The 55,346-nt window shown below is 71.5% G+C and carries 50 protein-coding genes and 1 pseudogene (2 of these 51 cut by a window edge); 25 read left to right on the forward strand and 26 right to left on the reverse strand.

Features of this window, described 5'->3' with window-relative positions:
• The 5 genes from OCJ37_RS07075 to OCJ37_RS07095 form a co-directional block, all read right to left on the reverse strand.
• On the reverse strand, positions 1-81 hold the 5' end (the start) of the coding sequence (locus OCJ37_RS07075; protein ID WP_263112966.1) for a xanthine dehydrogenase family protein molybdopterin-binding subunit. It extends 2,115 nt beyond the left edge of the window; 81 of the gene's 2,196 nt are visible here — the first part of the coding sequence; it begins with the start codon at positions 79-81; its stop codon lies off the left edge, out of view.
• A 22-nt stretch (positions 82-103) separates the two neighbouring features.
• Positions 104-1,105 (reverse strand): FAD binding domain-containing protein, encoded by a 1,002-nt coding sequence (locus OCJ37_RS07080; protein ID WP_263112967.1) that lies wholly within the window; start codon positions 1,103-1,105, stop codon positions 104-106.
• Positions 1,092-1,922: a 2Fe-2S iron-sulfur cluster-binding protein gene (locus OCJ37_RS07085; protein WP_263112968.1), complete on the reverse strand. Its 831-nt coding sequence runs from the start codon at positions 1,920-1,922 to the stop codon at positions 1,092-1,094. The genes OCJ37_RS07080 and OCJ37_RS07085 overlap by 14 nt, the downstream gene beginning before the upstream one ends.
• Positions 1,923-2,289: 367 nt before the next feature.
• Positions 2,290-4,683: a TonB-dependent receptor gene (locus OCJ37_RS07090; protein WP_263112969.1), complete on the reverse strand. Its 2,394-nt coding sequence runs from the start codon at positions 4,681-4,683 to the stop codon at positions 2,290-2,292.
• 424 nt (positions 4,684-5,107) lie between these two features.
• Positions 5,108-7,174: a TonB-dependent receptor gene (locus OCJ37_RS07095; protein ID WP_263112970.1), complete on the reverse strand. Its 2,067-nt coding sequence runs from the start codon at positions 7,172-7,174 to the stop codon at positions 5,108-5,110.
• A 162-nt stretch (positions 7,175-7,336) separates the two neighbouring features.
• Between OCJ37_RS07095 and OCJ37_RS07100 the strand changes: the two genes are divergently transcribed.
• On the forward strand, positions 7,337-7,750 hold the full coding sequence (locus tag OCJ37_RS07100; protein WP_263112971.1) for a MerC domain-containing protein: 414 nt from the start codon (positions 7,337-7,339) through the stop codon (positions 7,748-7,750).
• 108 nt (positions 7,751-7,858) lie between these two features.
• Positions 7,859-8,038, forward strand: coding sequence for a 30S ribosomal protein THX (locus OCJ37_RS07105; protein ID WP_206231612.1), 180 nt, complete (start codon positions 7,859-7,861; stop codon positions 8,036-8,038).
• Positions 8,039-8,139: 101 nt separating this feature from the next.
• On the opposite strand, the gene OCJ37_RS07110 is transcribed toward OCJ37_RS07105, so the two are convergent.
• The 4 genes from OCJ37_RS07110 to OCJ37_RS07125 form a co-directional block, all read right to left on the reverse strand.
• Positions 8,140-9,537 carry a chloride channel protein gene (locus tag OCJ37_RS07110; RefSeq protein ID WP_263112972.1) on the reverse strand — a complete coding sequence of 466 codons (1,398 nt, stop codon included), beginning with the start codon at positions 9,535-9,537 and terminating at the stop codon, positions 8,140-8,142.
• Positions 9,538-9,655: 118 nt separating this feature from the next.
• Positions 9,656-10,924, reverse strand: a complete 1,269-nt coding sequence (locus OCJ37_RS07115; RefSeq protein ID WP_263112973.1) for an alkaline phosphatase family protein — start codon at positions 10,922-10,924, stop codon at positions 9,656-9,658.
• Between the two features lie 438 nt (positions 10,925-11,362).
• Entirely contained in the window at positions 11,363-11,884 is a 522-nt protein-coding gene (locus tag OCJ37_RS07120; RefSeq protein WP_263112974.1) for a methylated-DNA--[protein]-cysteine S-methyltransferase, read from the reverse strand.
• A complete protein-coding gene (locus OCJ37_RS07125) occupies positions 11,877-13,340 on the reverse strand; it encodes an AlkA N-terminal domain-containing protein (RefSeq protein WP_263113612.1) in 1,464 nt (487 codons plus the stop codon). The genes OCJ37_RS07120 and OCJ37_RS07125 overlap by 8 nt, the downstream gene beginning before the upstream one ends.
• A 253-nt stretch (positions 13,341-13,593) precedes the next feature.
• On the opposite strand from OCJ37_RS07125, the gene OCJ37_RS07130 reads away from it, so the two are divergent.
• The 5 genes from OCJ37_RS07130 (at position 13,594) to ubiM (ending at position 17,442) form a co-directional block, all read left to right on the forward strand.
• Entirely contained in the window at positions 13,594-14,646 is a 1,053-nt protein-coding gene (locus OCJ37_RS07130; protein ID WP_263113613.1) for a COG3904 family protein, read from the forward strand.
• A 98-nt stretch (positions 14,647-14,744) separates the two neighbouring features.
• A complete protein-coding gene (locus OCJ37_RS07135) occupies positions 14,745-15,005 on the forward strand; it encodes a hypothetical protein (RefSeq protein WP_263112975.1) in 261 nt (86 codons plus the stop codon).
• Positions 15,006-15,086: 81 nt separating this feature from the next.
• Positions 15,087-15,653, forward strand: coding sequence for a DUF4019 domain-containing protein (locus tag OCJ37_RS07140; protein WP_263112976.1), 567 nt, complete (start codon positions 15,087-15,089; stop codon positions 15,651-15,653).
• Positions 15,654-15,704: 51 nt separating this feature from the next.
• Positions 15,705-16,094 carry an MAPEG family protein gene (locus OCJ37_RS07145; RefSeq protein WP_263112977.1) on the forward strand — a complete coding sequence of 130 codons (390 nt, stop codon included), beginning with the start codon at positions 15,705-15,707 and terminating at the stop codon, positions 16,092-16,094.
• A gap of 160 nt (positions 16,095-16,254) precedes the next feature.
• Entirely contained in the window at positions 16,255-17,442 is a 1,188-nt protein-coding gene (gene ubiM / locus OCJ37_RS07150; RefSeq protein ID WP_263112978.1) for a 5-demethoxyubiquinol-8 5-hydroxylase UbiM, read from the forward strand.
• Positions 17,443-18,061: 619 nt separating this feature from the next.
• On the opposite strand, the gene OCJ37_RS07155 is transcribed toward ubiM, so the two are convergent.
• The 4 genes from OCJ37_RS07155 to OCJ37_RS07170 form a co-directional block, all read right to left on the reverse strand.
• Entirely contained in the window at positions 18,062-18,400 is a 339-nt protein-coding gene (locus tag OCJ37_RS07155) for a hypothetical protein (RefSeq protein ID WP_263112979.1), read from the reverse strand.
• Between the two features lie 61 nt (positions 18,401-18,461).
• Complete coding sequence (locus OCJ37_RS07160) at positions 18,462-18,683, reverse strand: RNA-binding S4 domain-containing protein (protein WP_263112980.1); 222 nt, start codon at positions 18,681-18,683, stop codon at positions 18,462-18,464.
• A gap of 119 nt (positions 18,684-18,802) precedes the next feature.
• Positions 18,803-19,459, reverse strand: coding sequence for a serine/threonine protein kinase (locus OCJ37_RS07165; RefSeq protein WP_263112981.1), 657 nt, complete (start codon positions 19,457-19,459; stop codon positions 18,803-18,805).
• Positions 19,460-19,485: 26 nt separating this feature from the next.
• Positions 19,486-19,992, reverse strand: a complete 507-nt coding sequence (locus OCJ37_RS07170) for an RNA polymerase sigma factor (RefSeq protein WP_263112982.1) — start codon at positions 19,990-19,992, stop codon at positions 19,486-19,488.
• A 158-nt stretch (positions 19,993-20,150) separates the two neighbouring features.
• Between OCJ37_RS07170 and OCJ37_RS07175 the strand changes: the two genes are divergently transcribed.
• The 3 genes from OCJ37_RS07175 to OCJ37_RS07185 all read left to right on the forward strand — a co-directional run bounded on the left by OCJ37_RS07175 (position 20,151) and on the right by OCJ37_RS07185 (position 24,168).
• Entirely contained in the window at positions 20,151-22,154 is a 2,004-nt protein-coding gene (locus OCJ37_RS07175; protein ID WP_263112983.1) for a DEAD/DEAH box helicase, read from the forward strand.
• A gap of 133 nt (positions 22,155-22,287) precedes the next feature.
• Entirely contained in the window at positions 22,288-23,007 is a 720-nt protein-coding gene (locus OCJ37_RS07180) for a pseudouridine synthase (protein WP_263112984.1), read from the forward strand.
• Positions 23,008-23,097: 90 nt separating this feature from the next.
• Complete coding sequence (locus OCJ37_RS07185; protein ID WP_263112985.1) at positions 23,098-24,168, forward strand: GGDEF domain-containing protein; 1,071 nt, start codon at positions 23,098-23,100, stop codon at positions 24,166-24,168.
• A gap of 25 nt (positions 24,169-24,193) precedes the next feature.
• On the opposite strand, the gene OCJ37_RS07190 is transcribed toward OCJ37_RS07185, so the two are convergent.
• From OCJ37_RS07190 to OCJ37_RS07200, 3 genes are all read right to left on the reverse strand, one after another.
• Entirely contained in the window at positions 24,194-25,141 is a 948-nt protein-coding gene (locus OCJ37_RS07190) for a DMT family transporter (protein ID WP_263112986.1), read from the reverse strand.
• A 214-nt stretch (positions 25,142-25,355) separates the two neighbouring features.
• Positions 25,356-26,186, reverse strand: a complete 831-nt coding sequence (locus tag OCJ37_RS07195; RefSeq protein ID WP_263112987.1) for a DUF72 domain-containing protein — start codon at positions 26,184-26,186, stop codon at positions 25,356-25,358.
• A 315-nt stretch (positions 26,187-26,501) separates the two neighbouring features.
• On the reverse strand, positions 26,502-26,903 hold the full coding sequence (locus OCJ37_RS07200; protein WP_263112988.1) for a YciI family protein: 402 nt from the start codon (positions 26,901-26,903) through the stop codon (positions 26,502-26,504).
• Between the two features lie 187 nt (positions 26,904-27,090).
• Here OCJ37_RS07200 and OCJ37_RS07205 point away from each other — a divergent pair, with 187 nt between their 5' ends.
• The 6 genes from OCJ37_RS07205 to OCJ37_RS07230 all read left to right on the forward strand — a co-directional run bounded on the left by OCJ37_RS07205 (position 27,091) and on the right by OCJ37_RS07230 (position 31,986).
• Positions 27,091-27,510, forward strand: a complete 420-nt coding sequence (locus OCJ37_RS07205) for a YciI family protein (protein WP_263112989.1) — start codon at positions 27,091-27,093, stop codon at positions 27,508-27,510.
• Positions 27,511-27,549: 39 nt separating this feature from the next.
• Positions 27,550-27,972 carry a VOC family protein gene (locus OCJ37_RS07210; RefSeq protein WP_263112990.1) on the forward strand — a complete coding sequence of 141 codons (423 nt, stop codon included), beginning with the start codon at positions 27,550-27,552 and terminating at the stop codon, positions 27,970-27,972.
• A 43-nt stretch (positions 27,973-28,015) separates the two neighbouring features.
• Entirely contained in the window at positions 28,016-28,423 is a 408-nt protein-coding gene (locus OCJ37_RS07215; protein ID WP_263112991.1) for a VOC family protein, read from the forward strand.
• A 59-nt stretch (positions 28,424-28,482) separates the two neighbouring features.
• Positions 28,483-29,736, forward strand: coding sequence for an RNA polymerase sigma factor (locus tag OCJ37_RS07220; RefSeq protein ID WP_263112992.1), 1,254 nt, complete (start codon positions 28,483-28,485; stop codon positions 29,734-29,736).
• Positions 29,737-29,971: 235 nt separating this feature from the next.
• Positions 29,972-31,579 carry a serine hydrolase gene (locus tag OCJ37_RS07225; RefSeq protein ID WP_263112993.1) on the forward strand — a complete coding sequence of 536 codons (1,608 nt, stop codon included), beginning with the start codon at positions 29,972-29,974 and terminating at the stop codon, positions 31,577-31,579.
• Complete coding sequence (locus tag OCJ37_RS07230; protein WP_317633220.1) at positions 31,576-31,986, forward strand: VOC family protein; 411 nt, start codon at positions 31,576-31,578, stop codon at positions 31,984-31,986. The genes OCJ37_RS07225 and OCJ37_RS07230 overlap by 4 nt, the downstream gene beginning before the upstream one ends.
• 288 nt (positions 31,987-32,274) lie before the next feature.
• On the opposite strand, the gene OCJ37_RS07235 is transcribed toward OCJ37_RS07230, so the two are convergent.
• Both OCJ37_RS07235 and OCJ37_RS07240 read right to left on the reverse strand, forming a co-directional pair.
• On the reverse strand, positions 32,275-33,303 hold the full coding sequence (locus OCJ37_RS07235; protein WP_263112995.1) for a LacI family DNA-binding transcriptional regulator: 1,029 nt from the start codon (positions 33,301-33,303) through the stop codon (positions 32,275-32,277).
• Positions 33,300-34,853, reverse strand: coding sequence for a glycoside hydrolase family 30 protein (locus OCJ37_RS07240; RefSeq protein ID WP_263112996.1), 1,554 nt, complete (start codon positions 34,851-34,853; stop codon positions 33,300-33,302). The genes OCJ37_RS07235 and OCJ37_RS07240 overlap by 4 nt, the downstream gene beginning before the upstream one ends.
• Before the next feature lie 89 nt (positions 34,854-34,942).
• Here OCJ37_RS07240 and OCJ37_RS07245 point away from each other — a divergent pair, with 89 nt between their 5' ends.
• From OCJ37_RS07245 to OCJ37_RS07255, 3 genes are all read left to right on the forward strand, one after another.
• Positions 34,943-37,699, forward strand: coding sequence for a TonB-dependent receptor (locus OCJ37_RS07245; protein WP_263112997.1), 2,757 nt, complete (start codon positions 34,943-34,945; stop codon positions 37,697-37,699).
• Positions 37,700-37,778: 79 nt separating this feature from the next.
• The gene (locus OCJ37_RS07250; RefSeq protein ID WP_263112998.1) at positions 37,779-40,298 is read left to right on the forward strand and encodes a glycoside hydrolase family 3 protein; all 2,520 of its coding nucleotides are present in this window, start codon (positions 37,779-37,781) and stop codon (positions 40,296-40,298) included.
• A 351-nt stretch (positions 40,299-40,649) separates the two neighbouring features.
• Positions 40,650-42,476: an ABC transporter ATP-binding protein gene (locus tag OCJ37_RS07255; RefSeq protein ID WP_263112999.1), complete on the forward strand. Its 1,827-nt coding sequence runs from the start codon at positions 40,650-40,652 to the stop codon at positions 42,474-42,476.
• A 317-nt stretch (positions 42,477-42,793) separates the two neighbouring features.
• Here OCJ37_RS07255 and OCJ37_RS07260 read toward each other — a convergent pair whose 3' ends face one another.
• Positions 42,794-44,614 (reverse strand): DUF885 domain-containing protein, encoded by a 1,821-nt coding sequence (locus OCJ37_RS07260; RefSeq protein WP_263113000.1) that lies wholly within the window; start codon positions 44,612-44,614, stop codon positions 42,794-42,796.
• A gap of 102 nt (positions 44,615-44,716) precedes the next feature.
• Between OCJ37_RS07260 and OCJ37_RS07265 the strand changes: the two genes are divergently transcribed.
• Both OCJ37_RS07265 and OCJ37_RS07270 read left to right on the forward strand, forming a co-directional pair.
• Entirely contained in the window at positions 44,717-45,073 is a 357-nt protein-coding gene (locus OCJ37_RS07265) for a GFA family protein (RefSeq protein WP_263113001.1), read from the forward strand.
• A 23-nt stretch (positions 45,074-45,096) separates the two neighbouring features.
• Entirely contained in the window at positions 45,097-45,876 is a 780-nt protein-coding gene (locus tag OCJ37_RS07270) for a DUF4349 domain-containing protein (protein ID WP_263113002.1), read from the forward strand.
• Between the two features lie 105 nt (positions 45,877-45,981).
• Here the strand turns inward: OCJ37_RS07270 and OCJ37_RS07275 are convergent, their stop codons facing one another.
• From OCJ37_RS07275 to OCJ37_RS07290, 4 genes are all read right to left on the reverse strand, one after another.
• The gene (locus tag OCJ37_RS07275; protein ID WP_184410501.1) at positions 45,982-46,275 is read right to left on the reverse strand and encodes a hypothetical protein; all 294 of its coding nucleotides are present in this window, start codon (positions 46,273-46,275) and stop codon (positions 45,982-45,984) included.
• Between the two features lie 45 nt (positions 46,276-46,320).
• A complete protein-coding gene (locus OCJ37_RS07280) occupies positions 46,321-47,778 on the reverse strand; it encodes a DUF2867 domain-containing protein (RefSeq protein WP_263113003.1) in 1,458 nt (485 codons plus the stop codon).
• Positions 47,779-47,810: 32 nt separating this feature from the next.
• Positions 47,811-48,125 (reverse strand): metalloregulator ArsR/SmtB family transcription factor, encoded by a 315-nt coding sequence (locus tag OCJ37_RS07285; RefSeq protein ID WP_145707662.1) that lies wholly within the window; start codon positions 48,123-48,125, stop codon positions 47,811-47,813.
• Between the two features lie 304 nt (positions 48,126-48,429).
• The gene (locus tag OCJ37_RS07290; RefSeq protein WP_263113004.1) at positions 48,430-49,371 is read right to left on the reverse strand and encodes a LysR substrate-binding domain-containing protein; all 942 of its coding nucleotides are present in this window, start codon (positions 49,369-49,371) and stop codon (positions 48,430-48,432) included.
• 224 nt (positions 49,372-49,595) lie between these two features.
• Between OCJ37_RS07290 and OCJ37_RS07295 the strand changes: the two genes are divergently transcribed.
• Together OCJ37_RS07295 and OCJ37_RS07300 are read left to right on the forward strand one after the other, a co-directional pair.
• Positions 49,596-50,504, forward strand: coding sequence for a DMT family transporter (locus OCJ37_RS07295; protein ID WP_263113005.1), 909 nt, complete (start codon positions 49,596-49,598; stop codon positions 50,502-50,504).
• 140 nt (positions 50,505-50,644) lie between these two features.
• Positions 50,645-51,157 carry a DinB family protein gene (locus OCJ37_RS07300; RefSeq protein WP_263113006.1) on the forward strand — a complete coding sequence of 171 codons (513 nt, stop codon included), beginning with the start codon at positions 50,645-50,647 and terminating at the stop codon, positions 51,155-51,157.
• A 46-nt stretch (positions 51,158-51,203) separates the two neighbouring features.
• Here OCJ37_RS07300 and OCJ37_RS07305 read toward each other — a convergent pair.
• A pseudogene (locus OCJ37_RS07305) lies at positions 51,204-52,061 on the reverse strand (peptidylprolyl isomerase); the annotation flags it as partial.
• A gap of 286 nt (positions 52,062-52,347) precedes the next feature.
• Here OCJ37_RS07305 and OCJ37_RS07310 point away from each other — a divergent pair.
• Together OCJ37_RS07310 and OCJ37_RS07315 are read left to right on the forward strand one after the other, a co-directional pair.
• Positions 52,348-52,713 (forward strand): PadR family transcriptional regulator, encoded by a 366-nt coding sequence (locus tag OCJ37_RS07310; protein ID WP_263113614.1) that lies wholly within the window; start codon positions 52,348-52,350, stop codon positions 52,711-52,713.
• Between the two features lie 2 nt (positions 52,714-52,715).
• Positions 52,716-53,630 carry a sensor domain-containing protein gene (locus tag OCJ37_RS07315; protein WP_263113615.1) on the forward strand — a complete coding sequence of 305 codons (915 nt, stop codon included), beginning with the start codon at positions 52,716-52,718 and terminating at the stop codon, positions 53,628-53,630.
• Positions 53,631-53,831: 201 nt separating this feature from the next.
• On the opposite strand, the gene phaZ is transcribed toward OCJ37_RS07315, so the two are convergent.
• Together phaZ and OCJ37_RS07325 are read right to left on the reverse strand one after the other, a co-directional pair.
• Complete coding sequence (phaZ, locus tag OCJ37_RS07320; RefSeq protein ID WP_263113008.1) at positions 53,832-55,142, reverse strand: polyhydroxyalkanoate depolymerase; 1,311 nt, start codon at positions 55,140-55,142, stop codon at positions 53,832-53,834.
• Between the two features lie 63 nt (positions 55,143-55,205).
• On the reverse strand, positions 55,206-55,346 hold the 3' end of the coding sequence (locus tag OCJ37_RS07325; protein WP_263113009.1) for a class I SAM-dependent DNA methyltransferase. Its footprint extends 465 nt past the window's final position; only the last 141 of its 606 coding nucleotides appear in the window; its start codon lies off the right edge, out of view — the gene reads right to left on this strand; its stop codon occupies positions 55,206-55,208.

Below are 55,346 nucleotides of genomic sequence, written 5' to 3' on the forward strand. Positions count from 1 at the left end.
GAATTCCGCTGCGTAGCGCGCCTTGCCGGTGACCTTGGCGTAGCCGTCGACGCGGCGCATTTCCTTGCCGATGTAGTTCATTGCGGGTTCTCCGGTTCGGCGCTCACGCGGCATCGCTGCCGCTGGCACGGTGCAGGGCGCGGATCATCGCGTGCGTGCCCATCGGCACCTTGTAGGCGTTGTGCGCCAGCGGGCGCGCGGCGGCCATCTCGGCCTGCGCGGCGGCGGCGAAGGCCGCCTCGCCGGCGCGCTGCCCGACCAGCGTGCGTTCGGCGGCGCGCGCCCGCCACGGCTTGTGCGCCACGCCGCCCATGGCGATGCGCGCCTCGCGGATGCGTCCGTCCGGCTCCAGCGCCAGCGCCACGGCCACCGACACCAGGGCGAAGGCATAGCTGGCGCGGTCGCGCACCTTCAGGTAGTGGCTGTGCTTGGCGAAGCGCTGCGCGGGCAGGGTGATCGATTCGATCAGCTCGCCGTGCGCCAGCTGGTTGTCCACATCGGCGCGCGCGTCGGGCAGCAGGTGGAAGTCGGCGAAGGGGATCTCGCGGCGCGCGCCGGCCGGGGTCCGCACCTGCACCGTGGCGTCCAGCGCGGCCAGCGCCACGCACATGTCCGACGGATGCACCGCCACGCAGTGCTCGCTGTGGCCGAAGATGGCGTGGGTGCGGTTGAGCCCCTCGCGCGCGCCGCAGCCGCTGCCGGGGCTGCGCTTGTTGCAGGGCAGGGCGGTGTCGTAGAAATAGCCGCAGCGCGTGCGCTGCAGCAGGTTGCCGCCGTTGGTGGCCATGTTGCGCAGCTGCATCGTCGCCCCGGCCAGGATCGCCTGGCTCAGCAGCGGATAGCCCTGCCGCACCAGCGGATGGTTGGCGGTGTGGGTATTGTTGGCCAGCGCGCCCAGGCGCAGGCCGCCGTCGGCGGTTTCGGCGATCTCGGCCAGGCCCTTGAGCCGGGTCAGGTCGACGATCTCGTCGGCGCCGGCCACGCCTTCCTTCATCAGGTCGAGCAGGTTGGTGCCGCCGCCGAGGAAGCGCGCGTTCGGATTGGCGGCGACGCGGCGCACCGCGTCCTCGGCGGAGTTGGCGCGCTGGTACTTAAACGGCGTCATCGGCCACCTCCTTCGCCATCTTCTGCGCGGTCTGCTCGGACTGGTCGGCGTAGCGCCAGGTCATCGCGCGCGGCGCGCCGCCGCTGTGCACGTCCTGGATCGCCGCGACGATCTTCGGGTAGGCGCCGCAGCGGCACAGGTTGCCGCTCATGCGTTCGCGCACTTCCGCGTCGGTGAGTTCGGTGACCGGCTGGCTGACGTCGGCGCTGACGTGGCTGGCGTCGCCGCGCTTGATCTCGTTGAGCAGCGCCACCGCCGAGCAGATCTGCCCGGGCGTGCAATAGCCGCACTGGAAGCCGTCGTGCTGCACGAATGCGGCCTGCATCGGGTGCAGCCGCTCGCCGTCGGCCAGGCCCTCGATGGTGGTGATCTGCGTGTCCTCGGCCTGCGCGGCCAGGGTCAGGCAGGCCAGCCGCCGCTCGCCATCGACGATCACCGTGCAGGCGCCGCACTGGCCGTGGTCGCAGCCCTTCTTGGTGCCGGTCAACGCCAGGTGCTCGCGCAACGCGTCCAGCAGCGTGGTGCGCGGGTCCAGCTTCAGCGCATGGCGCTGGCCGTTGATCTGCAGCACGACCGGCAGCGCGTTCTGCGGTGCCGGTACGCGCGCCGGTGCGGCGAAGGCGGCCTCGCTGAAGGCGATCTGGCCGCCGGCGCTGCTCAGTCCGGCGGCCGACAGCAGGGCGATGAATTCGCGCCGCGACAGGCCGTTGATGCCCAGCCGGCGCGCCAGCGCCGCTTCGTCGTCGCTGAGTTCGGCATCGCGCGGGAGCTCGGCCGCGCCGGGCGCGGCCTTGGAAGGATGGGGATCGTGCTGCATCGGTCTCTCCTGCCTGGGGACCGCCAAATCGCCGCACGCGTGGCGCAACGGAGGTGGACGGTGCGACCTGGGTAGTGGTGCCGCCATCGCGGCACCGGCGCACGGACGCGCAACGGCGTCCACGTCCGAGCATCGCAGCGGGTTTGCGAAGAGATTGCGAAGAGCATGCTAAGAGACGGTGGCAATGTGACGTGCGATGCGAAGCCGCCGCGTCCATTTCATTTGAAAGCATGCTGCCGCAGGAGCGGCTTCAGCCGCGACAGGCATTATCGGCAACCCTGTCGCGGCCGATCCCTAAAGAGGGGGCAAGAGCCGCTCCCGCAGACATCGTAATGTTGCAAAACCCTGCGGGCGAACGCGCAACGCGCTACCAGCGATATGCCACCGACACCTGGTACTGGCGGCCGGCGATCGGGCGGCCCATGAACACGCCGCCGGTGGCCGCGCCGGGCACGCGCACGTTGCCTTCGGTCAGGCCCAGCTCGTTGGTCACGTTGCTGCCGCTGGCGGTGAACTCCCAGTGCTCGCCGGTGTGCAGGCTGGCGCCGACGTCGACCATGTCGTAGGACGGCAGGCGCTGGCTGTTGGCCAGGTCGGCGTAACGCTCGCCGATGTAGGAGTAGGTGGCGAACACGCGCAGGTCGCCGACCGGCAGCGTCCAGTAGTAGCTCGGGGTCAGCCGGAACTGGCGCTTGGGCTGGCGCATCACCTGGTTGTCGGTGAACTCGCGGTAGTTGCGGTACTTGGCGTCCAGCCACACCCCGGTGCCGGCCAGCTCGAAGCCGCCGAACGGGCGGATCGCGCCTTCCACCTCCAGCCCGTAGGCGCGCGAATCGCCCACCGTGGTGAAGTTGCTGCCGTTGGACAGGAAGGCCTGGAACGGGGAGTTCTTGAAGGTGTTGTAGAACGCGGTCAGGTACAGGTCGTAGGCGCTGGCGCCGGACTTCAATCCCAGCTCGTACTGGTCGACCTCCTGCACCTTGGTCTGCCCGTCGCGCAGGTTGTCGAAGCCGGGGAACTTGACCCCGGAATTGACCCGCGCGAACAGGCTGTTGTGCTCGTCGAGCTTGAAGTTCAGGCCCGCCGTCCACGACACCGCGTCGTCGTCCTGGTCGATGCGCCGCGCGCTCGGCAACGAGATCGAGGTGGCGTTGTCGTAGAGCGTGGCCGGATTGCCGTCCAGGTCCACGGTGGCGGTGTCGTGCACCGTGCCGGTGACGCTCTGCCGCTCGTAGCGCACGCCCAGGTCCAGGCGCAGGCGCTCGTCCAGTTCCCATTCGTCGGCCACGAACACCGCGGTGTTCTCGCCGTCGTAGTGCGCGCGCAGGGCGAAGAAGGCGGTGCTGGTGAAGCCCTCGCGGGTCGGCTGGCGGCCGTCGGCCAGGTCCACGTCGATGCGCCGCGCATGGTTCTGCGCGGTCAGCAGCATGGTGTTGCCCAGGTACCAGGTGTCGTTGGAGGAGTACTTGGCGTAGTAGCTGCCGATGGTGAGGGTGTTGCCGGCGAACAGTTCGCGGCTCAGGCGCAGGTCGTTGGTGAAGGAGTTCAGGCGCTTGTCCACCGACCACCAGCCGGCTTCCAGCACCTGCTGGTCGGGGTCGACCGCGCCGCCGCCGTTGGTGTAGCGCGCGCTGCCGGGGCTGCCGTAGCCGGCGATGAAATCGCCCAGGCGCTGCGGCGCATCGCCGGTGAACAGCGCATAGGTCGGCGCGGTGCCGCCCATCACGTTGAAGCGGTCGGCGATGGTCCAGTCGCCGACCTGCCAGTTCAGTTCGCCGCCGAACACGTCGATGTTGACCCCGCGGCCGTCGGCCAGGTCGCGTCGCACGGTCTGGCCGTTCGGCCCGACCGGCAGGCTCACGTGGCGGAAGTCGTTGCTGAGCAGGGTGCCGCTCTGCGCATCCAGGCCGGGGAAGCTGGACAGGTCGCCGCCGTTGTTGCGCGACAGCAGCGGGATCGCGGTGTAGAAGGCGTTGTTGTCGTCGGTGTGGCGCGCGTAGAACGACAGCTCGCCGCTGTCCCAGCGCTTGCTCAGCGTGGCGCTGAACTGGCCGCCCTTGTCGGCGGAGAACTGCGGGTCGCGCACGCCGTCGGTCTCGCGGAAGAAGCCGCCGATGCTGTAGTACCAGCCGTTGCCCATCGGCCCGCTGTTGAACAGGTCGATGCGGCGCAGGGCGTCGCTGCCGCCGGTCAGGCGCACGCTGCCTTCCGGCTCGTCCTGGCCCTTCTTCTGGATGAAGTTGGCGGTGATGCCGGCCTGGCCGTTGGAGAAGATCGGGCTGGAACCGCCGCGCAGCACTTCCAGGCGCTCGACGGTGTCGTCGGTGCGGAACAGCGTGGAGTTCTCCAGGAACGACAGCGTCGGCGGCGGGAACAGCGGCGCGCCGTCGAGCTGGAAGGTGACGAACGGCGCGTCGCCTTCGGAGGGCATGCCGCGCACGAAGATGTTGGCGCCGGTGCCGCCGCCGCTGGGCTCGGCCCACACGCCGGGCACGATCTTCAGCAGGTCGGCGCTGCTCTGCGGCACCGCCTGCTGGATCTGTTCGGGGGTGGCGGTGGTGATCGAGAAGCTGGCGTCGCGCTTGCGCAGGCCCTTGAAGCGCGCGGTGCCGCTGACCACCACGGTGTCCAGGGTGGTGGCGTCGGGTTGCGCGGCGGGCGCGGCCGGCGTATCGGTGGTCTGCTGCGCCCAGGCCGGCGGCGCGAGCAGGACGGCGGCGACGGACAGCGGCAGCAGGCGGCGGTGCAATGCGGGTTTCATGAAGAATCTCTCCTTTCTTCATCCGGAACGGTGTGCCGGCGCTCGCGATCCGCTCGTGCGCTGCACGCGACGCGGGAGCGGCCGGCACGGCGCGAGCGGGGGCTGCGCGCCGCGCCCTTTGTAACGCCGTTGCCCGGCCAGGCCGTTGTGCAGCGCGGTAAACGCGCCGAATGCGTGATGGGCTGCGCGATGGGGGCGATGCCGGGTGGGGCGCCGCGCGGCGCGCCCCAGGTGTGCGGGACGGCCGCGCGTGGCCCCGGTCCGCCGGTCCCGGTCCGCCTGGCGCCGCCGCTGGCGCACGGCGCCGCCGCCGCACGTTCGGCGTCGCGCCGGCCGGCGGTCGTGTTCCCGCGTTCCGGTGCCGCCCCAAAAAAACAGGCCGCCCGAAGGCGGCCTGCACTGGCGCGGGGGAGAGGAGACCGCGTCAGAAGAACAGGCGCACGCCGAACGAGGCGTTGCGGCCGGGCAGCATCACGTCGTCCTTCAGGAACGAGGTGTGCACGCGCGCGTCCTGGTCGGTGAGGTTGTTGCCGTCCAGGAACAATTCCCACGCGGTGGCGCCGGCGTCGACGTGGTAGGCCAGGTGCGCATCGACCAGGGTGTAGCCGTCGGTCGGGGTCTCGTCGACCGCCACCTTGTCCTGCTTCTGGTAGCGGGTGGCGCCGAGCGAGGCGCGCCAGTTGTTGGCGTCCCAGCGCAGCTGCGCGCCATAGCGCGCCGGCGCGATGCGCGGCAGGTTGCCGCCGTCCTTCAGCCGCGCGCGCACGGTATCGCCGAACACGCGCAGGTCCCACGCGCCGCTGTCGTCGTCGGCCAGGTGGAAGGTGGCCTCGCCCTCGAAGCCATGGAACACCGCGTCGGCCTGGGTCCACTGGCGGATCGGCAGGAAGTCGTTGTCCTCCTCGTGGAACCACTGCTCGCCGGTGTCGACGATGTAGATGAAGTCGTCGTAGCGGTTGTAGTAGGCCGAGACCTTGGCATCCACCCAGTCGTTCTTGAAGTTCAGCCCCAGCTCGGCCTGGTTGGCCTTCTCGGTCTTGAGGTCGGCGTTGCCGATCTCGTAGGCGAGGGTGGCGATGTGCGGGCCGTCGGCGAACAGTTCCTCCTCGGCCGGCGCGCGCTCGGCGTGGTCGAGGTTGGCGGTCAGGCGCCACTGCTCGTTGAAGCGGAAGCTGCCGCTGAGCGAGACGCTCTTCGGGGTGAAGTCGCGGTCCACGCCGATGTCGGTTTCGTACTTGGTCTTGTCCACGCGCGCGCCGATCTCGGCGCCGACCCGCTCCCAATTGTTGCGCGCCACGGCGAACACGCCGATGGCGCGGGTGTCGGTCTTCGGCACGAACGCCTCTTCGCCGATCGCCTGGAAGGTGCTGTCGCTGCCCTGCACGCCGAACGCGGTCTGCCAGCCGCCGCCGAAGGTGAAGGACGCCTCGACGCGGCCTTCGTTGGCGCGCTTGTCGAACACCGTGCCCACTTCCTCGCCCTCGAACTCGGTGTGGGTGTAGCTGGTGTGGCCGAAGCTGTAGCGCAGCGCGCTGCCGTCGCCCCACGGATCGGTCAGCCCGCCCTTGAGCTCGTAGCGGTCCTGGTGCAGCTTCAGCGACACGCCGCGCTCGCCGGCGGCCAGGTCGCCGGGCTCGCCCGGGTTGCCGTAGGTGTCGCGGAAGCGCGAGGCCGACACGCCGACGAAGCCCCAGTCGCCGGCCAGCGAGGCGCCGATCGAGCCGACCTTGGAATCGAGGAAGGAATTGGCCTGGCGTCCCTGCGGCGTGTCGTAGTCGTTCTGGTTGCGGTACACGCCGTCGGCGTGGATCGACAGGCCGCTGCCGTTGCCGGCGTCGATGCGGAACATGTCGGTGTTGCCGTCCTTGTCGCCGCCGTCCAGGCGCACTTCGGCGCGGCCGTGCACGCCGTCCACCGGGGTCTCGGCGATGCGCCCGTCGACCACGTTGACCACGCCGCCGATCGCGCCGGAGCCGTACAGCAGCGTGGACGGGCCCTTCAGCACTTCGATCTGGTCGGCCAGGAACGATTCCACCGCCGGCGAATGGTCCTGGCTGACCGTGGACACGTCCTGGGTCGCCAGGCCGTCGCTGAGCACCGCCACGCGCGGGCCGTCCAGGCCGCGGATGATCGGCCGGCCGACGCCGGGGCCGAAGTTGGAACTCTGCACGCCGGGCAGGCTGGCCACGGTCTCGCCGATGCTGGCGCCGCGGTTCTCGTCCAGGCGCTCGCCGGCCAGCACCTCCACCGGCTGGCTCAGGTCGCCGACCACGTCGCGCAGCGGGCTGGCGGTGACCACCACCGCGTCCAGGTCCTTCACGTGGCGGTCGTGCGTGTGGCCGTCGGCGTGGCGGCTGTCGCTGGGCGGCGGCGTGGCGTCGGCGCCGGTGGCGGGCGCGTCGGCAGCCAGGGCCAGGGCCGGGGCGAGCAGGCTGCCCAGCGCCAGGGACAGTGCGGTGCGACGGAGCGAGCGGGAGCGGGAGGAGGACATGGGCGTACCGGATAGGAGGAAAGGCATTGCCAGGCGGGCGCGGGCGCTCGCCACGCCGCACAGGGCGGCGACAGGCACGGTGAGGGCAGGCGTGGCGACACTGGTCGCCGGCCAGGTAATGTTATATTATTCTATAACGCAATCACCACTGTGCTGGAAGTCATGCCGCCCATCTCCAATCTGCGCGCCCTGCTCGATCGCCTCGGCGCCACCGGTTCGTTGCTGTGCGCGGTGCATTGCGCGCTGTTGCCGCTGGCGCTGGCCGTGTTGCCGTCGCTGGGGCTGTCGGTGTGGCTGGGCGACGGAGTGGAACGCACGCTGGTGCTGTTCGTGACCTGCCTGGGCCTGTTCAGCCTGGTCCTGGGATACCGCCGGCACCGCGCCTGGCAGGCGCTGGGGCTGCTGCTGGTCGGGCTGTCGTCGCTGTGGGCCGGCATGCTGGTGCCGGCGCTGCACCATGCGGTGGCCCCGCACGCGGCGATCATGACCTTCGGCGGCACCCTGGTCGGGCTTTCGCACCTGCTCAACCTGCGGCTCAACCACGGCCACGTGCACGACGCCAGCTGCGCCCACTGAGCGCACGTGGTAGGCTTGCCGGCCTTGCGCGAGGGCGCCGACCGCGTTTGCCTCGCCAACCCGTGCACCGCGCGGGGATTTCGCACACACATTCAGGAGTCGATGAGCATGGGTAAGGGTGACCGCAAGACCGCCAAGGGCAAGCGCTACAACGCCAGTTATGGCAATTCGCGCCTGCATAACGTCAAGGTGGCGGTGGGCGCCGCCGCGCCGGTCGCCAAGAAGGCCGTGACCAAGGCCCCGGCGAAGAAGGCCGTGGCCAAGAAGACGGTCGCCAAGGCCGGCTGAACCCGGGCTCCGGCGGTACGAAGAACGCGGCGCTTGCGCCGCGTTTTTTTTTGCCTGGGGAAAAGCACCGCTGCCGCGCAGCAGGCCCCCCGCATGCGCGCTCAGCGCGGCGGATCGGCCTCGCCGGTGTCGCCGGGCGGTTCGGTGGCCGGCGGCGTTGGTGCCGGTTCGGCCGCGGCGGCGGCCGGCACCGCCAGCAGCTGCTCGGCCAGGCCGCGATAGATCGGCGTGCGGCACACCAGCGCCGAGGCGCCGCGCGCGATCAGCACCGTGGCCAGGATCGGCAGCAGCATGTCGCTGCTGTCGGTGAGTTCCAGCGAGATCACCGCCGAGGTCAGCGGCGCCTGGGTCACGCCGGTCAGGTAGGCGCACATGCCGAGCAGCACGAAGGTGCGCGGATCCACGTCCGGCATCAGCACCGCCAGGTTGTGGCCGACCCCGGCGCCGACCGCCAGCGCCGGCGAGAACAGCCCGCCGGGGATGCCGGCCACGTACGACGCCAGGTTCGCCAGCAGCTTCATCAGCCCGAATTCGTGGCCGACGCTGGCGTGGCCCTGCACCAGGCTGCGCGCCTGCTCGTAGCCGGTGCCGAACGCGCCGGCGCCGAACGCCAGGCCCAGCGCGACCAGCGCCAGGCCGCACAGCGCGGCCAGCAGCACCGGATGGCGGCGGCGCAGCGCGCCCAGCCAGCGCGGCCTGCCGGCGACGGTGGCCAGCACCATGCGGCTGAACGCGCCGCCGAGCAGGCCGGCGACCACCCCGCACAGCACGATCGCCAGCCATGCCCGGCCCAGCGGCAGCGCCGCGGACACCTTGCCGAAATAGGTGTAATTGCCGAGCAGGCCCAGCGACACCACGCCGCCGACGATCACCGCGGTCAGCAGGGTGCCGGAGAAGCGGTGCTCGAAGCGGCCGCTCAGCTCCTCGATCGCGAACACCACCCCGGCCAGCGGCGTGTTGAACGCCGCGGCGATGCCGGCGGCGCCGCCGGCGAGCAGGAAATGCGAGGCCTGGCGCGGATCGCGGAATCCGAACCAGCGCCCGAGCACGTACATCAGGCTGGCGCCGACGTGCACGGTCGGGCCTTCGCGCCCGACCGAGGCGCCGCCGAGCAGGGCCAGCGTGGTCAGCAGCAGCTTGCCGGCGGACACGCGCAGCGACAGGTTGTCCCGCTGGAACGCGTCGTCGGGCCGCTCCAGCGCGGCGATCACCTGCGGGATGCCGCTGCCGCGGGTGGGGCGCAGCACGCCGTTGGTCAGCCAGGCCAGCAGCGCGAACACGCCCGGGGTGAGCAGCAGCGCCCACCACGGCGAGTGCGCGACGATGCGCTGGAACAGGTGGAAGGCGGCGTCGCTGGCCTTGGCGAACACGATCGCGACCAGCGCCACCGCGATCGCGCCGCCCCACAGCACCGCGCGCTGTTTCCAGCTCTCGTGCGAGAGCAGCGGACGCAGGCGCTGGCGCATGCGCGGCGGTGGCGCGGGATCGGGCGACGGCATGCGCGGATTGTCGCATGCACGCGGTGGTGGCCACGGCAACGGCCGCGCACGCGGCAGGCGAGGCATGCGGTGCGGGCTGCCCTGATTTCAGGCACGCCGCGTCACCCCCGCGCCGCGCTCAGCGCAACGCCGGCAGCAGCGCCTGCGGGTCGCCGTCGTTGGGCGCGGCGGGAATGCCGAGCAGCCTGGTCAGCAGCGGATACACGTCGACGTTGTCGAACGGCGCCAGCGTGGCGCCCTGGCGGAACGCCGGACCGCGCGCGACGAACACCGCGCGCATCGACGGCAGCGCCGGATCGTAGCCGTGCGAGCCGCGCAGGCCGGTGCCGGGCTTCTCCGCGGCGCGCTCGGCCGGCAGCGCATCCCAGCCCTCGTGCATCTGGCACACGATCGGCGGGATGCGCGGATGGCTGCCGTAGTGCCAGCGCGCCGGCAGTTCGGCCTTGCGCCAGCAGTCGTACTGCGGGTGCGCGCCGAGCAGTTTGGCCTCGACCCTGGCCTCCTGCCCAGGCCGCGGCGCGATGCCGACCGACTGGCCGTAGCTGACCACCTCGGCCTCCTGCATCGACACCATGTCCTCGATGATGACCACCTGCTGCGCCGGTACGGTGGCCATGCCGTGGTCGGACACCACCACCAGGTTGGTGCGATCCAGCAGCCCGCGTTGCGCCAGGCCGTCGAGCAGGTGCCCGATCGCGGCGTCGACCTGCTCGATCGCCTGCGCGTATTGCGCGGATTGCGGGCCGAAGTCGTGGCCGGCGCCGTCGACCTGCTCGAAATACAGGGTCAGCAGCTGCGGGCGCGGCGCGCTGCGGTCGTCGAGCCAGCCCAGCGCCTGGTCGACCCGCGCGCTCGGCGCGACGTGTTCGTCGAAGGCCTGGCGGCGGCTCGGACGCACGCCCTGGATCGCCGCCTCGCTGCCCGGCCAGGCCCAGCTCGCCGCGGGCCGGCCGGCCTTCTCGGCGCCGACCCAGATCGGCTCGCCGCCCCACCAGCGGCCATCGCCGACCGCGTCGCGATCGCTGACCCGGAACGTGCCCAGCAGCGGGTCGCTCATGCTGTTGTGGACGATGCCGTGGTGGTCCGGACGCAGCCCGGTGACGAGGGTGTAGTGGTTGGGGAAGGTCAGCGACGGATACGACGGCGACATCCACTGCGCGCGCACGCCCTCGCGGGCCAGGCGGCTCAGGTTCGGCGTGATGCCGCGATCGAGCATGTCCGCGCGCAGGCCGTCGATCGAGATCAGCAGCAGCAAGGGCCGCTGCGCCGCGCTGGGCGCGGCGTGCGGCGCGATGGTCGTTGTGTCGGGAGACGAGGGGGCGGAGGCGCAAGCGCCGAGCAGCAGCGCCGCGCAGGCGCCTGCCAGTCGTAGGGCGATGGAAGTCATCGGCGCATGATAAGGCGCGCGCGGTGACGCGGCGAAGACATCGCCGTGCCGGGCACGCACGATTGCGGATGCATTGCGGCAAAGGTTGCGAAGCGCGGCTGGCGGCGCATGCCGTCGCCGGCATTGCGCCCGCTGCAATGCGGGAACGCGCGCTGCGACCTGCACGGCGTACGCTGCCAGCGGCGCATGCCGTGCGTGGAAGCGACTCGGAAAGCGCACGCCCGCGCAGCAGCCAACCGCGGCAGCCCCTCTCACACCGGGAGAGGGGTTGGGGGGGTACGTCGGCGCGGATAGCCTGGCGCGCTCCGGAACTTCTGGGCTTCGCCCGTACCCTCATCCGCCCCTTCGGGGGCATCTTCCCGCGCGGGGAAAAGGGAGCGGCGGCCAGGCACTGCCGGTGCCGTCGTACGCCTCTTCGGGGCTCGACCGCACTGCAGCTCAGCCGAACAGCGATGCCGTCGCGCCGTCCGCCGCGGTCGCTCCACGCCGTTCCAGCGCCAGCAACGCGGCCTTGGTCGGCAGGCCGCCGCCGAAGCCGGTCAACGCGCCGTTGGCGCCGATCACGCGATGGCAGGGCAGCACGATCGGCAGCGGATTGCGGCCGTTGGCGGCGCCGACGGCGCGCACCGCGCGCGGCTGCGCGATATGCCGCGCCAGCTGCGCGTAGCTCCAGGTCGCGCCGAACGGAATCTCCGCCAGCGCCTCCCATACCATGCACTGGAACGCGGTCCCGCGCGGCGCCAGCGGCAGGTCGAAGCGGTCGCGCTCGCCGGCGAAATACGCCAGCAACTGCTCGCGCGCCTCGCGCACCGGCGCCGCGTCGCGGATCCAGTCGGCGCGGCCGCGCGCGTCGTAGCGGTTCTCCGGGAACAGGATGTGGCGCACGCCGTCGGCGCCGACGGCCACGGTCAGTTCGCCGATCGGGGTGGCGAAGGCGTCGTAGTACAGGCGTTCAGTCATGGGAAGTCTCCTCGGGTGGATCGCCGGCCAGGTGCCACAGGTGCAGCACGGCGTAGGCGCGCCATGGCCGCCAGGCCTGCGCGCGGGCATCGGTGGCGCGTTCGCTCAGGCGCGCGCCGTCGGCGCCGAGCATGCGTTGCAGGACCAGGTCGCCGGCGGGGAACGCATCGGGCTGGCCGAGCGCGCGCAGGGCGATGTACTGCGCGGTCCAGGCGCCGATGCCGGGCAGGGCGGTGGCGCGTTCGACGAAATCGGACAGGCGCTGGCCGGCACGGAAATGCAGGCGTCCGGCCACCACCGACGCGGCCAGCGCGCGGAGCGTGGCGGCGCGCGAGCGCGGCAGGCCGAGCGCTTCCAGCGGGGCGTCCAGCAGGTCCTGCGGCGCCGGGAACGCGCGGTCCAGGCCCGGCGGCTGGCCGGGGCGATGGCCGCCATGGCGATCGACCAGCCGCGCGGCCAGGGTCGCCGCGCCGGCCACGCTGACCTGCTGGCCGAGCACCGCGCGCACCGCCACTTCGAACCCGTCCCAGCCACCGGGCACGCGCAGCCCGGGGCGCCGCGCGATCGCGCGCGCCAGCAGCGGCTCGGTGGCCAGCGTGGCGTGCACCGCGCGCAGGTCGGCGTCCAGATCGAAGATCCGGCGCACCCGGCGCACGATGTCCGGGATCGCGCGCGGATCGGCCGCGGCGATGCGCAGGCGCAGTTCGTGGCGCTGCGGATCGGCCTCGACGCGGATCCGGGTCGAGGCCTCGAGCGGGCCGAGCACGCGCTCGTAGCTGGCTTCGCCGATGCGCTCGATGCCCGGGATCGCGCGCTTGCGCAGGAAGCCGAGCATGGCCGGGAAGTCCAGCGGCGGGCGGTAGCCCAGGCGCAGCACCAGGTCGCCGCCGGGAACCTCGGCGCGCTGCTTGCGGATCGCCGACGGCGGCATGCCGCAGCCCTCCAGGAACGCGGCGTTGAAGCGGCGCAGGCTGTTGAAGCCGGCCGCCAGCGCGACCTGGGTGATCGGCAGCGCGGTCTCGGTCAGCAACTGCTTGGCCAGCAGCAGGCGCCGCGTCGCGTGCACCGCGGCCGGGGTGGCGCCGAGCTGGGCCACGAACACGCGCTGCAGCTGGCGCGCGCTGAGCCCGACGTCGCCGGCCAGACGGTCGACCCCGGCGTCCTGCAGCGCGCCCTCGGCGATCAGCGCCAATGCGCGCCGCACCGATTCCTCGCCCAGGTGCTGCTGCGCTTCCGGCGACAGCTCCGGCCGGCAGCGCAGGCACGGACGGTAGCCGGCGGCCGCTGCGGCGGCGGCGCTGGGGTAGTAGCTGACGTTGCTGCGCTTGGGCGCCGGCGCCGGGCACACCGGCCGGCAATAGATGCCGGTGCTGCGCACCGCGGTGAAGAACACGCCGTCGAAGCGCGCGTCGCGGGCCAGGCGGGCGCGGTCGTAGAGGGCGTGGTCGGCGAGCATGGGCTGGGACATGGCGCCAGTCTAGTCCGCGCCGGCGCGGCGGACTCGCCGTTTTCGGACATGGATGCGCGAGGCCCGCGGCGGCGGCGCGGCCCGGGCAGGCACGGCGGTTTAGGCGCAGTTGGGAAGCCGCTGCGCATCGGCACTAGACTAGGAACGCGCGCTCCCGGGTGCGCCGTCTCTCCGCCGCGGACTCCTCAGCTTGCCTTTCCCGTCCAAAACCTGGTGGTTGTCGCTGTGCTGCGCTGGCCTGTTGTCGTGCCAGCAGGGCACGCCGTCCGCCGGCAGGACCGTGGCCGACAGCCCGCCCGGCGACGGCGAGCACATGGTGTCGGTCGGCGCCCCGCCACCGGCGCCCGCACCGGCGCCGCCGGCCGCCGCACGCAAGCCCGACGCCGCCAGATCCGACGCCAAGCCCGATAGCGACGCCTGGGACGCGGCGGCGCTGGAGAACGGCGAGGCCTTCGTCAGCTGCGACACCGACTACGCGGCCGAGGCCGGCGACGGCGCGCCGCTGGCCGGGCTGGACCGGCCCACCATCGAGGCGGCGCTGGCGCCGTGCCGCGAGCGCGGCCTGCTGCGGGTGCGCTACGAAGGCAAGATCAACGCCGGCTTCGCCGCGATGGTGCGGCGCCTGGCCGAGGTCGCCGCGCAGGCGGGCATCGGTAAGCGCGTGCTGGACCTGGATTCCAGCGGCGGCCAGGTCGAGGCGGCGATCCGCGCCGGCGATACGATCGGCGAGTCCGGCTGGACCATCTGGGTCCGCGAAGGCTCGATCTGCCACAGCGCCTGCGTGTTCGTGCTCGCCGCCGGCGACAACCGGCTGATCTCCGGCAAGGTCGGCATCCATCGCATGATGCGGATCAGCTCCACCGCGACCTCGCGCGCCGAACTCAACCGCGAACTGCAGGAGGTCTACGGCAACGTCAAGGACTACCTGGAGCGCAACGGCGTGGCGGTGGCGGTGGCCGACCTGATGATGACCGTGCCCAATCGCAGCCTGCGCCTGCTCAGCAACGACGAGCTCAAGCAGTACGGGCTGGACGGGACCAACGCGGTGCAGGACGACCTGGAGCGGATCAAGCAGCTGCGCAAGTGCGGCGACGATTTCCTGCGGCGCAAGGACGCGTTCCTGATCGCGTTCGACCACGAATGCAAGGCCAAGGGCGTGGACCTGGAGACGCTGACCGCCTGCGGCCAGGCGTTGAAGCAGCGTTTCGGTTTCCCCGACCAGGCCTGCCCGGCGGAGAGCCCGCTGTCGGAGATCGACGTGGCCACGCTGCCGCTGGCCTCGCCCGGGGCCTGAACCCCGCATCCCGCACTCGCGGGGGCGCGATGCGGCGTTCACGCCCCCGGCACCGCGGCGGCGCTAGCGTCCGCGCCATCCACTTCGGGAGCGTGCAGATGGCGGTCGGAACCAAGCTGATGGTGCGGCTGTACCTGCCCCCGGCCTTGCTGGCGTTGAGCGGCTTCCTGGTCGCCGAACTGCTGCTGTACTTCGCCACCGGCGCGCACGCGCGCACCCTGGCGCGGACCGCCTCGCTGCTGAGCCTGGCCGGCGTGCTGGGCGGCACCGGCTGGGCGCTGTGGGCGAGCTGGCGCGCCTGGCACCGGCAGCGCTACGCGGTGCCGGTGAGCGCGGCCGCGCCAGGCGAGGAGCCGTGAGCGCCGCCGCCGCGCGGGCGCGCGCCGCCGGCGTAGACTGCGGCCCCCGCCGTTGCCGCGCCGCCTGAGATGCCCACGCCGATGTCACCGTCGATCCGCCTGCTGGCGCCGTTGTTGTATGTCGTCGCGTTCGCCGTCGCGGCGCAGTCTTCTCCTCCCCAGTCTGTCGCCGCCCAGCCCGCCAACCAGCCCGCTGCGCCGGTACCCGCCGCGCCGCAACCCGCTGCGCAGAAGCCGGCCGCGTCCAGGTCTGCCGCGCCCGCCGCGCCAGGGCCGCTGTCCAAGCAGGACGCGCAGATGGCGCAGGCCGGGCTGCGTGCCGCGCAGCTGGTCGACGCCGGGCGCAGCGGCGAGCTGTGGGACGGCGCCTCGGCGGTGGCGAAGAAAGCGGTCACGCGCGAGGTTTTCGTGCGCCAGGTCGAGGCCGCCCGCGCCCGGCTCGGCGCGCTGCTCGGCCGCGGCGTGGCCAGCGTGGCGCGGGTGCAGTACGCGGCAGGCTCGCAGGTGCCGCCGGGGGTCTACGTCAACGTCAGCTTCCCCAGCCGCTTCGCCAACGCGCCGCAGCCGGTGCGCGAACTGGTCTCGCTGCGCCTGGACGAGGACAAGACCTGGCGCCTGGTCGGCTACCACGTCGGCCCGCCGAACTGACCCCGCGCCGCGCCCGCCGTTCCGCATCTTTCGCAACCGCCCGAGGTCTCCATGAGTATCGAAATCCGCATGCTGGCCTGGGCGATCCTGCTCGGCATCGTGCAGGTGCTGCTGGCCGCCGCGTTCGTCACCGCGCAGCGCGGCATGAAGTGGAACGCCAGTGCGCGCGACGCGCCGCAGCCGCCGCCCGCGGGCGTGGCCGGGCGCCTGGACCGCGCGGCGCGCAACTTCCTGGAGACCTTTCCGTTCTTCGCCGCCGCGGCACTGGCGGTGGTGGCGATGGACCGAAGCAACGCCAGCACCGCACTGGCGGCGCAGGCGTATTTCTGGGCGCGGGTCGCCTACGTGCCGTTGTATGCGGCGGGCGTGCCGTACGTGCGCAGCCTGGTGTGGGTGGTGTCGCTGTGGGCGATCCTGCAGCTGGTGTGGGCACTGCTCTGAGGCGGCGCGGGTCGCGGTGCGCGCTGCCGGGCTGCACGGCAGCGCGGCAACGGGTGCGCGCAGCGCCGCGCTGCGACCGTTTGCCGCAGCGCTGATCCAGATCAATGCCGCGCGGCGTGGCGGGTTTATGCTGGCCGCGTCCGATACGGGAAGCGCAGCAATGCATGTGGATATCGCCATCGTCGGTGCCGGCCCGGCCGGCCTGTGTTTCGCCCGCGCGCTGGCCGGCAGCGGGCTGTCGCTGGCGCTGATCGAACCGCAGCCGCGCGCGGCGCTGGCCGAGGCCGCCTTCGACGGCCGCGAGATCGCGCTGACCCACGCCTCGCGCACGCTGCTGGAGCAACTGGACCTGTGGTCGCGGATCGATCCGGACGCGATCTCGCCGCTGCGCGATGCGCGGGTGATGAACGGCTCCTCGCCGTTCGCGCTGACCTTCGCCGCGAGCCAGGACCGCCACGGCGACCTGGGCTGGCTGGTGCCGAACCACCTGATCCGCCGCGCCGCGTTCGCCGCGGTGCAGGCGCAGCCGGGCCTGGCCCTGCTCGATGGCGTCTCGGTGCAGGCGCTGCAGTGCGACGACACCCAGGCGCAGCTGCGCCTGTCCGATGGCCGGGCCTTGAGCGCGCGGCTGGTGGTGGCGGCCGACAGCCGCTTCTCGCCGACCCGGCGCATGCTCGGCATCGGCGCGCAGATGCGCGACTTCGGCCGCAGCATGCTGGTGTGCCGGGTGCGCCACGAACGCCCGCACCACCACACCGCCTGGGAGTGGTTCGGCTACGGCCAGACCCTGGCGCTGCTGCCGCTGCACGGCAACCAGGCCTCGGCGGTGCTGACCCTGGCGCCGGAGCGCGCGCAGGCGCTGCTGGACATGGACGCGACCGCGCTGGGCGCGGAGATCGGCGCCCGCTTCGAGCACCGGCTCGGCGCGATGACGCCGCTGGTGCGGCCGCAGGCCTATCCGCTGGTCGCGGTGTACGCGCAGCGCTTCGTCGGCAAGCGCTACGCGCTGATCGGCGACGCGGCGGTGGGCATGCACCCGGTGACCGCGCACGGCTTCAACTTCGGCCTGCACGGCCAGGCGCGGCTGGCGCGCGCGCTGCACGCGGCGGTGGCGCAGGGCCGCGACATCGCCGCACCGGCCCTGCTGGCCGGTTACGAGCGCGGCCACCGCCTGGCCACGCGCCCGCTGTACGAGGCGACCAACGCGATCGCCGCGCTGTACACCGACGACCGCCTGCCGGCCCGCGCGCTGCGCAACGCGGCGCTGCGCGTGGCCGACCGGGTGGCGCCGTTCAAGCGCGCGATCGCCGCGCACCTGACCCAGCGCGGTGCGCTTGGCGTGCGCTGAGGGCCGAGCGCGCGGGAGCCGGGAGGGAGCTCGTTGCCCGGCGGGACACGGTCGGAGCGGAGTCGTGCCAGCGCCGCAGGCGTATTTCTCCCGGCTGTGCACTGTAGGAGCGGCTTCAGCCGCGACAGGCCTTGCCGAAAGTGTCTGTCGCGGCTGAAGCCGCTCCTACAGCGGCGAACGGTCGGGCGGGCGCCGACCAGCGCGGTTGCGCGCCGGCCACGATAGGGCGACTGCGATCGCCGGCGGCGGGAGTCGGGGGTCCATGGGCAGGCGTGCGGATACTGGCCGTCCTGATCGCTTGCCGAAGTCATGTAGGAGCGGCTTCAGCCGCGACAGGCCTTGCCGAAAGTGTCTGTCGCGGCTGAAGCCGCTCCTACAGCGGCGAACAGCCGGGCGGGCGCCGAGCAGCGCGGTTGCGCGCCAGCCACGATAGGGCGACTGCGATCGCCGGCAGCGGGAGTCGGGGGTCCATGGGCAGGCGTGCGGATGCAGGCCGTCCTGATCGCTTGCCGAAGTCATGTAGGAGCGGCTTCAGTCGCGACGGGCTTTACCGGTAAAGCCGTCGCGACTGAAGTCGCTCCTACAAAAATGCAACCGCCGAATGGAGAAGAAGGCCCCGTTAGCGCATCGGTGCGGCAGCGGAACGGCGTTCGGCGGCTCCGGCGACGAGCTGGGCGAGGGCACCTTGCACGTCGCCCGAGCGCTGCGCCGCTTCGATCGGCGCGATCGCCCAGTCGCAGCCGGCGCGGCGCAGGTGCAGGCGCCAGTCGCCGCGCCAGCCGTCCAGTTCGTCCAGGCCCAGGGCGATGGCGCCGCCGCCTTCGGCATGGCCGCCGCGGATGGATTGCGACAGCCAGAACGGCCGCGCCGCCTCGGGATCGACCGAAAACCCGTACACGTCGTGCAGCGGATCGTCCGCCGACGGCGCGATGTTGCGCGCGCCGATGTCGATCAGCATGGCGTGGCGGCCATGCGCAGCAGCCGGGAACGCGCCGCGCCGCCCGCGCCGCCGCCCGCGCTCATGCCTTGCCGATCACCCGGATCTGCACGTCGTTCAGCGCGACCACCTGGCCCGCGCGGATCTTGCACGCCTTGCGCAGTTCGACTTCGCCGTCGACGCGGACCTGGCCGTCGCTGATCACGGTCTTGGCCGCGCCGCCGCTGTCGCACACGCCGGTCAGTTTCAACAGATGCTTGAGTTCGACGTAGTCGCTTTCTAACTGGAGATCGATGGTCTGCATGGGGGGGCTGCTCGGAAATCGGCGCCCATTGTCGGTCATTCGCGGGCGAAACGCTCGGACTTCGCGCCGCGGGCGCGCGGGGCGGCCTGGCGCGCAGCGCATCGCAGCGTCCGCCGCGCTCAGTCGTGGCCGAAGCGCTCCACTTCGTCGAGCAGGCGGCTGGCCTTGCGCAGGCTGGCGCCGCCCAGGCCGTCGTCGACGATCCGCCGCAGCCGCGGGCGGCCGGGGTGGCGCGACCAGCGATACAGCCACACGCTGAGCGCAAGGCCGGCCACGCCCACGCCGAGCCCGATCCACACCACCGCCGCGGCCCTGGCCAGCAGGTCGATGCCGGCCAGCGCGCCGAGCACCATCAGCACCGGCACCCACAGCAGCCACCACGACAGCCCGCAGATCACGCCGCTGGCGACGTACCAGCGGCGGGTGCGCGCGATCTGGCGCTGCAGTTCCAGCACCGGCGCGCTGTAGTCCATGCGCAGCAGCCGGCCCAGCACGATGCCGGCCATGGCCACGGTGGCCACGCCATAGGCATGGACCGCCACGCCGGCGGCGATCACGTGCGCGGGCAGCGCGCCGCGGCTCCACAGCAGGCCGGCCAGGGCGATGCACGCCAGGCCGAACGGCAGTTGCAGGAACTGGCCCCACAACAGCGGCCGCAGGCCGCTGCGCACGCGCTGCAGGGTGTGCTGGAGCAGCAGTTGCACGTGCAGGCGGTCGTGGCGTTGCAGGCGCCGGTCCAGCGCCTGCCAGGCGTGTTTCAGTTCGTCGGGATGCATTGCGGTGGCGTCCTGTGTGCGTGGGGTCAGAGTTCGTCGCGGAGGCGTTGCTTGAGGCGGCCGATCCTGGTGGAGACGTTGCTTTCGCCGATGCCCAGGATCTCGGCGATCTCGCGCTGCGGGCGTTCGTCCAGGTACAGCAGCGCCAGCGCCCGCTCCAGCGGCGGCAACTGCGCGATGAAGCGGTACAGCGCCTGCACCTGGCGTTCGCGCTCCGGGTCGGCGGCGTGCGGGTCGGCGATGTCCAGGTCCTGCAGCGGCAGGGTCTGCCGATGCGCGCGGCTGCGCCCGCGCAGTTCGCCGATCGCCACGTTCAGCGCGATCCGGTACAGCCAGGTGGAGAACGGCCGTTGCCGGTCGTAGCGCGGGAATGCGTGCCAGGCCTGCGCGGCGATCTCCTGGATCAGGTCGGCGCGGTCGTCCGGGTGCCGGCAATAGCTGCCGGCCACCTTCGCCGCGATGCCGCGGTGCGCCTGGAACAGCGCGGCGAAGTCGGCCGGAAGCGGTACGGCGGGGGCGGGAGCGTCGGGCATGGGGCGGGTCGCGAAGGGTCTGCAAGGTGGTTCGCGGCACGGCGGGATTTCTCACGCCTGAACGGCGTCGTTCACCCAATTTCGACATGCGGCCCGGCAAGGCGCACAATGTGCTTCTTTGCGCCTGCCGGTTCTCTGCGGCGCCCCCGGAGTCTCCCATGTCCCAAGATACCCCCGCGCCGCTGCTGTTCGCAGATCTCGGCCTCTCGCCTGCTGTGATGAAGGCCGTCGCCGACGTCGGCTACGAGTCGCCGTCGCCGATCCAGGCCGCCACCATCCCGGCGCTGCTGACCGGCCGCGACCTGCTCGGCCAGGCCCAGACCGGCACCGGCAAGACCGCCGCGTTCGCGCTGCCGATCCTGTCGCGGCTGGATTTCAACCAGCGCAAGCCGCAGGCGCTGGTGCTGGCGCCGACCCGCGAGCTGGCGATCCAGGTCGCCGAGGCGTTCCACCGCTATGCCGCGGCGATCCCCGGCTTCCAGGTGCTGCCGGTGTACGGCGGCCAGCCCTACGTGCAGCAGCTGTCGGCGCTCAAGCGCGGCGTGCACGTGGTGGTGGGCACCCCCGGGCGGGTCATCGACCATCTCGAGCGTGGCACCCTGGACCTGTCCGAGCTGAAGACGCTGGTGCTCGACGAGGCCGACGAGATGCTGCGCATGGGCTTCATCGACGACGTCGAGGCGGTGCTGAAGAAGCTGCCGGCCTCGCGCCAGGTGGCGCTGTTCTCGGCGACCATGCCGACCGCGATCAAGCGCATCGCGCAGACCTATCTGAACGATCCGGCCGAGGTGATCATCGCCTCCAAGACCACCACTTCGGCCAACATCCGCCAGCGCTACTGGGCGGTCAGCGGCCTGCACAAGCTCGACGCGCTGACCCGGATCCTGGAAGTGGAGCCGTTCGACGCGATGATCGTGTTCGCGCGCACCAAGGCCGGCACCGACGAGCTGGCGCAGAAGCTGCAGGCGCGCGGCCTGGCCGCCGCGGCGATCAACGGCGACATCCAGCAGTCGCAGCGCGAGCGGGTGATCCAGCAGCTCAAGGACGGCAAGCTCGACATCCTGGTCGCCACCGACGTGGCCGCGCGCGGCCTGGACGTGGAGCGGATCAGCCACGTGCTGAACTACGACATCCCGTACGACACCGAAAGCTACGTGCACCGCATCGGCCGCACCGGCCGCGCCGGCCGCAGCGGCGAGGCGATCCTGTTCGTCAGCCCGCGCGAGAAGGGCATGCTGCGCGCGATCGAGCGCGCCACCCGGCAGCCGATCGAAGAGATGCAGCTGCCGAGCGTGGACGCGGTCAACGACCAGCGCGTGACGCGCTTCATGGAAAAGATCAGCGAGACCATCGCCGCCGGCGGCATCGACACCTACCGCGATCTGCTGCAGCGCTTCGAGACCGAGAAGAACGTGCCGATGGTCGAGGTGGCCGCGGCGCTGGCGCGTCTGCTGCAGGGCGACACGCCGCTGCTGCTGGCGCCGGAGCGGCCGCGCGCGCCGCAGGGCGAGCGCTTCGAGCGTCCCGGTTTCGAGCGCCGCGAGCGCGCCGACCGCGGCGAGCGCACCGAGCGCCCGAAGTTCGAGCCGAAGTTCGACCGCGAGGCGCGCCCGCCGCGCCGCGACGACGCCGAGCGCGCGCCGCGTGCGCCGCGCCCCGCGCCGGCCGCGCAGGGTCCGGACTTCGACTACCAGCGCGACGTCGGCAGCTTCGAGGCGCCGCGCCGCGACAAGGCGCCCAAGGCGCCGCGCGGCGAGCCGGAAGTGGGCATGGAGACCTACCGCATCGAGGTCGGCCACCAGCACGGCGTCAAGCCGGCCAACATCGTCGGCGCGATCGCCAACGAGGCCGGCCTGGAGAGCAAGTACATCGGCCGCATCGACATCCACGACGATTACTCGGTGCTGGACCTGCCGGCGGACATGCCGCGCGAACTGCTGACCCACCTGAAGAAGGTCTGGGTCTCCGGCCAGCAACTGCAGATGCGCAAGCTCGACGGCGACGACGCCGGCGCCGCGCCGTTCAAGCCGAAGTTCGCGCGTGCCGGCGGCAAGCCCGGCGGCCGCCCGAACGCGGCCGGCCCGCGCCCGGCCGGCGCCGCCACCCGCATCGCCGACCGCGCCGGCGAGCGCCCGCCGCGCAAGGGTCCGCCCAAGCGTTGAGGGGCCGGGATCGGGGATTTGGAGTAGGGATGCGTCCCTGCTCCCGCGTTCCTGTCCCCGACACCCGCACTGCCTCGGATGGCAGCAGCCCGCTGCTGCGAATCCCCAATCCCGAATCCCCAATCCCAGCCCCATGTCCACGCGCCTGAACAAGCACATCGCCGAAACCGGCTACTGCTCGCGCCGCGAGGCCGACCGCCTGATCGCCGCGCGCCGGGTCACCGTCAACGGCATGCCCGGCGGGGTCGGTTCGGTGGTAGGCGAGGGCGACGAGGTCAAGGTCGACGGCCAGCCGCTGCGCGCCCGCGCCAAACAGAAGTCCGGCCGCCGCCACGTCTACATCGCGCTGAACAAGCCGGTCGGGGTGACCTGCACCACCGAGCGCGAGGTCAAGGGCAACATCGTCGATTTCGTCGGCCACGAGCAGCGCATCTTCCCGATCGGGCGCCTGGACAAGGAGTCCGAGGGGCTGATCCTGCTGACCAGCAACGGCGACATCGTCAACGAGATCCTGCGCGCGGAGAACCGCCACCAGAAGGAATACCTGGTGGCGGTGAACAAGCCGGTCACCGACGAGTTCCTGCGCGGCATGGCGCGCGGCGTGCGCGTGCACAACGAGACGACCTTGCCGTGCCGCACCGCGCGGATCGCCAAGTTCGGCTTCCGCATCGTGCTCGAGCAGGGCCTGAACCGGCAGATCCGGCTGATGGCGGCCGCATTCGACTACCGCGTCACCCAGCTGCGCCGGGTGCGCATCGACAACATCAAGCTCGGCGCGCTCAAGCCGGGGCAGTGGCGCAACCTCACCGAGCAGGAACTGCGCGGCCTGCTGCCGCAGCGCAGCGAGTGGTAGCGCCGGGCTCGGAGCGATGCGCGGCCGGCGCCGGTTCCGCTCGGCAGGCCGCATAGGCATACTCCGGTCGAAAGCAGGGAACGTTCGCACGTGATCAAACCGCAATTGCCGTCCAACGAAGCCGAACGCCTGGCCGCGCTGCGCCAGCTGCAGATCCTGGACACGCCGGCCGAGGCCGCGTTCGACGACCTGACCATGGTCGCGGCCACGATCTGCGCCACGCCGCAGGCGGCGCTGACCCTGATCGACGCGCAGCGGCAGTGGTTCAAGGCGGCCACCGGCGCGGCGCGCGGGGAAGCGCCGCGCGCGATCTCGTTCTGCGCCCACGCCATCCTCGATCCGGACCGGATCCTGCTGGTCGAGGACACGCTGCAGGACCCGCGTTTCCACGACAATCCGATGAGCATCGGCACGCCGCCGGTGCGCTTCTACGCCGGCGCCCCGCTGCTCAGCCAGGACGGCTTCGCGCTGGGCACGCTGTGCGTGTTCGGCGACCACCCCGCGCACCTGAGCCAGGAGCAGCAGCGGGCGCTGATGGCGCTGTCGCGGCAGGCCTCGTACCTGGTGCAGCTGCATTCGGTCAGCCGCCGCCTGGAAAAGCAGCTGCGCGAACGCGACTGGTACGAGCAGCAGCTGGCCCAGTACCAGGCGTCGCTGGAATCGCTCAACGCCGATCTGCTCGAACAGTCGCGCACCGATCCGCTGACCGGCCTGTTCAACCGCCGCGCGTTCGCCAGCGCGCTGCTGGTCAACGTGGAGGCGGCACAGCTCGATCCCACGCCGCTGGCCGTGGCCTTGCTGGACCTGGACTACTTCAAGAACATCAACGACCTGCACGGCCACGACAAGGGCGATGCGGTGCTGCGGGCGCTGGCGGACATGTTGCGCGCGCAGGCGCCGCCGGGGTGCCTGGTGGCGCGCTACGGCGGCGAGGAGTTCGCGGTGCTGATGCCGGGACTGGACGCGCAGCAGGCCATGCACGAATGCGAGACCTTGCGCCAGGAAACCAGCCTGCTGCGGCTGGGTCTGCCGCTGACCGCCAGCTTCGGGGTGGCCGCGCATCTGCCGGGCGAGAGCGCCGAGCAATTGCTCAAGCGCGCCGACCTGGCGCTGTACCAGGCCAAGCGCGCCGGCCGCGACTGCGTCGCGCTGGCGGAGTGAGCGCGCGCGCTCCGCGCCGGCGCGTTCACTCCAGCGCGTTCTTCGCCTCGGAGGTGGCCAGCAGTTCCGGGTGCCGCAGCGGCTTGTCGCGGGTCAGCAGCGGATGCAGGAACACCGCGCCCAGGATCACCGCCACGCCCAGGTAGAACAGCGCGGTGAGCTGTTTCTGCTCGTCCAGCAGCACGATCGCGAACACGATCGCGTAGACCGGCTCCAGGTTGGTCACCAGCTGTACCGCATAGGCGCTGAGGCGGCGCAGCGCGACCAGCGCCAGGGCGAACGGCAGCAGCGTGCACAGCAGCGCCAGGGCCAGCAGCAGCGCGGTGTCGTGCAGGCTGGGCAGCACCAGCAGCGGACCGCTCAGCGCCGGCAGCACGAACGGCAGCAGCGGCGCCAGCAGGGTCAGGGTCAGGGTGCCGGCGCCCAGTTCCAGCGCGGTCACGGTCAGCGGGTCGGCATGGTCGACCAGGCGCTTGTTGAGCGAGCCGAACGCGGCGACGAACAGCGCCGACACCGCACCGATCGCCACGCCGGCGCGCATCCCGTGGGGGACGCCGCCGACCACCAGCGCCACGCCCGGCAGCACCGCCAGGCCGAACACCAGCTCGCTGGGGCGGAACGGACGCTTGGCCACCCACGGCTCGATCACCGCGGTGAACACCGGCGCCAGCGCGATGCAGGTCGCCGCCACCGAGGCGTTGGCCAGCTTGATCGCGCCATAGAACGTCAGCCAGTGCAGGCCGACCAGCGCGCCGACCGCGGCGTAGCCGAGCACCAGTTTCGGGGTCAGCGCGGCCAGGCCGCGCCACACCCGCGGCAACAGCGCCAGCGCCGCCACCACCATCAGCATCCGCCACCACACCAGCGGCAAGGCCGGCAGCGTGATCAGCTTGCCGAGGATCGCGGTGATGCCCCACAGCAGCACGCAGAAATGGATTTGCAGCTGGGCCTTGGTGGTGGGATGCAGGGGCATCTGCGTATTGTCGCGCGTCGAGGCTGGGAGTGGGGAATTGGGAATGGGAAAGCGGCATCGTGCGTGCGTGCCGCCGGCCGCCCTTCGAAGGCGCGCAGTGCATGGCCCCTCTCCCGTCGCGAGAAGGGTTGGGGTGAGAGGTCGGTGCGCAGCGTCTCGCGATGTTGGGGAGCAAGACGCTTCGCCCAATCCCCCTCCGGCTGCGCGTCGCGCCTCAGCGCTTGCCGAGTTCGGCCAGCAGCGCCATCGCCGCGGCCGGGTTGCGCTCCTTGGCGGCGCTGATGAAATACACGAAGACCTCGCGCGGCTTGGCCGGGGCCGCGGGCGTGCCGGCATGCGGCAGCGTGTCCGGGTCCTCGCCGCGGCGCCAGGCCTGCACGTGCGCGGCCCAGGCGCGCAGTTCCTTGGGCGGATAGCCATGCGCCAGGTTGGCGCGGCTGCGCATCAGCCGCGCGTAGACGAAGTCGGCGCCGAGATCGGCGAAGGACGGGTAGTCGGGCGAATCGGTGAACACCGTGGCCACGCCGTGGGTGCGGGCCAGGTCCAGCAGGCGCGGCCCGACGCTGGCCGGATCGCGCACTTCCAGCACGTGCCGCAGCCGGCGGCCGCCGCCCTGCTGCGGCAGCAGGTCCAGGAACACGGCCAGGTCGTCCAGGTCGAGGGTGCGGCCGTGTTCGAACTGCCACACCAGCGGGCCGAGCTTTTCGCCGAGGGTGACGATGCCGCCGATGAAGTCCTCGACCTGCGCGCCGGCACCGGCCAGCCGGCGCATGCCGGTGATGCGCTTGGGCGCCTTGGCCGAGAACAGGAAGCCGGGCGGCGTCTCGTCGCGCCAGCGCGCATAGGTGTCCGGCTTCTGCGCGCCGTAGTAGGTGCCGTTGATCTCGATGCTGTTGACGTGGCGGCTGGCGTACTCCAGCTCGCGGCGCTGCACCAGGCCCTGCGGATAGAACATGCCGCCGCGCCATGGCGCATAGGTCCAGCCGCCGATGCCGACGCGGATGCCGTCGGGTGCGGCCGGAGCGGAGTCGAAGAGATCGGTCATGGCGGCAGGATCGGCAGCGGGCAGGCTGCGATTGTGCGCAGCGCAACGTCGGTAAAATGTGTGCGGGTGCCGGTTTTCGCATGCGCGCCATGCGGTGGGCGCGCGCGGGTTGCTGCGCTGCCGCCGTCGTGCGGCGGCGCGTCCATCCCCCGGTGTGCCGTCATGATGCGATCGTGCCGCAGGGCGGATGACCTTGCCGGCGCATGCGGATCGTGCGCGCCCGCGCAACGCATGTGCGCCTGGCGGGTGCCTGTGGGTGCCGCCGCGGGCGGGGTTTCCGCCTCCGCGTGCCGCCGCCTGCCGCTGCGCCGTCGTCTACCCGGCCGCCGCCGTGCCCGCCAGGGCGGCGCCGACCCGCGCGCGCTCGGCGTCCATGTCGGCCAGCGGCCGCACCTCGATGCTGCCGAAGCGCGACCAGGGGAAATGCGCGGCGATGCGCAGCGCCTCGTCGTGGTCGCGGGCGTTGATCAGGTTGAAGCCGGCGAGCAGTTCGCGGGTCTCGGCGAACGGGCCGTCGGTGATGCGCGCCTGGCCCTGGCGTGTGCGCAGGGTGCGGGCCGCGGCCACCGGCTGCAGTTGCTGCGCCAGCACCAGGGTGCCTTCGGCCTGCAGCGCATCGGCATGCTGCAGGCAGTCGTGCATCAGGCGATCGTATTCCTCGCCGGGCAGCGCCTGCAGCAGCGATTCGTCGATATAGATCAGCAACAGGAATTGCATGGGAGCGACCGGGCGGGCAGGGAGGCGCCCATGATCGCGCAGCTCGGCGCGCAGGCGTGTTGCAGCGCCGCATCCGGACGCCGCCCGCTCGCGCAGTTTTTTTTCGCCGGCATGTCGATTCGCGTCCCTTCGGGGCGTCGTACTCCATGAACGGCCCGGCCAGCGGGCCGCACCCAGGAGCAAACCGATGAAAGTGATGGTGTTGGTCAAGGCGTCAGCCGATTCCGAAAGCGGGCGCCTGCCCAGCGAGGAGGAGTTCCGCGCGATGGGCGCCTACAACGCGCAATTGATCGAGGCCGGGATCATGCTCGCCGCCGAGGGCCTGCATCCGAGTTCGCGCGGGCGCCGCGTGCGGTTCGAGCAGGACCGGCGGCAGGTGATCGATGGCCCATTCGCCGAAACGCGCGAACTGCTGGCCGGGTTCTGGCTGTGGCAGGTGCGCTCGCTGGACGAGGCCACCGAGTGGCTCAAGCGCGCCCCGTTCGACGTGGGCTTCGAGGTCGAACTGCGCCAGATCATGGACATGGAAGATCTCGGGCCGACCTTCACCGCCGAGCTGCGGCAACAGGAACAACGCCTGCGCGAGCGCATCGGCAGCGCCGACTGAGCCGCGCCGGCACGCACATCCCTATCAAGGAGAACACCGATGAAACTGATTCCGTTCCTGAGCTTCGACGGCAACACCCGCGAGGCGATGGCGTTCTATGCCCAGGCCCTGGGCGGCAGCGTCGTGTCCGAGATGCGCTACCGCGACATGCCGCCCGGCGACGGCATGGACGGCTGCGGCGAGATGCCGCCGGCCACGCTCGACCAGGTCGCGCACAGCCAGCTCGAAGCCGGCGGCGCGGTGCTGATGGCCGCCGACGGCCCGTCGCCGCCTGGCGCTGGCAGCACCACCATCAACGTCGAGGTGGACACGGTGGAAGAGGCCGAACGGGTGTTCGCCGCGCTCGGCGACGGCGGCCAGGTGCGCATGCCGATCGGCGAGACGTTCTGGGCGCACCGCTGGGGCATGCTGGTGGACCGCTACGGCAAGCCGTGGATGGTCAACTGCATGAAACAGCCGTGATCGCCGCACCATCCCTGACCCCTTCGATCGAGGAAGACACGCCATGACCGATTCGCCACAGATGATCTTCGTCAACCTGCCGGTGCGCGACCTGGAGGCCTCCAGGGCCTTCTTCGCGGCACTGGGCTACAGCTTCAATCCGGCCTTCAGCGACGACAAGGCCGCCTGCATGGTGGTCAGCGACAGCATCTTCGTGATGTTGCTGACCGAGCCGTTCTTCGCCGGCTTCACCAACAAGCCGATCAGCGACGCGCGCGTCGGCACCGAAGTCATCGTCGCCTTGTCGGCGTCCAGCCGCGAGGCGGTCGACGCCACGCTGGACAAGGCGCTGGCCGCCGGCGCGCGCGAACCGCAGCCGGCGCGCGACTACGGCTTCATGTACCAGCGCGGGTTCGAGGACCCCGACGGCCACCTGTGGGAGCTCGCGCACATGAGCGGCGAGCCGGGCTGAGCGGTGACGGCGTTCGCCGCGGCTTGTGCCGCGCCGCGCGCGGTGCTCTGATTCCGCGCATGGACATCGCACTCACGCAGCGCCTGGAAGCGGTCTGGCGCATGGAAGCGCCGGGCCTGATCGCCCGGGTTACCCGGCTGCTCGGCGGCGACGTCGGCCGCGCCGAGGAACTGGTGCAGGACACCTGGCTGGCCGCGCTGGAGCGCTGGCCCGCGCAGGGCATTCCCGACAACCCCGGAGCGTGGCTGATGACCACCGCGCGCAATCGTGCCATCGACGTGCTGCGCCAGCACCAGCGGATCGCCGGCCAGCACGCGCAATGGGGCGAGGCCCTGGAACCGCAGCCGCTGCCGGCGCCGGACGACAGCGATGCGCTGGAGGACGACATCGGCGACGACCTGCTGCGGCTGATGTTCGTGGCCTGCCATCCGTTGCTGCCGGCCGACGCGCGGGTCGCGCTGACCCTGCGCCTGCTCGGCGGCCTGAGCACGGAGGAGATCGCCCGCGCCTTCCTGCTGCCGGAGCCGACCATCGCCCAGCGCATCGTCCGCGCCAAGCGCACGCTGGCGCAGAAGCGGGTGCCGTTCGAGGTGCCGCGGCAGGCGGCGCTGCCGCAGCGCCTGGCCTCGGTGCTGGAAGTGATCTACCTGGTGTTCAACGAAGGCTACGCGGCCAGCGCCGGCGACGACTGGATGCGCCCGGCATTGTGCGAGGAAGCGCTGCGGCTGGGCCGGGTACTGGCGCATCGGCTGCCGGCGTGGCCGCAGGTGCACGGGCTGCTGGCGCTGATGGAACTGCAGGCCTCGCGCAGCGCGGCGCGGGTGGGCGCCGACGGCAGCCCGGTGCTGTTGCCCGACCAGGACCGCGCGCGCTGGGACTGGCTGCAGATCGCGCGCGGCCAGGCCGCGCTGCAGCGCGCGCAGGCGCTGGGCGGTGGCGACGACGCCTACGTGCTGCAGGCGGCCATCGCCGAATGCCATGCATGCGCGCGGCACGCCGAGGACACCGACTGGGCGCGGCTGGCGGCGCTGTACGCGCGGCTGGCGCAGTTGCATCCCTCGCCGGTGGTGGAACTCAACCGCGCGGTCGCGGTCGCGCGCGCGCAGGGCGCGGCGGCGGCCTGGGCGCTGCTGCTGCCGCTGCGCGAGGACCCGCGGCTGCGCGACTACGCGCCGCTGGCGGCGGCCTGCGGCGACGTGCTGCAGCGCCTGGGCCGCACCGACGAGGCCCGCGCGGCGTTCGCGCAGGCGGCCGCGCTCAGCGCCAACGCGCGCGAGAAGCAGGCGCTGCTGGCGCGGGCCGCGGCGCTGTAGCGCGGCACTGCCGCGCATGCCCGTGCTGGCCTACACTCGGTCCTGCCGCGGCGGCGCCGAGGCGATGCCGCCGGTGGGCCGCAGGGCGGGCCGGGGCTAGGTTTTTTCGCGGACCGATCGGTGTCGGGTCGGCGATGGCGATGCGTTGCGAACGCACACTCCGTGCGCATTGCCGCATGCCATCGCGATGGCGCCGGTAGCGGACGACGTCTTTCTTTTTTCAGGAGCGATGGATTTGAAGAGCATGTCGATGGGCTGCGGGCTGCTGTTGGCGATGAGCGTCACCGCACAGGCGCAGGCGCCCGCCGCGGCGCAGGCCACGCTGCCGCCGGCGCTGCAGGACCTGGACGCGCGGGTGGAGCGCGTGCGCAAGCAGTTCGACGTGCCCGGCATCGCCATCGCCATCGTCAAGGACGGGCAGGTGGTGCTGGAGCGCGGCTACGGCGTGCGCGAGCTCGGCAAGCCGGAGCCGGTGGACGCGCAGACCCTGTTCGCGATCGCCTCCAACACCAAGGCGTTCACCGCCGCCGCGCTGTCGATCCTGGCCGACGAGGGCAGGCTGAAACTCGACGACCGGGTGATCGAGCACCTGCCGTGGTTCCAGATGGCCGATCCGTACGTGACCCGCGAGATGCGCGTGCGCGACCTGCTCAGCCACCGCAGCGGGCTGAGCCTGGGCGCCGGCGACCTGCTGTTCTGGCCGGCCACCAGCTACAGCAACGAGGAGGTGGTGCGGCGCCTGGCGCAGGTGCCGCTGAAGGGCGGCTTCCGCGACCGCTACGCCTACGACAACATCCTGTACGCGGTGGCGCAGAAGGTGATCGAGCAGGTCTCGGGCCAGTCCTATGCCGAGTTCGTGCGCCAGCGCATCTTCGTGCCGGTGGGCATGCGCGGCGCGCGCATCAACAGCGACCACCTGCAGCCCGGCGACCGCGCCGCGGTCGGCCACGCCAAGTTCGATTTCCGCGAGCTGCGCACGGTGCCGCCGCTGACCTGGTCGAACAATGCCGGCGCCGGCGGCATCTACGCCAGCGTGCACGACATGGCCAAGTGGATGCAGGTGCAGCTCGACGGCGGGCGCCTGCCGTCCGCCGACGGCCAGGAGCGGCACCTGTTCAGCGCGCAGCGGCAGCAGGAGATGTGGCAGGTGATCACGCCGATCGCCATCGCCGAGCCGAGCGTGCCGGAACTGCTGCCGGCCAGGCCGAACTTCGCCGGCTACGGCGAGGGCTGGAGCCTGAGCGACTACCGCGGCAACAAGCTGGTCTGGCACACCGGCGGCTGGCCCGGCATGGTGTCGCGGCTGACCCTGGTGCCGGAGCGCAAGCTTGGCGTGATCGTGCTGACCAACCAGGAAGTGGGCGCGGCGTTCAACGCGCTCACCCTGCAGGTGCTCGACGCCTACCTCGGCGCGCCGCCCACCGACTGGACCGCCGCCTATGCGGCCGCGGTGGCCAAGGCCGATGCGAACGCCGACGAGGACTGGCGCAAGCACCTGGCCGCGCGCGACGCCAAGTCCAAACCGTCGCTGCCGTTGGCCGGTTATGCCGGTACCTATCGCGATCCGTGGTACGGCGACGTGGCCATCGCGCAGCGCGGCAAGCAGCTGGAACTGCGCTTCGGCAAGACCGCGCAACTGGTCGGCACGCTGGAGCACTGGCAGCACGACACCTTCATCGTGCGCTGGCGCGACCGCTCGCTCAACGCCGACGCCTTCGTCAACTTCGCGCTGACCCCCGACGGCAAGGTGCGCGAGGTGCGCATGGAGGCGATCTCGCCGCTGACCGATTTCAGTTTCGATTTCCAGGATCTGGTGTTGACCCCGGTCGCCGACGCGCCGTGAGCGCGGCCATGCCGATGCTCTCGCACGTGCATCTGGGTGTGAACGATTTCCCGGCCGCGTTCGCGTTCTACGCGCCGCTGCTGCAGGTGCTGGGGCTGCAGCTGAAGTTCCGTGACGACATGCGTGGCTGGGCTGGCTGGACGGCGCCGGACGCACCGCGGCCGCTGCTGCTGATTGGCCGTGCCTGGGATGGGCAGGCGGCGACGCCAGGCAACGGGCAGATGCTCGCGCTGCAGGCGGCGAGCAGGGCACAGGTGGACCGCTGCCACGCGCTGGCGCTAGCCCAGGGCGCACGCTGCGAAGGCGTGCCTGGGCTGCGCGCGCACTACCATCCGGACTACTACGGCGCGTACTTCCGCGACCTGGACGGCAACAAGCTGTGCGTGTGCTGCCACCGCGCGGAGTGAGGCGACGAAGCCGGAATACGTTCAGCTACGGTGGCAGTCGCGACTGAAGCGCCACCCACAGGAAGCCGGATCGGCCGTGCGGTTGGCCTTCGATGTGCGAAGCCTGTTGCAGGAGCGGTCGCGACATCGAGGTCGGAAGGGCCCCACGGCAACGGGCGTGAGTCCGTAGATCCTGTGCGGTGCCCTTTGGCTGGTAGCAAGGCACGATGCCATCTGCGCCATTCCCGTGGGATCGCCGGTCGCGGTCGCCAGACAGCCCGCCGCACGTTGCGCATGTCGCGCCGCCGTTCAGCGTCCTGTCGAAGGCGCACCCAGCGAGTCGCGCAGCAGCAGGCGGTGCGGCAGGGTTTCGCAGGCCGGCGGCTGCGGTGCGCGCAGCCGCTCCAGCAACAGTTCCAGCGCGCGTCGGCCCATCTGTTGCAACGGCTGCTGCACCGTCGACAGCGCCGGCGATACCTGCTGCGCGACCAGCGTGTCGTCGAAGCCGCACACCGACAGGTCCGCGGGCACGCGCAGGCCGCGCAGGCTGGCGCTGCGCAGCACGCCGGCGGCCATCTCGTCGTTGGCGGCGAACACCGCGCTCGGGCGCTGGCGCTGCCCGAGCAGGCGCTCGGCGGCTTCGACGCCGGAGGTGAAGTCGAAGCGCCCCGGCACCACCAGGCGCGGGTCGTAGGCGATGCCGGCGGCGGCCAGCGCGTCGCGGTAGCCGGCCAGCCGCCATTGGCTCGCGCCATGGCCGGGCAGGCCGCGGATGTGGGCGATGCGGCGATGGCCGAGGCGCACCAGTTCGTCGACCAGTTCGCGCGCGGCGCGGCGCTCTTCCAGCCGTACCCCGGGCCAGTCGCGCTGGCGCCGCGGCGAGATGCAGGCCAGGGGGATGCCTTCGGCGTCGAGCCGGCGCAGCAGCGGCGTGTCGTCGGTCAGCGGCGGGATCAGCAGCAGTCCGTCGATGTGCTGGTGCCGTGCCAGCGCGACCAGCGTATCGGCGTGGTCGGCGCGGCTGCGGTCCACCGGCGCCAGCATCAGCGTATAGCGCTGCGCGCGGCAGGCGGCGAGTACGCCGTTCTGGATTTCCATCTGGTAGTACGAGGGATTGTCGTAGGCCAGCGCCACCGCGTAGGAGCGCTGGCCGGCCAGGCTGCGCGCCGACGGATTGGGCTGGTAGCCCAGCCGCTGCATGGTCTGCTCGACCTTGCGCCGGGTCTGCTCGCGCACGTTGGGCTCGCCGTTGATGACCCGCGACACGGTCTTCATCGACACGCCGGCGCGCGCGGCCACGTCCTCGATACGCAGGCCCGGCGTGGCGCGCTTGCTCACCGCGCCACGCCTGCGGCCGGTGCCGGCCACACGAAACTGGCCAGGCTGCGCGCCGGCACGCTGTAGCGGAAGCCGCGCGCGCCTTCGGCAACCGTCACCACCCGCGCGCGATCGGCGCTGTTGACCACCACCAGCACCCGCGCGCCGTCCGGGTTCAGGAACGCCACGTTGTCCATGCCTTCGCCGCCCTCGCTGGAATCGATGCGCCAGGCCTGCGGGCGCACGAAGCGGCTGGCATGGGCGAGCGCATAGTACTCGTCGCTGCGCACCACGCGCTCGCCGCGCGGATCGATGTCGACCACGCCGCGGCAGGTGCCGCAGCCGCCGGCATGCGGGCCGCCCTGCAGGTCCAGCGCCAGGTTCCAGAACAGCACCCCGCGCGCGCCGTGGCGCACCGACTGCACGATCAGCCGCCGCGCCTGCAGGGTCAGGCCGCCGCTGCGCAGCGGCTCCCAGTCGCCGCCGGAGCACTCGGTCATGTAGGCGTCCTTGTCCGGATGGGCCGCCTGCACCGGACTCTGCGCCGCCGGATCGCCGGCGTAGCAGTGCCAGGCGACGCCGGCGACGTGGCGCCGCGCCTGCGCATCGGCCAGCACCGCCAGCGGCTCCTGCGGCTGGTCCCAGTTGTGGTCCCAGTCGAAGATCAGCGGCGCGCCGCCGCGCGCGTCGAGCAGCGGGCCGAGGTGGCGGCCGATCAACTGCGCACGCTGCGCCGCGTCCAGGCGCATGCCGGGATAGTCGGGCGGCGTGAAGCCCGGCTCGTTCTGCAGGGTGAGCGCGAAGATCGGCACGCCGGCCTGCGCATAGGCATCGACGTAGCGCAGCAGGTAGCGGGCGAAGGCGTCGTAGTGCTCGGGCTTGAGCGTGCCGCCGATCAGGCTGCCGCTGCTCTTCATCCACGCCGGCGCGCTCCACGGCGAGGCCATGATCTTCAGGTCGGGATTGATCGCCAGCGCCTGCCGCGCGACCGGCAGCACGTCGTCGCGGTTGGGCGCGATGCTGAAATGCGCCAGCGCCGGATCCGGCGCATTGTCCGGGGTGTCGTCGAGGCTGTAGTGGCGGCGCGAGAAATCCGAGGCGCCGATGGTCAGCCGCGCGAAGCTCAGGCCCAGGCCGCCATCGGCGCGCCCGAACAGTTCGCGCATCAGCGCGTCGCGGCGCGCCGGCGGCAACTGCTGCAGCACCCAGGCCGAGGAATCGGTGATAGAGGCGCCGAAACCGAGCATGCGCTGGCGCCGTGCCGCGGCATCGATGCGGATGTCGGCCTGCGCGAGCGCTTCCCAGCGTGCGGCCGGCGCCGGCGCGAGCGCCAGGCGATGGTCCTGGGTGGTGATCCAGACCTGCACGTCGCCCGGCGGCGGCGCTGGCCGCGCGCCGAAGACGGCGCCGGTCCACGCCAGCAACGCGCCGCACAACGCAGCCGCCACCCGTTGCCGCACCGCGCGCGCGGCGGCCGGACGCTGCGCAAACCGCGTGCTGCGCCGCAGCGATTCGGCATGGCACGGCGCCGTGGCGGCGGGAAAGTTCGTCGATTTGCGTGGCTGCGGCATGTCTGGCTCCTCCGGGCATTGACCGCACTGGATACGACGGGTATGACAGCGCTGTCAAAAATGCCGGGAGAGGGCATCACATGAGGGGCATGCAGGAATTCTTCGAGGACCGCGCGCGGCGCGGCGTACCGGCGCGGCGCTTGCTGGCGATCGCCTGTTGCGTCGCCGCGCTGCAGCAGGCGCACGCGCAAACCGCCGGTGCCGCCGCGCCGGCGCAGCAGGACGCGGTCAGCACGCTGGATGCGGTGCGCGTCACCGGCATCCGCCACGCGATCGAGACCGCGGTGGAAACCAAGAGCGAGTCGTCGCTGATCGTGGAGGCGATCTCGGCCGAGGACATCGGCAAGCTGCCCGACGTGAGCATCGCCGATTCGATCTCGCGCCTGCCCGGCGTCGCCACCCAGCGCGTGGACGGGCGCTCGCAGGTGATCAACATCCGCGGCATGTCCGAGCAGTTCGTCGGCACCACGCTCAACGGCCGCGAACAGGTCAGCACCGGCGACAGCCGCGGCGTGGAGTTCGACCAGTTTCCGGCCGAGCTGATCAATGCCGTCACCGTCTACAAGACTGCCGACGCCGCGGTGATCGGCCAGGGCCTGTCCGGCACCGTGGATCTGAAGACGATCCGCCCGCTGGACCTGGGCGAGCGCCGCATCGTGGTCAGCGGCAACGGCGAGAAGAATTCCTTCGGCAAGCTCGGCGACGACGGCCACGACCGCGGCTATCGCGCCGCGGCGTCCTACGTGGACCAGTTCGCCGGCGACACCATCGGCGTCGCCCTGGGCGTGGCGCGGCTGAATTCGCCGTTCCAGGAAAAGCACTACAAGGCGTGGTGGTGGGGCAACCCGGACAGCTGGGGCGCCACGCAGCCCGGCAAGCCGCCGGGCGCGGTGGCGCTGCAGGGCTCGGAGGCGTGGATCAAGTCGCGCGAGCTGACCCGCGACGGCGTGATCGGCACGCTGGAGTACAAGCCGAACGAACACTTCCACAGCGTGCTCGACGGCTACTGGTCCAAGTTCGACCAGCAGGAAACCATGCACGGGGCGATGTGGTCGAACGCGCCCGACTTCAGCAATGCGCTCGGCCAGCAGGTGTCCTACACCGACATCGCCACCACCGACCGGCAGGGCGTGCCGGTCATCACCCAGGGCACCCTGAGCGGGGTGCAGCCGGCAGTGCGCAACGACCGCAACGACCGCCAGGACAAGCTGCTCTCGCTCGGCTGGACCAACACGCTGCGCTGGGAGCCGTGGTCGCTGAGCCTGGACCTGAACTATTCGCGCGCCGAGCGCCGGCAGTCGCAGCTGGAAACCTACGCCGGGCTGGCCGATCCGCAGGACATCGGCTTCGACCTGCCGCTGAGCAACGATTTCGCGCGCTATTCGCTCGCCGACCTGGCCGATCCCGGCGCGGTGTACCTGTGGGACCCGCAGAAGTGGGGGCACGACGGGCGCCTGGAGAATTCCTGGCAGAAGGACGAGATCAAGGCCGGCCGCCTGGAGTTCAACTACGCCGTCGATACCGCGCTGGTGCGCAGCTTCGACCTCGGCGTGAACGTCAACCGCCGCAGCAAGGACAAGCGCGCCGACGTGTACTTCGCCGACCTGCCGGGACGCACGCCGACCCTGGTCGATCCGGCGCTGCTGTACGCGCCGACCTCGCTGGGCTTCGCCGGCATCGGCAATATCCTCAGCTTCAACCCGCGCTCGGTGCTGTCGCGTTACTACAACGTGGCCCTGTCCGAGAGCAACGACGACCTGCGCAAGGACTACGTGGTCGACGAGGACGTCAACACCTACTACCTGCGCGCCAACATCGACATGGACCTGGGCGAGCGCGTGCGCGTGCGCGGCAACGCCGGTCTGCAGTACATCAGCACCGAGCAGTCCTCCACCGGCTTCAACGCCAGCGGCGGCGCGGTGGTCGGCGCGCAGACGCTGGGCGCGCGCTACCACGACGCGCTGCCGAGCCTGAACCTGGTGTTCGACTTCGGCGACGGCTGGATGGCGCGCCTGGGCGCGGCCAAGCAGCTGATGCGCCCGCCGATCAACTACCTCAGCGCCGACGCCAGCGCCGCGGTGGACACCACCACCGGGCTGTGGAGCGGCAGCGGCGGCAACCCGACGCTGCAGCCGTACCGCGCCGATGCGGTCGACCTGTCGCTGGAAAAATATTTCGGCTCGGCCAGCTACGTGAGCCTGGCGCTGTTCTACAAGGACCTGCAGACCTACATCTACCGGCAGAACCTGAGCTGGGACTTCACCGGCTACAACCCGGACGGGCAGACCCCGGTGTCCAACATCGGCACCTTCAGCACCTGGGCCAACGGCAGCGGCGGCTACATGCGCGGCATCGAGTTCGCCGCCAGCGTCACCGGCGACGTGTTCAGCGAACGCCTCGACGGCTTCGGCGTGCAGTTCAACGGGTCCTACACCGAATCGTCGATCGATCCCGACCCCAGCGACAATTCGCCCGGCACCGACACCATCCCCGGCCTGTCCAAGATCGTCGCCAACGCCACCGTGTTCTACGAGAAGCACGGCTTCGGCGCGCGCGTCAGCCAGCGCTACCGCGACGCCTACCGCGGCGAGTACGGATCGCTGTTCGGCCAGCGCAGCTACCGCAATACGCTCAGCGAACGCGTCACCGACCTGCAGCTGAGCTACGACTTCCCCGACAGCAGCCGGCTCAAGGGCCTGTCGCTGATGTTCCAGGTCAACAACCTGACCAACGAGGCGTTCCGCACCGAAGTCAGCGCCGCCGGCGTCTCGACCACGCTGTTCCTGCCCGAGGAATACACCGAGTACGGGCGCCAGTACCTGCTCGGCTTCCGCTACAAGCTCTGACGCGGGCGGCGCCCCGCATCCACGACCGGCGCCGCGCCGCCGCGCGGCGCCGCGACCGCACTTCGATGGAGGAAACAGGATGTCCAGACCGCATGCCCTGGCCCGCGCCATGCTCGCCGCCGTCACTCTCGCCGCCGCAGCCGAGGCCGCGCCGCCGTCCGCGCCGCCGGCGCCGTTGCGCGACTGGCCGGCGCTGCGCAGCGCGGTGGCGCCCGATCCGGCGATCGAGGCCAGGGTCGCGCAGATCCTGGGCGGCATGACCCTGGCGCAGAAGGTCGGGCAGATGACCCAGGCGGAAATCAAGTCGATCACCCCCGAGCAGGTGCGCCAGTACCACATCGGCTCGGTGCTCAACGGCGGCGGCTCGTGGCCGGGCAAGGACAAGCACGCGCGCGTGGGGGATTGGCTGCGGCTGGCCGATGCCTATTACCGGGCCTCGATGAGCACCGATGCGGCGGTGCCGATCCCGATCATCTGGGGCACCGACGCGGTGCACGGGCACAGCAACGTGTACGGCGCCACGCTGTTCCCGCACAACATCGGCCTGGGCGCGGCGCGCGACCCGGCGCTGGTGGAGCAGGTCGCGCGCGCCACCGCGCAGGGCAGCCGCGCCACCGGCATCGCCTGGGCGTTCGCGCCGACGCTGGCGGTGGCCGAGGACACGCGCTGGGGCCGCACCTACGAGAGCTTCTCCTCCGACCCCGCGCTGGTCCGCGAGTACGGCGCCGCCTACGTGCGCGGCATGCAGGGCCGGCTCGGCGACGACGCCAGCGTGCTGGCCACCGCCAAGCACTATCTCGGCGATGGCGCTACCGAGCACGGCCAGGACCAGGGCGTGGCGCGGATCGACAAGGCGCGCATGCTCAACGTTCACGGCCAGGGCTACTACGGCGCGATCGCGGCCGGCGTGCAGACGGTGATGGCCTCCTACAGCAGCTGGAACGACGTCGCCGCTGGGGTCGACTACGGCAAGATGCACGGCGCCGCGCCGCTGCTGAGCGAGGCGCTGAAGCAGAAGATGGGCTTCGACGGCTTCGTGGTCTCCGACTGGAACGGCATCGGCCAGGTGCCGGGCTGCAGCAACGCCAGCTGCGCGCAGGCGATCAACGCCGGCATGGACATGGTGATGGTGCCCGACGACTGGAAGGCGTTCATCGACAACACCGTCGCCCAGGTCCAGGCCGGGCAGATCCCGCAGGCGCGCATCGACGATGCGGTGCGGCGCATCCTGCGGGTCAAGCTGCGCGCCGGCTTGTTCGCGCACGCGCCTTCGGCCAGCCGCTACGCGGGCCGCGAGGATGCGTTGCTGCACCGCGAGCTGGCGCGGCGCGCGGTGCGCGAATCGCTGGTGCTGCTGAAGAACGAGCAGTCCGCGCTGCCGCTGCGCCGCGGCCAGCGTCTGCTGGTGGTCGGCAAGAGCGCCGACCGCATCGCCGACCAGGCCGGCGGCTGGTCGCTGACCTGGCAGGGTACCGACAACGGCAATGCGGACTTCCCCAACGCGCAAAGCATCCTGGCGGGCCTGCGCGAGGTGGGCGGCGCCGAGCGGGTGCGCTACGCCGAATCGGTCGCCGCCGCCGCGCCGGGCAGCTACGACGCCATCGTCGCGGTGATCGGCGAAACGCCCTATGCCGAAGGCAGCGGCGACATCGTCGCCTCCAGCACGGTGGCGCACAGCCAGCGCCATCCGGAAGACCTGAAGACGCTGCAGGACGCGGCCGCGACCGGCAAGCCGGTGATCGCGGTGCTGCTGTCCGGGCGGCCGCTGTACGTCAACGACCTGCTCAACCTGTCGCAGGCCTTTGTCGCCGCCTGGCTGCCGGGCAGCGAGGGCGGCGGGGTGGCCGACGTGCTGTTCGGTGGCGCGCACGATTTCCGCGGCCAGCTGGGCTTCCCATGGCCGGGGCAGGCGTGCCCGCCGCCGGTGGCGCCGGCCGATCCGGCGCGGCCGCCGCTGTTCGCGGTCGGCTATGGATTGCGCTACGCCCGCGGTGGCCGGGTCGGCGCGCTGCCGGTGCAGGTGCCGGCCAGCTGCGGCGCGGCCACCACGCTGCCGGTGTTCAACCTGCGCGACGCCGCGCCGTTCGCGCTGAAGCTGGCCGCGCGCGGCCAGGAGCGCGCACTAGGCGACGACCTCAATGCGGCGCTGGACTGGCCGCAGCCCGATCCGGCGCTGCGCGTGCGCACGGTGCAGGTCAACACTCAGCAGGACGCCAAGCAGGTGACCTGGCTTGCGCCGGCGCGGCTGTTCGCCAGCAGCGCTGGCGGCCGGAACCTCAATGCGCTGGCGCAGGCGCAGGCCGCCCTGCAGTTCGACGTGCGGGTGGAGCGCGCGCCGACCAGGCCGGTGACGCTGCGCCTGGGCTGCGTGCGCGGTTGCGGCGACGGCGTGGACATCGCGCCGTTGCTGGCCGCGGCGGGATCCGGCAAGCGCACCGTGACCGTGCCGTTGGCCTGCTTCGCCAAGCGCGGCGCCGACCTGGGCGGCATCGACATGCCGTTCGCGGTCGACGCCGATGCGCCGTTCGCGGCGGCGTTCACCCGCATCCAAGTGGTGGCCGGCGCCGCGGAGGCGGCCGACGCGCTGCGTTGCGAGTAGTTGGGGCCGGGATTCGGGATTCGGGATTCGGGATTCGGGATCGGGGATTGGGGATTGGGGATTGGGGATGACCGGGCGTTCGGTGTGGAGCACAGGAATTCGGGATTTGCCTACGCCCGTGGGGCGGATCGTGTGACGTCGGGGCGGGGCGGGGTGGGCGTGGTGGCTCCGCCGCGCGCATCCGCCGCAACCGTCGTGAAGTGACGGGCGGTGGAGGAGCGGTCGCGCCGCCGCGCACGGGGCTGCGGCGTGCCTGCATGACGCCGCGCTCGGGCGCAAGCCGCTACGGAGCCTGCTGCGCTTGACGCGCGATACGCTACCCTGGCGCCCCGTTGGCCGCTGGCGTTTTCGATGTTTCGCTGGTTCGAATCCCTGATCGAGGTCTTCCCGAAGATCGAGACCGCGATGCCGCCGCGCGGCGTGGCGCGCTTCTACCTGCACTACCTGCGGCCGCTGTGGCCGCTGCTGCTGGCCACGCTGGTGGCGGGGCTGCTGCTGGCGCTGGTGGAAGTGGCGATGTTCGACTTCCTCGGCCGCATCGTCGACATGCTCGCCGAGCGGCCGGGCCCGGAGTTCTTCCGCCGCCACGCCGGCGAGCTGCTGTGGATGGCGGCCATCGTGCTGGTGGCGCGGCCGCTGTTCGTGGCGCTGCACAACCTGCTGGTCAACCAGGCCATCGTGCCCGGCCTGAGCAACCGCTCGCGCTGGCTGATGCACAACTACGTGGTGCGGCAGAGCCTGGGCTTCTTCCAGAACGACTTCGCCGGGCGCATCGCCAACCGGGTCATGCAGACCGGCACCTCGCTGCGCGAGTCGGCGGTGCAGATGGTCGATGCGCTGTGGTACATCGCGGTCTACACCGGCAGCGCGCTGTGGCTGTTCGCCCAGGCCGATCCGTGGCTGATGGCGCCGCTGCTGGTGTGGCTGCTGGTGTACGTGGGCCTGATGGTGTACTTCGTGCCGCGGATGAAGCAGCGCGCGTGGATCGCCTCGGATGCGCGCTCCAAGGCGATGGGCCGCATCGTCGACGGCTACACCAACATCGCCACGCTCAAGCTGTTCTCGCACGCCGGGCGCGAGCAGGCCTACGTGCGCGAGGCGATCGGCGAACTGGCGGCCAAGCATCGCCGGCAGACCCGCATGACCACGGCGATGGACACCGCCATCGCCGTCGCCAACGGTTTCCTGATCGCCGCCACCTGCGCGCTGGCGCTGTGGCTGTGGAGCCGCGGCCAGATCAGCGTGGGCGCCATCACCCTGGCCACCGGCCTAGTGATCCGCATCCACAACATGTCCGGCTGGATCATGTGGACGGTCAACGGCATCTTCGAGGACATCGGCGCGGTGCAGGACGGCATGGAGACGATCGCGCAGCCGGCGCAGGTGCAGGACCGTGCCGACGCGGTGCCGCTGCGCGTGGAGCGCGGCGACGTGCGCTTCGAGCACGTCCATTTCCATTACGGCAAGCGCGGCGGCGTGATCGCCGGGCTCGACCTGCAGGTGCGCGCCGGCGAGAAGATCGGCCTGGTCGGGCCGTCCGGCGCCGGCAAGTCGACCCTGGTCAACGTGCTGCTGCGGCTGTACGACCTGGAGAGCGGGCGCATCCTGATCGACGGGCAGGACATCGCCGGGGTCACCCAGGAAAGCCTGCGCGGGCAGATCGGCCTGGTCACCCAGGACACCTCGCTGCTGCATCGCTCGATCCGCGACAACCTGCTGTACGGCCGGCCCGACGCCAGCGAGGCGCAGCTGCGCGCCGCGGTGGCCAAGGCGCGCGCCGCCGAGTTCATCGAGCACCTGGTGGACGGCGAAGGCCAGCGCGGCTACGACGCGCAGGTCGGCGAGCGCGGGGTCAAGCTGTCCGGCGGCCAGCGCCAGCGCATCGCCATCGCCCGCGTGCTGCTCAAGGACGCGCCGATCCTGATCCTGGACGAGGCCACCTCGGCGCTGGATTCGGAAGTGGAAGCGGCGATCCAGGACAGCCTGGACGAACTGATGGCCGGCAAGACGGTGATCGCGATCGCGCACCGCCTGTCGACCATCGCGCGGATGGACCGCCTGGTGGTGATGGACCAGGGCGCGATCGTCGAGACCGGTACCCACGCCGAACTGGTCGCGCGCGGCGGCCTGTACGCCCGGCTATGGGCGCGGCAGACGGGCGGCTTCGTCGCGGGCTGAGGTTGCTTGCGGTCGCCAACCAACGAGGGTCACTTGTAGGAGCGACTTCAGTCGCGACGGGCATTACCGGGACGGCCCGTCGCGACTGAAGTCGCTCCCACAACATCCCGCTGACCGGCGCCATCGCATTCGCGCTGCCGCCCCACAGTTTGCTGCGCAAACCGTGGGCCCCGGCTCATCACTTTCCAGATCCCCCGCGCCTGTCGGCGCGCCCCCCTCGACTCAAGGGGGGCTGTTCTCCAGAAAGACTGCGCGGGCATCAGACGCGGCAAACCGCCTCTACGAATCCCCAATCTCCAATCCCGAATCCCAGCCCCTCACTGGATCGGCTCGTCCAACATCAGCTCCCGCACGAACCGCACCGGCGGCGCGCCGTAGGACAGCACCTGGTCGTGGTAGGCCTTGAGGTCGAAGGTGTCGCCGAGCTTGGCCTGCATCGCCTTGCGCAGGTCCAGGTGTTCCTGCACGCCGACGAAATAGGTCGGCAACTGCGCCGAGGTCAGCTGCGCGCGCACCCACTTGCCCTCGGCTTCGCTCTGCTGCTGGAAGGTGTCGTGCACCATCAACTGCATCGCCTGTTCCTTGCTCCAGTTGTCCACGTGCACGCCCTGGTCGAGCAGGGCATTGGCGAGGGTGCGCAGGTAGAACTTCAGCTGCACCAGGTGGAACAGCGGATCGTTGTCCAGGTAACCCTGCTCCTGCATCATCCGCTCGGTGTACACCGCCCAGCCCTCGGCGAACACGCCCGAGCGCAGCACGCCGCGCAGCGTCGAGGGGAACTTGGCCGAGTGCCAGCCTTCCACGTAGTGGCCGGGCACGCCTTCGTGGATGCTCAGCAGGTGGATCATGCGGCCGTTGTATTCGCGCAGGAACGATTCGGCCTGCTGCGCGCTCCAGTCGTCGGGGATCGGCGACACCGCGTAGAAGGTCTTCAGGTTCTTGTCCAGCGGGCCGGGCGAGTCGCAATAGGCCACCGCCACGCCGCGCTGGAATTCGGGCATCAGGATGATGTCCACCGGCGCGTCGGGCAGGGTCAGCAGGTTCTTGCGGCGCACGAACTCGGTGGAGGAGGCCAGCGAGGCCTTGGCGTCCTCGACCACCTTGTCGCGCGCCGGGTGCTGCGCGTAGGCCAGTTCCAGCGCGGCCTCGATCGCGGCCTGCTGCTGCGCGTCGTCCGGCGCGTCGACCAGCGCCGGCGCGTTGGGCTTGTCCTTCAGCACGGTGCGGGCGATGCCGTACATCTCCGCGCGCGCGCGCTTGAGCTCGGCCTCGGCGCGCTGCTTGATCTCCGCGCGCGACAGCGAGGAGTTCAGCGCGAACTTCAGCTTCTGGTCGTACTGCTCCGCGCCGATGCGGAAATCGCCCTTGGCGTTGGGCACCAGGGTCTTGTCCAGCCAGGTCTGCTGCTCGGCCACGGCCTTCTTCAGCCCGTCGATCGCCGCCTGCAGGCGCTGCGCGTCGGCCGCGGGCAGTTCCTTGACGTGCGGGGCGATGAAGGTGTCGACGATGCTGAGAATGCCCTGGTTCTGCTTGGCCACGGTCTTGGCGTGGATCTGCGGCACCCGTGCCGGGTCCAGGTTCGCGCGCGCCTGCGCGAACAGCGCCGGGATCTTCTCCATGCGCGCGGTGGCCGCTTTCAGCCGCTCCGGCAGCGGCGCGAACTCGCGCGCCATCAGCCCGTAGATCGCGCCGCCGGCCAGGCCGTTGTAGAGCTGCGGATCCCAGGCCCAGCTCTGCGCCACTTCGCTGTTCCAGATGTCCGACTGCAACTGGTTGCGCAGGATCGCCGCGTCCACCTGGTTCTCGCGCGAGAGCTTGGCCGCGTCCAGCTTGTCCAGCTCGGCCAGCAACTGCTTGCTCGCGTCCAGGCTCTTCTGCCGGCCGGCGGTGCTGAGATCGTCCAGTTCGCTGTCGTAGCGGTGGTCGCCGGTCTGGGTGGCGCCGACCGGGGACAGCTGCATCCAGGTGTCCACGGCGCGCTTGGACAGCGCGGCGAAGGCGGCGTCGGCGGCCGCGTCGGGCGCGGTGGCGGCGCTGCCGGGTGCGGCGGCGGACGGCGGCGTGGACGGAGCATCGGCGGACGGCTGGCAGCCGGCGAGGGCGGCGAGCAGGGCGGCGGCGAGCAGGTGCTTGCGCATCGGGGTTCCTGTGGTGGGTCGATCCACCAGCATAGGCGGCCGCCGCCGCCCGCGCACCTGCCGTTGGATTACCCTTGCGCTTTGGTCCTCAGGAGCGCAGGGATGAACTACACGGGCAGCTGCCATTGCGGCCGCATCGCATTCGAGCTGGAAACCGACGCGCCGATCGCCGAGGTCTACGACTGCAACTGCTCCATGTGCCGGCGCCGCGGCGGGCTGCTGTGGTTCGGCGCGCGCGCGGCGCTGGCGCTGCGCAGCGCGCCGGAAACTCTGGGCACCTACCGCTTCAATCGCCAGCACATCGACCATCATCATTGCCCGGATTGCGGCATCGCCCCGTTCAGCGAGGGCACCCACCCGAAGACCGGCGAGGCGACGGTCGCGGTCAACGTGCGCTGCCTGCCGCAGCTGGACCTGGCGGCGCTGCAGGTGCACACCGTGGACGGGGCGAGCCTGTGAGGGCGCTGCCATCGCATTGGAGCGTGCCGCTGCTGTTGGCGCTGGCGGTCGCAGGCTGTTCCAAACACGACAGCGCCGCCGATGCCGGCGGCGCGAGCCTGGCCGAAGCGCCGGCGGCGGCGCCGACCGCCGACGGCCGTGCGGCGATGCTGGCCTACGAGCACGAGGTGAGCGTGCAACTGCCAGCGGCGCAGATCGAGGCGCGGCTCAAGCAGGCCCAGGACAGCTGCCTGAGCGGGCGCTTCGGCGCCTGCAACGTGCTGTCGGTGGAGCAGCGCGGCGGCGAGCACCCGCAGGCCGCGCTGAGCGTGCGCATCGTGCCGGCGGGCGTGGAGCCGCTGATCGCGCAGGCCGGCAACGGCGGCGAGATCGGCAGCCGCAGCACCCGCGCCGAGGACCTGGCGCAGGCGGTGCAGGACAACGCCGCGCTGCAGCAGCGGTTGCAGGCCGAGCAGCGCCGCCTGCAGGAGTTCCAGCAGCGGCGCGACCTCAGCGTGGCCGACATGATCAGCCTGTCGGAGAAGATGGCCCAACTCGACACGCAACTGCTCGCGGCCAGCCAGGACGCGGCGCAGCATCGCCGGCGCATCGAGACGCAGCGGCTGACCTTGCAGTTCGCCACGCCCGACGGCGAGCGCGGCCGCAGCGAGATCGGCGAGGCGTTCGCCGACACGGGCGCGATCTTCGCGTCCGCGACCGCCTGGGCGATCCGTGCGGTCGCGGCGTTGACGCCGTTCCTGCTGCTGGGCGCGGTGCTGTGGTGGCTGGTCGCCTGGCTGCGCCGGCGCCGCAGGCGCGCCTGAGCGGCGCCCGGTGTAGGAGCGACTTCAGTCGCGACGGGCTCTACCGGTAGAGCCCGTCGCGGCTGAAGCCGCTCCTACAGTCTTAAATAGCCGGGAGAAAAGGCCTCAGCCTTCGTCCTGCTCGAACTCCACGATCACTTCCAGGTCGAAGGCCAAGGCCTCCACCGCTTCGCGCACCTTTTGCGCGGTGGCCAGATTGCCGGCCTCGATCTCGACTTCGTGGGTGCCAGGCCCCTGGTCGTCGGGCAGCCCGGCGGAGCTGGAATCGTCGTCGTCCATATGGCTCATCAGGTCGTCGATCTCCTCGACGTGCTCGATGCCTTCCAGGCTGCCGAGCAGGTTGATGATGGCGCGGGCGTCGTCTTCGCTGCCGGTGATGCGGATACGGAGCTGGGGCATGGGCCTTTCTCTGGAGGGGGGAAGGCAAGGCTAGGCAGGCGGCGGCTAAGGCGAAGTGATGACGGCGTGGCGCGGGTGCGGCGCCGCGGCATCCTGCGCGGCCTCGTCCAACACCGGCGCCAGCAATGCCGTGGCCGCCGCGCGCAGCATCGCCGGGGCGATGTAGTGGCGGTGGCCGCGCGCGATCAGCGCCATGTACAGGCGGCCGAACCAGTTGCGGCAGGCCACGCGCGTGTCCAGGCTCAGTTCCACGCTGCCGTCCTCGGCCACCTCCACGCCCACGCAACTGCGGAACGCCAGATGCCGGTCGTCGGCGCCGAGCAGCACCTGCGCGCGCCGGCCGTGCGCGGCGTGCGCGTGTCCCAGCACCGGGAAGCGGCCGGCGAACAGGCGCTCGCGCTGCGGCGACAGCAGCGAGGACACCGGGCAGCCCAGCGGCGAGGTGCGCAAGCGCAGCGGCGCGACCAGCGCGTTGCGGATCCGCATCAGCCAGGTCACCCCGAGCGGCGGGCGCTGCATGAAGCCGTCCAGCAACGCCACCAGCAGCGCGTGCGCGCCGCGCTGGCGCAGCTGGTGCGCCTGCAGTCGCAGGCGCACGCTGTCCTGGTGATCGTGCGCGGGCAGTTCGCGCCACAGCAGCGAGCCGGGCACCGGCTGCGGCAGCGAGCGCACCGGCGCCAGCCGCGGCGCCAGCGCGACGAAGCCGGGCGGGTGCCGCCACCTGCCCAGCGCCTGGCGCAAGCGCCCGCTGCGCGCGCGCAGGTCCGCGCACCAGGCCAGCCGCCGGCTGCCGGGCGAGGCGGACAGCGACAGGCGCACGGTCGGCACCTGCAGCGCCTGCGCCTGCGGCGAGGCCAGCAGCGCGGTCACCGCGTCCGGCAGCAGTTCGGTCAGCGTGGCGATGCCGGCGTCGCCGGCCAGCACCTGCGCGCGCACCTCGGCGCTCAGGTCGCCGCCGGCCTCGTCGCTGTGGCAGGACAGCGCGAAGAACGCCGGATGCGCCGCATTCGCGCGCAACGGCGCGAACTGGTGCCAGGTGCCGCCGCCGAAGCGCACGGTGAACAGGCAGTCGGCCGGCAGCTCGACGTGGCGCAGCGCGGCCAGGAAATGCTGCGGGTCCTGCTCGATCTGTTCCATCGACGCGGTGCAGAAGCGCAAGCGCGCGCCGCCGCTGCCGGTGATCGCGGTGAACATGCGGTGCCCGGCGTGGCGGTGGAAGGGATGCCCGTTCGCGCCGACCGCGAAGGAGAACAGCGCGGTGCGCTCGCCGTTGCCGAAATCGGTGCCGGCCAGCCGTGCCGACGGCTCGTCCAGCGCGTCGTGGAAGTTCGGGTGCGCGCGCTGGCGCACGCAGGCCTGGGCGATCAGCGGATCGCCGGCGCCGGCGCCGAGCTGCGCGATCAGCGTCACTTCCACCGGCAGGCCGCCGCTGTACGAGGCCAGGCGCACGGAGGGAAAGCCGGCCTGGGCGGCGGCGGTTTCGCGGAGCGGGGCACTGGACATCGGCGGGTTCCTTTGGCCGTGGCGGGACGGGATCAGGCGTTCTTCTTCGCCAGCTTGCGCGCCTCGCGCTTGAGCGGGCCGGCGGTGGGGCAGACCTCGAAGGCGAAGCCGCTGAGCGTGTTGACCAGGTTGTCGGGAGTCAGCCGGTAGACCACGAACTGGCCGCGGCGCTCGCTCGACACCAGGCCGGCGGCTTCCAGTACCGACAGGTGCCGCGAGATCGCCGGCGCGCTCATCGCGAAGCGCTGCCCGATCTGCCCGGCGGTGAGCTCCTGCGCCGACAGGTAGGCGAGGATCTCGCGGCGCGGGCGCGAGGCGAGGGCTTCGAAGACGCGGTCGATGGACATCAGGGGTTAGATAATTAACGAATTAGCTAATTAATGACGCGTTGCTGGGCGCGTGTCAAGTGCCGAGCCGCCGCGGTCCCGATCCGGGCAATGGCGTTCGGGCAACGCTCTTGCAAGAGCGGCTTCAGCCGCGACAGACACGCTCCGTAGAGCGACGGACACGTAAAGCGGGAGGCGCCATCCGTAGGACCTGTCGCGGCTGAAGCCGCTCCTGCAAAAGCGCGCGGCCAGACGGGGAAAACCAGTTCGCCGTTGGCGGCAGCCCCAGCGGTTCCGCCAAAAGCGCGTGGCCAGGCGGAAAAAACTAGCGCGCCCTCGGCGGCAGCCCCAGCAATTCCGCCGGCAGCGCCGGCATCGGCGTGCGTTCGTCCAGCGCTTCGCGCTTGAGCCAGTCGATGAACTGGCTGGCCGCCGGGCTGGGCAGGCGGTGGCCGGGATGCACGATGTAGTAGGAATAGCGCGCCTTCAACGCCGGGCCGGGCAGGCGCACCAGTTCGTAGCGCTGCAGGTAGGGCTGGGCGATGTGCTTGCGCGCCAGCACCGCGCCGACGCCGTACACCGCCGCGCGCATCGCGTCGGTGCTGTCGTTGAAGGTGTGCATCGGCGGCAGCGCCACGCCGCGCACCGCGGCGGCGCGGAACCAGTCGCGCCAGCCCTGCGGCGACATGTCGCTGAGCAGCGGCAACTGCGCGATCTGCTCGGGGTGGCGCAACGTGGCCAATTGCGGCAGCGCCGGCGAGGCCACCGGGAACAGTTCGTCGTCCATCAGGTGGTGCGAGGTCAGCCCCGGCCACGCGCCCTGGCCGTAGCGGATGCCCAGCTCCGGGCCGCCGTCCTCGAAGCGCGAGAACGCCGCGTCGGTCTGGATGTCCAGGCGCACGTGCGGATGCGCCTGGCAGAAGCGCGGCAGCCGCGGCAGCAGCCAGCAATAGGACAGCGAGCGCAGCGTGGTGATGCGCAGCGGCGCGGTATCGGCCTGCGGATGCAGGTTGCCGGCCACCGCGGCGATGTCGGCCAGGGCCGCGCTGGCCGCGTCGGCCAGTTGCCGGCCCTCGGCGGTGAGCTTGACCCCGCGCGCATGGCGCTGGAACAGCGTTGCGCCGAGCAGCGCCTCCAGCTTGCGCACGTGGTGGCTGACCGCGCTGGCGGTCAGGTGCAGCTCCTCCGCGGCATGGGCGAAGTTCTGGTGGCGCGCCGCGGCGGCGAACACGCCGAGCGCGGGCAGCAGGGCAGGGCGCAGTTGCATGGGCAGACACGCGGCAGATTTGTGGCTCGCGACGATATCACGCGCTTGTGGGCGTTGCGGCGGCGCGCGATCCTGGCAGCCATGCGCAGGATGCGGGGCCGACATGGCCCACGCAGGCGCGGCCCCCGGCGCTCCGCCGCCCGCTTGTTGCCTGGCGGCACCAGGGCGGCGAGACGGCGGCACGATCGATGGCACGCGACAGACCCAACCCAGGAGACAGCACGGTGAATGCAGCCAATCCCGCGTCCGGCGATCCTGCCGACGGCCATCCGGTGGCGGCGGTGCGCGACTGGCGCACGCCGCTGGAACTGCTGTTCCTGGGCATCGTCTGGGGCTGCTCGTTCCTGTTCATGCGCGTGGCGGCGCCGCAGTTCGGCGCCTATGCGCTGGTGGAGCTGCGCCTGGCGCTGGGCGCGACGGTACTGCTGCCGTTCCTGTGGATGGCGCGCGCGCGCTTCCCGCTGCGGCGCTGGCCGACGCTGGCGGCGATCGGGCTGCTCAACTCGGCGCTGCCGTTCCTGCTGTTCGCCTGGGGCGCGCAGCACGCGCCGGCCGCGATCGGCGCGATCTGCAATGCGATGACCGTGCTGTTCACCGCGCTGATCGCGTTCCTGTTCTTCGGCGAGAAGATCGGCGCGCGCCGCGCCGTGGCCTTGCTGATCGGCTTCGTCGGCATCGTGGTGCTGGCCACCGGCAAGTCGGCCGGGCTGAGCGTGGGGCCGGCCGCGTTCGCCGGCGCCACCGCCTCGCTGCTGTACGGCATCGGCTACAGCCTGGTGAAGCGCTACATGAGCGACCTGCCGCCGGCGGCGGCCGCCGCTTCCACCCTGGGCTGCAGCGCGCTGCTGCTGGCGCCGCTGGCGTGGACGCATTGGCCGGCCGCGCCGGTGCCGGCGGCCGCCTGGGCCTGCGCCGGCGCGCTGGGCGTGCTCTGCACCGGCCTGGCGTTCCTGATGTACTACCGGCTGATCCAGCGCATCGGCCCGGCGCGCGCCTCGACGGTGACCTACCTGGTGCCGGTGTTCGGCGCGCTGCTGTCCTGGGCGATCCTGGGCGAGCCGCTGACCTGGAGCATGCTGCTGGCCGGCGCGCTGATCCTGGGCAGCGTCGCCTTCAGCCAGCGCGCGCGCTAGGGCGTCGCCGATTCCGTCGGCGGCCAGGTTCATGCCACACGGCTCTTGCGGGCGCGGATGGCAGGCAAGAACGGGCGGACGGATACTTTCCTGACCTGGGCACGCCCGGGAACCGACGACACGCGCCGAAGGACATGCCGATGACCGCTTCCCTGCTCGCATCGCAGTTCGCCTACAAGGCCTGGGCCAACGCCGAGCTGCTGCAGGCGCTGGCGCAGATCGATGCGGCCGCGTTTCCGGCGCAGCGCCAGCGCGCCATCCGGCTGTTGAACCACACCTATGTGGTGGACCGGATCTTCGCCGCGCACCTGGACGGCGCCACGCATGCGTTCGCCGCCAGCAACACGCCGCACACGCCGGAGCTGGACGCGTTGCACGCGGCCATCGCCGACTCCGACCGCTGGTATGCCGGCTACGTCGCCGGGCTCGCTGCGCACGCGCTGCAACAGCCGCTCGCGTTCCGCTTCACCGACGGCGACGCCGGCACCATGACCCGCGAGGAAATGCTGTTCCATGTGCTCGCGCACGGCGCCTACCACCGCGGCAACATCGCCATGCTGCTGGGCGACTGCGGGGTGGAGCAGCCGCGCGAACTGTTCACCCGCTTCCTGCACGCGCGCGAACCCGGGCGCCGCGGCGCGGCGCCCGCCTGAGCGCCGGTGCGCGCCGCGTACGCGCCGGCTGGCGCGCGCCGGCCGGCTACTGCGGCGGCGTGCGCACCGGCAGCGGCACGTTGCACAGGTCGATGTGCCCGGCCGGGCGCTTGTAGAAATCGTCCCGGCGGTTGCGCCGCGCTTCGGCTACGTCGCGGAAGGTCTGGGTGTCGGTGCGCAGCAGTTGCAGCGGGGTGCGTTCGGCCGCGGGCACGTCGCTGGCGAGCGTGATCGCGCGGATCGGGGTGCGCTGTGCGGGCTTGGCGTAGAAGCCCATCGGGTCCGGCCCGCGCGGGATCACGCTGAGCAGTTCCATGCCCTTGACCACGCGCCCGACCACGGTGATGTTGCGGTCCAGCTGCCGCGGCGATTGCCCGGTGACCACGTACAGTTCGGCGCCGATGCTGCTGTCCTCGTCGTTGTTGCGGCCGGCGCCGAGGGTGCCATAGCAGTGCGCCAGCCATGCCGTGCCGTCCTTGGGATCGCGCGCGGCCGGGAAGCCGTCGACGAAACCGACCTGCGGCGCCCAGCCGTCGCTGTCCGGAAGCGCCTGGAACGCCAGGCCCTTGGCCGGGCGCTGGAATTCGGCGGGCAGGTGCCGCTTGGCCGAGCCCAGCGCTTTGGCCTTGCCCGGCTCCTCGCCGTCGGGATCGCCGAACTGCACCACGAAGTTGTCCTGCGAGCGGTAGATGCTCAGGCCGTCCCAGAAGTGCTCGTGGGCCAGGGTGCGGATGTTGCCGACATGCTCCGGCGCGAACGCCGGCGCCAGCTCGATGACCACGCGGCCGCCGTCCAGGTCCAGGTACAGCGTGTTGGCCGGGTCCAGCGTGCGCCAGTCGCCGGGCTTGGACGCATCCAGGATCTGCTGCGGGCTGCGATACGGCGCGGCAGGCGCGGCCGCCAGCGCGGCGGTGGCGGACGACAGCAACGCGAGGGCGAGCAGGGCGGGGCGCAAGGGCATGGCGGCAGCCTGGAGGACGGTAGCCGATTCTTACCCAGGCACCGGCAACTGCCAATGGCGGCGCCGGCCTGACCGGTTCGCGCGGCGGAGACGGCGGCAAGGCAAGTCCGCCATCGCCCGTCGCAGCGGCCGCCAGAGGCGAGGAGTGCACGACGCGCCGCATGACTACTGGCACATTCGCTATACCCAACTCAACACTAGTATGCATTCCAACCTAGTGGGAGGCGTCATGGTCGAGCCGGATGCGCAGCTGAGGAAGTTCCAGAAGGAGCTGAGCGCCGGCACCGTGTCGCTTGCGCTGCTGGCGGTGCTGGCCGAGGCGGACGAGCCGATGTATGGCTACCTGATCGCCAAGCGCCTGGAGAAAGTGGGCGAAGGCGTGCTCAGCGGCAAGCAGAGCGCGCTGTATCCGGTGCTGCGCAACCTGGAAGGGGCCGGGTTGCTGCTCAGCCACGTCGAGCCGTCGATGGCCGGGCCGCCGCGGCGCTACTACCGCATTACCGAGCAGGGGCGCGAGGCGCTGCAGCAATGGGCTGCCGCGTGGCGCGCCACCCGCGATTCCGTCGATTCCGTGCTGGAGGGGGTTTCAGAATGAACATCGAACACGTTGCGGTGCGGCCGTTGCCGACCACCATTCCCGAATACCTGGCCCAGCTGCGCGCGGCCCTGGCCGGCGCCGATCCGGCGATGATCCAGGACGCGCTCTACGATGCGGAGGAATACCTGCGTTCGGAACTGGCCGAGCAGGCCGGCAAGAGCGAGGCCGAGATCATCGCCGGGGTGGCCGGCAGCTACGGCGCCCCGGAAGAGGTGGCCGAGATCTACCGCGAAACCGAGGTGACGGTGAGCCGCGCGCTGAAGCCGCCGGCGCCGCCCAAGCGCAAGTCGCTGCTCGGCCGCTTCTTCGGCGTGGCCGCCGATCCGCGCGCCTACGGCGCGTTGTTCTACATGCTGCTGTCGCTGGTCACCGGCATCTTCTACTTCACCTGGGTGGTCACCGGCGCCAGCACTTCGCTGGGCCTGCTGATCCTGATCGTCGGCGTGCCGCTGCTGGTGCTGTTCTTCGGCTCGGTGCGGGTGCTGTCGCTGGTCGAAGGGCGCATGGTCGAGGTATTGCTCGGCGAGCGCATGCCGCGGCGCCCGCTGTACAGCGAGCGCGAGCAGCCATGGCTGCGGCGCATCGGGCAGATGTTCACCGACGCGCGCACCTGGACCACGATGCTGTACTTCCTGCTGATGCTGCCGCTGGGGATCCTCTACTTCAGCGTGTTCATCACCCTGCTGAGCACGTCGCTGGCGTTCGTGGCCGCGCCGCTGGCGCTGCTGTTCCCGAACGATTTCTACATGGCCTTCGGCGACGGGAACATGGCCCAGGACGCGCCGTGGCTGCTGTTGCTGTGGAGCGTGCTGGGCGTCGTGATGCTGTTCGGCACGCTGCACCTGGCGCGCGCGCTCGGCAAGCTGCACGGCCTGCTGGCCAAGCAACTGCTGGTGCACAGTTCGGCGCAGTGATCGACCTCGCGCCGCCGGATGCAGAAGAAGGCGGGGCTGTGCCGACCGGCGAAGCGTTTCGGGACTGAAAGCTGCTCCACGAGAGCGCGCCCGCGACATCCGCGCGGCGGATGCGCAAGTCTCATTCGACGAGGGGCGAGTGCGCGCGGTCTCGCAGATTCCCTGGCCGCCGGCAGCTGCTCGCAGCTGCCGGCGCCGCGCTCAGCCGGCCTTGCGGCTGCCGCGGCGCTTGAGCGGGGTGACGTTGCCGCGCGGCGCCTGCGCGGCGGCGGACGCGTTGGCGGCGATGAAGGCCCGCACCTGCGGATAGACGATGTCGCGCCAGCGGCGGCCGCTGAAGATGCCGTAGTGGCCGGCGCCTTCCACTTCCAGGTGCTGGCGGCGCTGCGCGGCGATGCCGGTGCACAGGTCGTGCGCGGCGGCGGTCTGGCCCAGGCCGGAGATGTCGTCCAGTTCGCCTTCGATGCTCAGCAGCGCGGTGTCGCGGATCGCCGCCGGGTCGACGCGTTCGCCGCCGATCACCCATTCCCCGCGCGGCAGCAGGAATTCCTGGAACACCACCCGGATCGTGTCCAGGTAGTAGCGCGCCGGCATGTCCAGCACCGCGTTGTATTCGTCGTAGAAGCGGCGGTGCGCCTCGGCGTCCTGCAGGTCGCCCTTGACCAGGTTGGCGTAGAAATCCCAATGCGACATGAAGTGCCGGCTGGGGTTCATCGCCAGGAACCCGGTGTGCTGCAGGAAGCCCGGATACACCGCGCGGCCGTGGCCGGGGTAGGCCTGCGGCACGGTGTGGATGACGTTGTGCTCGAACCACGACAGCGGGTTGCGCGTGGCCAGGTTGTTGACCTGGGTCGGGCTGCGGCGCGCGTCGATCGGCCCGCCCATCATCACCAGCGAGCGCGGCGTGGCTTCGCCGCGGCCGGCCATCAGCGACACCGCGGCCAGCACCGGCACGGTCGGCTGGCACACGCTGATCACGTGCAGCTTGTCGGCGCCGATGTGGCGGATGAAGTCCTGCACGTAGTTGACGTAGTCGTCCAGGCCGAAGTCGCCTTCGCTCTGCGGCACCATGCGCGCGTCGATCCAGTCGGTGACGTAGACCTTGTGGTCGCGCAGCAGGGTGCGCACGGTATCGCGCAGCAGCGTGGCGTGGTGGCCGGACAGCGGCGCCACCACCAGTACGGCCGGTTGCTGCTTGAGCCCGGCCACGACCTTGGCGTCGTCGCTGAAGCGCTTGAAGCGCAGCAGGCGGCAGAACGGCTTGCGCAACACTTCCTGCTCGACGATCGGCAGCGGGTGGCCGTCGACCTCGACGTGGTCCAGCGCCCAGGCCGGCTTCTCGTAGTCCTTGCCGAGCCGGTGCAGCAGCTCGTTGCTGGCGGCCAGGCGCTCGGCGCCCGGCAGCGTGGCCCACAGGCTGTTGGCGTCGGAGAAGATCTTGGCGTTGGCCGCGGCCTGGTGGACCCAGGGGGCGAGCAGGTTGCGGGTCAGTTCGTGCCACTGGTAGAGCATGCCGGTGTTTCCATCCTGAGCGTATGCTGCCGTGCAGCATAGCCTATCGCGGCTGGTTGCACCTTAATGGGGCACCAGACCAATCGTTTCCAGCGCCGCCGCATCCCCCGCCAGCGCTGGCGACAGCCAGCAATGACTGCCGACCGGGCGCAGCCCCAGCGCACCAAACTGGCGCCGGTACCAGCGTGCCGGACGCGCCTGGAA

Source organism: Xanthomonas sp. AM6, assembly GCF_025665335.1.
In the GTDB taxonomy this organism is placed as follows: Bacteria; Pseudomonadota; Gammaproteobacteria; order Xanthomonadales; family Xanthomonadaceae; genus Xanthomonas_A.

Excerpts from the sequence above, each read along its gene's own strand:
- OCJ37_RS07080 (WP_263112967.1), bottom strand. The coding sequence starts at position 1,105 with ATGACGCCGTTTAAGTACCAGCGCGCCAACTCCGCCGAGGACGCGGTG.
- OCJ37_RS07085 (WP_263112968.1), bottom strand. The coding sequence starts at position 1,922 with ATGCAGCACGATCCCCATCCTTCCAAGGCCGCGCCCGGCGCGGCCGAG.
- OCJ37_RS07090 (WP_263112969.1), bottom strand. The coding sequence starts at position 4,683 with ATGAAACCCGCATTGCACCGCCGCCTGCTGCCGCTGTCCGTCGCCGCC.
- OCJ37_RS07095 (WP_263112970.1), bottom strand. The coding sequence starts at position 7,174 with ATGTCCTCCTCCCGCTCCCGCTCGCTCCGTCGCACCGCACTGTCCCTG.
- OCJ37_RS07100 (WP_263112971.1), top strand. The coding sequence starts at position 7,337 with ATGCCGCCCATCTCCAATCTGCGCGCCCTGCTCGATCGCCTCGGCGCC.
- OCJ37_RS07105 (WP_206231612.1), top strand. The coding sequence starts at position 7,859 with ATGGGTAAGGGTGACCGCAAGACCGCCAAGGGCAAGCGCTACAACGCC.
- OCJ37_RS07110 (WP_263112972.1), bottom strand. The coding sequence starts at position 9,537 with ATGCCGTCGCCCGATCCCGCGCCACCGCCGCGCATGCGCCAGCGCCTG.
- OCJ37_RS07115 (WP_263112973.1), bottom strand. The coding sequence starts at position 10,924 with ATGACTTCCATCGCCCTACGACTGGCAGGCGCCTGCGCGGCGCTGCTG.
- OCJ37_RS07120 (WP_263112974.1), bottom strand. The coding sequence starts at position 11,884 with ATGACTGAACGCCTGTACTACGACGCCTTCGCCACCCCGATCGGCGAA.
- OCJ37_RS07125 (WP_263113612.1), bottom strand. The coding sequence starts at position 13,340 with ATGCTCGCCGACCACGCCCTCTACGACCGCGCCCGCCTGGCCCGCGAC.
- OCJ37_RS07135 (WP_263112975.1), top strand. The coding sequence starts at position 14,745 with ATGGCGGTCGGAACCAAGCTGATGGTGCGGCTGTACCTGCCCCCGGCC.
- OCJ37_RS07140 (WP_263112976.1), top strand. The coding sequence starts at position 15,087 with ATGTCACCGTCGATCCGCCTGCTGGCGCCGTTGTTGTATGTCGTCGCG.
- OCJ37_RS07145 (WP_263112977.1), top strand. The coding sequence starts at position 15,705 with ATGAGTATCGAAATCCGCATGCTGGCCTGGGCGATCCTGCTCGGCATC.
- ubiM (WP_263112978.1), top strand. The coding sequence starts at position 16,255 with ATGCATGTGGATATCGCCATCGTCGGTGCCGGCCCGGCCGGCCTGTGT.
- OCJ37_RS07155 (WP_263112979.1), bottom strand. The coding sequence starts at position 18,400 with ATGCTGATCGACATCGGCGCGCGCAACATCGCGCCGTCGGCGGACGAT.
- OCJ37_RS07160 (WP_263112980.1), bottom strand. The coding sequence starts at position 18,683 with ATGCAGACCATCGATCTCCAGTTAGAAAGCGACTACGTCGAACTCAAG.
- OCJ37_RS07165 (WP_263112981.1), bottom strand. The coding sequence starts at position 19,459 with ATGCATCCCGACGAACTGAAACACGCCTGGCAGGCGCTGGACCGGCGC.
- OCJ37_RS07170 (WP_263112982.1), bottom strand. The coding sequence starts at position 19,992 with ATGCCCGACGCTCCCGCCCCCGCCGTACCGCTTCCGGCCGACTTCGCC.
- OCJ37_RS07175 (WP_263112983.1), top strand. The coding sequence starts at position 20,151 with ATGTCCCAAGATACCCCCGCGCCGCTGCTGTTCGCAGATCTCGGCCTC.
- OCJ37_RS07180 (WP_263112984.1), top strand. The coding sequence starts at position 22,288 with ATGTCCACGCGCCTGAACAAGCACATCGCCGAAACCGGCTACTGCTCG.
- OCJ37_RS07190 (WP_263112986.1), bottom strand. The coding sequence starts at position 25,141 with ATGCCCCTGCATCCCACCACCAAGGCCCAGCTGCAAATCCATTTCTGC.
- OCJ37_RS07195 (WP_263112987.1), bottom strand. The coding sequence starts at position 26,186 with ATGACCGATCTCTTCGACTCCGCTCCGGCCGCACCCGACGGCATCCGC.
- OCJ37_RS07200 (WP_263112988.1), bottom strand. The coding sequence starts at position 26,903 with ATGCAATTCCTGTTGCTGATCTATATCGACGAATCGCTGCTGCAGGCG.
- OCJ37_RS07205 (WP_263112989.1), top strand. The coding sequence starts at position 27,091 with ATGAAAGTGATGGTGTTGGTCAAGGCGTCAGCCGATTCCGAAAGCGGG.
- OCJ37_RS07210 (WP_263112990.1), top strand. The coding sequence starts at position 27,550 with ATGAAACTGATTCCGTTCCTGAGCTTCGACGGCAACACCCGCGAGGCG.
- OCJ37_RS07215 (WP_263112991.1), top strand. The coding sequence starts at position 28,016 with ATGACCGATTCGCCACAGATGATCTTCGTCAACCTGCCGGTGCGCGAC.
- OCJ37_RS07220 (WP_263112992.1), top strand. The coding sequence starts at position 28,483 with ATGGACATCGCACTCACGCAGCGCCTGGAAGCGGTCTGGCGCATGGAA.
- OCJ37_RS07240 (WP_263112996.1), bottom strand. The coding sequence starts at position 34,853 with ATGCCGCAGCCACGCAAATCGACGAACTTTCCCGCCGCCACGGCGCCG.
- OCJ37_RS07245 (WP_263112997.1), top strand. The coding sequence starts at position 34,943 with ATGCAGGAATTCTTCGAGGACCGCGCGCGGCGCGGCGTACCGGCGCGG.
- OCJ37_RS07250 (WP_263112998.1), top strand. The coding sequence starts at position 37,779 with ATGTCCAGACCGCATGCCCTGGCCCGCGCCATGCTCGCCGCCGTCACT.
- OCJ37_RS07255 (WP_263112999.1), top strand. The coding sequence starts at position 40,650 with ATGTTTCGCTGGTTCGAATCCCTGATCGAGGTCTTCCCGAAGATCGAG.
- OCJ37_RS07260 (WP_263113000.1), bottom strand. The coding sequence starts at position 44,614 with ATGCGCAAGCACCTGCTCGCCGCCGCCCTGCTCGCCGCCCTCGCCGGC.
- OCJ37_RS07265 (WP_263113001.1), top strand. The coding sequence starts at position 44,717 with ATGAACTACACGGGCAGCTGCCATTGCGGCCGCATCGCATTCGAGCTG.
- OCJ37_RS07275 (WP_184410501.1), bottom strand. The coding sequence starts at position 46,275 with ATGCCCCAGCTCCGTATCCGCATCACCGGCAGCGAAGACGACGCCCGC.
- OCJ37_RS07280 (WP_263113003.1), bottom strand. The coding sequence starts at position 47,778 with ATGTCCAGTGCCCCGCTCCGCGAAACCGCCGCCGCCCAGGCCGGCTTT.
- OCJ37_RS07285 (WP_145707662.1), bottom strand. The coding sequence starts at position 48,125 with ATGTCCATCGACCGCGTCTTCGAAGCCCTCGCCTCGCGCCCGCGCCGC.
- OCJ37_RS07290 (WP_263113004.1), bottom strand. The coding sequence starts at position 49,371 with ATGCAACTGCGCCCTGCCCTGCTGCCCGCGCTCGGCGTGTTCGCCGCC.
- OCJ37_RS07300 (WP_263113006.1), top strand. The coding sequence starts at position 50,645 with ATGACCGCTTCCCTGCTCGCATCGCAGTTCGCCTACAAGGCCTGGGCC.
- OCJ37_RS07310 (WP_263113614.1), top strand. The coding sequence starts at position 52,348 with ATGGTCGAGCCGGATGCGCAGCTGAGGAAGTTCCAGAAGGAGCTGAGC.
- phaZ (WP_263113008.1), bottom strand. The coding sequence starts at position 55,142 with ATGCTCTACCAGTGGCACGAACTGACCCGCAACCTGCTCGCCCCCTGG.